This window comes from Chryseolinea sp. H1M3-3 (assembly GCF_029360725.1).
In the GTDB taxonomy this organism is placed as follows: domain Bacteria; phylum Bacteroidota; class Bacteroidia; order Cytophagales; family Cyclobacteriaceae; genus Chryseolinea.
This window is the reverse complement of sequence record NZ_JARKMY010000019.1, coordinates 57,672-115,342: the sequence shown is the minus strand read 5'-3', so window position 1 is coordinate 115,342 and position 57,671 is coordinate 57,672. Positions and strand designations below refer to the sequence as shown.

The window sequence follows — 57,671 nt, the reverse complement described above, 5'->3', positions numbered from 1 at the left end:
ACAATGCCCCGGTCAACGCCATGGGTACTGTAAGCAAGATGATAAAAGGATCAATTAGACTTTCAAACTGTGCGGCAAGCACCAGGTAAATCAACAGAATGGCAAAGATGAACGCAAAAATTAAACTATCGCTGCTTTCTGCATAGTCGCGGCTTTGTCCAGCCAAGGTAGTATTAAACCCAGGAGGTAAAACACCTTTGGCAATAGCATCCATTTCTTTGATTGCCTCACCCAAGCTTACACCGGCTGCAGGCGTTGCTGATATGGTAGCACTGTAGGATTGATTGTAGCGATAAATGGCGGGAGGACTCACCGACTCTTCCATTTTTACCAAATTATCAAGAGAGACCATCTCACCATTTTCGGATTTTAGAAAGAGTGAGCGCAAGTCGGCAGGTGCAGAACGTTCCTGGCGATCGAGTTGTCCGATAACTTCATATTGTCTGTCATTGTAGATAAAATAACCATATCGTCTCCCGCTTAACGCTAATTGCAACGTCCGGCCTATCTCTTGTGTGGAGATGCCTGATTGAGCAGCCTTCTGACGATCTATGGTGATACCGATCTCAGGTCTGTTAATTTTAAAGTCGGGATCCTGGAAACTTAATTTTGAACTCTGGTAGACCTTACCCATTAGTTGTGGCATTACGTCAATGAGCGATTTCAGGTCTGGGGCTTGCACAACATATTGTAATGGTTGCGAGCTGGAGAATCCACCAATTGTTGGAATTTGTATCGGTATGATGATTACGTTTCTAAACTTTTGCGAGGCTGCAACAAGTTTCTCATACACTTGTTGCTGCGTCAAGCCACTCTTCCTGTTTTTCGGGTCTTCCAAAAATATCCACTGGAAGCCACCATTCACCGGCTGAACGAGCGTCCCTACGGATGCAGCGATGCCTGCATAGGTGGTATTTTTGTTCAAGTCAGGGATGGAATCAGTAACATACTTATTGATCTCCTTCATGGTTTCTTCCATACTTTCAAAGGATGTCCCTTCAGGCGCAATAACCGCCAGCCCAATCATAGATCGGTCTTCGAGCGGTGCCAATTCGGAAGGCAATGTGGGTGCTAATATCCACGCGATTCCAAATGACAAGATCAACACGACAAAACCTAGCCAACGGAATCTAAAAAATATGTGAAGTGATTTTTCGTACCCCCGATTCAAAGCCTCGAACCATGGTTCAGTCTTGCGATACAACCAGCCCTGTGATGCATTTGCTTTTAACAAGTAAGCACTCATCATGGGCGACAGCGTCAATGCTACAAATGCTGAAATTAAAACAGAACCGGAGACGACGATGGCAAATTCTTTAAACAATTGTCCGGTGATTCCACCCAGAAATAGAATCGGGAGAAAAACGGCAGCCAGGGTAATCGTTGTAGATATAACTGCAAAATAAATTTCATCCGCTCCTTTTCTTGCTGCCTGCAGCGGGCTCATTCCTTTTTCAATCTTACTATAGATATTTTCCAGTACAACAATCGCATCATCCACCACCAGCCCGATGGCGAGCACTAGTCCCAGCAATGTTAATACATTGATGGAAAAATCGCCCAGGTACATGATAAAGAAGGCAGAAATAATAGACACTGGTATGGCTACCAATGGAATTAATGTACTTCGCCAGTCGCGCAGAAATATAAATATGATCAGCGCCACAAGACCAAAAGCAAGAAACAAGGTCTCCTCTACTTCAGACAGGGAATTGCGAACAGGAACCGTAAAGTCCTTTCCAAGTGAGATGATATAATCCTTTGGAGCTGTTTTTACAATCTCATCAAATCGTTTGTTAAACTCATCTACGATGGCTAATGAATTGGCACCACGCTGAGGCTGAACGCCGGTTCCAACACCATATCGGGCTGTATTCCCTTCGCCGACAATCATGGCCGTCCGTTCATTTTGAGAAGACATGACCGCGGTACCAATATCCTTAAAGCGAACAATAGCACCTTCTTTTTGAAGGATGATCATGTTGTTAAAGTCTTCCTCCGACACGAGCCTCCCTTGGGTTCTTAAGGTCACTTCCGTGTTTGCACCTTCAATTCTTCCACTGGGAAGGTCGACATTCTCACGCTGAAGAGCAGCCTGCACATCGGAAGGTGTAAGTCCATACGACGCAAGTTTAACAGGATCCATTCTTAATCGCATGGCACGCTTGCGACCCGCGTACGAGTCTACCAGGCGTACACCCGGAATGGATTGAAGCCGTTCTTTAATATTGATGTTAACAAAATCCGTGACATCTTCGAGGCTTCGTGTATCGCTTTGCACGGTAAGAAATACCAGGAAATCTGGCGGGCCCATTTTCTCTACGATGGTCGGCTCGATATCGGCAGGTAATTGAGAACGTGATTTGGACACCTTGTCGCGAACATCGTTAGCAGCTGCTTCAAGGTCAGCGTCGAGATTAAATTCGACGGTAATGATACTAACTTGCTCGCGGGAAACAGACGACAACGCGCGGATACCATTTGCTTCTGCCACGGCTTCTTCCAACGGCTTGGTTACCTGCGATGCAATGATGTCGGCACTTGCTCCAGGATAAACTGTCGTTACAACTACGGTTGGTGATTCGGTTACCGGATATTCGCGGGTACCAAGAAAAGTGTACCCTACGATACCGAAAAGAATTAGCAAGACTGACATTACCCCGGCTAATACGGGGCGTGATATACTTACTTGTGAAATAGCACTCATGAAAATAATTGTTGAAGGATGGGTATAATAAAATTGAGATTATTGTAAGGTAACGAACTGAATAGGCGCCCCAGGAACAAGTCTTAACAAGTTACTGGTAATAACCGTATCGCCTTTTTGTAAGCCACTGGTGATTACAACAGCGCTTTCACTTCGTTGACCTATCACTACAGGCACAGGTACAACTGCGTTGTTCCTCGAAACATAAACACTATATCCTTTCGAAGAAGGAATCAATGCATTCGATGCAACCGAGAGTGCACTGTCAGATGTGCTTAAGGCAAGTGTGAGGCGAGCGCTTTGCCCTGGTAAAAGATTTCCGTTTGGATTGGCCGTCTCTGATCGAACGAGAAGGGTCCGGGTATTTTCTTTAAGGCTCGCTGCTCGGGCAATTACTTTTGTCTGATATTCCTTATCGTTAGAGGCAATTTTAAAAGTGTGAACGCTTCCTGGGTAAATGGTATTCGTATATTTTTCAGGCACAGAAAAATCCACTTTTATCACACTGTTATCTTCAATGTCGGTAAGAATTGTATTTACCGAAACAATTGACCCAGGATGCACATTGATGATGCCGACTTGCCCGTTGAAAGGTGCTGTAATTCTGGTTTTGCTGATTGTTACCTGAAGTTCACGAATTTGCGCCTGAATAACTTTCAGGTTTGTAGAAGCCTGATCATAATCCTGCTGTGCGATCGCCTCATTTGCAATAAGATCTTTAAGTCTTTCTTCATTTAACAGGGCAAGTTTTTCTTCCTGCCTCAGTCTTTCAAGTTGAGCTTGAAGATCCGCATCATCAAGTTGAAATAGCAATGCGCCTTCTTTTACCTTGCTGCCCTCCTTAACGTTTACGCGTACAATTTTCCGCGTCAGCTCACTGACAATGTCAACCCGTTGGTTGGCAACCAGGGTCCCGACAACTTCCAACTCTTCGCTAATTTCACTGGGCTGAACAACAATACCATCTACGGGTGTGCGCATAACGGCTGGTTTACTATTGGTTGCGTTTGCACTTAGGTCATCCGCTCTGGAAACACAAGACTCGATAATAAAAGCAAGGAGCCAAAATCCCAATGCATATGGAATTGCTTTCATTAGTGGGTTTCTAAAAATTCGCTTCATAGGTTGTTTATTTATTGATTTATTTAAGTTTTTCGATAAATTCAAGCGCAACTCAACTCGAAATATTCGCTATGAGAGACTTTAACTTATAGATTTATCGAAATGTTTCAATAAATGAATAAAAAAAATAGAAATTATTTTTTTAGGGATTCGAGGAAGGTAATATAGTCATCCAACACCTGGTTGTTCAAGGAATATTTAACATTGCGTCCCTCCTTCTCAGAAAGAATTAACTCTGTATCTGTAAGAATCTTAAGGTGGTGTGCAATAGAAGGTTGGGCGAGATCAACGATATCATTCAGGTAAACACAATACATACAATCCTTTTGCTTTTTGATTTCTTTTAAAATCAACAGCCGGTTTGGATCAGCAAGTGCTTTAGAAATCTTTTCCGCTTTTTTTGCATTCATACCCGTAATCGTTTTCAATTTAACTTATTATTTATTGAAATAATTCAATAAATAAAAAAATGTTTCATGGGTATATTCTAATAATCATTAATTTAGATGGAAACGCAATTTCATGAAGATAAAAGTTCTTTTCGCCTTGAGTTTTTTGGTCTTCAGTGGAGTTGTAGTAGCCCAGACGGCCATCGATTCATCCGGAACGATATTGATTGGCGGCATCAAACAATATGTCAGTGTAAAAAGCAAGGACAATACAAAACCATTGCTGCTATTCCTTCACGGTGGTCCTGGAAATTCTGTGATCCATTACGCAGAAAAGTTTACGAATAAGTTGCAAGAACACTTTATTGTTGTTCAATGGGATCAGCGGGAAAGTGGCAAAACATTAACACTGAACAAATCTCCTGAGCCTCTCCAAGTTTCGCTGTTTCAAATCGATACCAAGGCTCTGATTGACTCTTTACTAAAAAGATTTAATCAGCCCAAACTCTATCTTGTCGGGCATTCATGGGGAACAGTTCCCGGGTTTTACATAGCAAAAAATCATCCCCACCTTTTACATGCTTACATTCCAATTTGTCCAATGGTAAATCAATTGGATAGCGAACGGATTATTCTTGAGTTGATGAAAGAGCAGGCAAAAAAAACAAAGAATAGTGATGCACTTGCAGAACTAGTTTCAATTGCCATACCGTTTGAAAATGGAGAACAACTTTACTACCATCGGAAGTGGGTTTTACATTACATGGGATCAAAAGCCAAAATAACACAACAGCAAGTACAGGCTTGGGCTTCCACATGGCTTGCTGTATTCAATGAAGCTTCAAAAGATAATTTGTTAAAAAGCACACCCGTGCTGCATTGTCCGATCTATTTTTTCGTCGGCCGAAAAGACTATCAAACCAATTCCACTTTAACTGAAAAATATTTCCAATCACTAACGGCGCCCAAAAAAGAATTATTCTGGTTTGAACGTTCTGCCCATTCGTTGCCTACAACGGAACCGGCGTTAATGCAGCGTATCATTATTGAAAAAATACTTCCAGCTACCCGTTAATTCTTTTGATATTATATTACACTTATTCAACCTTCAATATATCAGCAGGATTGGTGCGCGCAGCTTTTAGCGTTTGCGAACCAATCATCAGTAAGGCAAGGAGCATCACGGCAAATACGCCGAGCAATAATTCAGTAATGTTGAGCGGCGCATGATTAGCAATATTCGGAAGCATAACGTTTTCAAAAAACAGGTAGGTTATTGGCAGTGCAATGGCTGCTGCAGCCATCAACATTCCTAGAAATCCTTTACTCAGGTGATATGTCAATCGTCGTTCGCTGGCCCCCAGTACTTTTCGAATACTGATTTCCTTTAGTCGTGTTTCTGTGGTAAAAACAACCATACCGAGTAAGCCGATTGATGCAATACAGATAACCAGTATCGCCAGGAACCCACCTACTTTAACCGACGCTTTTAGTCCAACAAATGCTTCTTCAATTTCTTCGCTGTAGAATTTAGCCTGAAGCTGATGAACCGGATCAATCCTTTTCCATGCCGCTTCAATTTTAGAATAGGTTGATGGCCAATCGTTGGCGAGAATCTTTACATTGAGATAATTGGAAGCGTCCTTGGAATATCGCATGATGACCTCTTTTGGTCCTCTGTTGTTTGCTCTACCATATTCAAAATCCTTCATCACGCCTATTATCCTTAACGGTTTATTGTCCACATATACAATTTGATCAATTGCTTTGTGAGGGTCTTTACCCGCAATATTAAAGCGGTTCAACACATGCTGGTTTACAATTACTTCAGATTCTTCTTTGCCATTTAATTGCCCGTCAAAATTTCTTCCTGAAATGAGTTTGTGGTTATGCAAGGGAAAGTAATTTTCATCAACGATATTAAAGAAGACAGTAGTCGAATCGTGAGGATCTACCGGATTCTTCATATTGACAATCCAGGCATTTCCCGTGCTGGTTATAAGCGTTGACTGTGATATGTTTTTAACTTCCGGCAATTCCAGCAATACTTTTTTCAGCAACTCAGCCTTGTTTCCCTGAAGAGAGATATTGAGTATATTTTCCGTTGTGAATCCCAAATCATAGGCGATAAAATGGCGGTATTGTTTATAGATGACGATGGTTGCGCAAATGCTCATGATCGAAATACAATATTGAAAACCAATAAGTAATTTCCTAAAAGTTAATCCTTTAAAGGCGGGGACAGTTGTTACATTTTTTAGTATTTGGATAGCATTCATTTTAGCAAAAAACATTGCAGGAAAAACTCCAGCGAATATACCAACGATCAACGCGAACAGAATAAATGATGCGATAAGCTTGGGTGACAATTCCAATACCAACAACTCCTGAAGCGAAGGTTCCATACTGACGAAATGCGGCTTGATAAATAGAAAAAGTAAAAGTGCAAACACTAACGCCATTAGCGCAATGATGACCGATTCTGTGATGAACTGACTGGCTATATGTCCCCTAAGCGCGCCAATGGTCTTGCGAATCCCAACTTCGCGGGACCGTCTGAAGGAACGCGCAATTGACAAATTTGTATAATTCAAACAAGCTGACAGGATAACAATGAACGACAATCCTCCTAACATCCACACGGGCGTACTCCCCATCACCTGTCCAATTTGGTTGCTGTGATTTTCGCCCGTAATGATGTCACCCAACGGCTGAAGTTCCAATTTAATAGAGGCATTTTGAACGGAGCGGTTTTCTTGAATACACAACTGATCAAGACGTCTTTGCACCACGCCAACATCGGCATTCGCCGGAAGTAAAACGTACGCCCAAGAATTCCAAACATTAAGCCATGACATTTCCTGCTCAGCGTTCACGGTAATTATCTCCCATGTGCTTAGAGAACCCAACATGTCAAATTTCATATGAGAAAACACAGGAATGTCTTTTAACACACCCGTAACTGTGTATGCTCTTTCATTGTTCAACACAATGGTCTTTCCCAGCACATTACTATCATCAAATAGCTTGCGCGCTGATGTCTCCGTAAGAACCAACGAAAATGGATTTTTTAACGCGGTGGCTGGGTCACCTTGCAGCAGTTGAAAGGAGAACACCTTAAAAAATGCCTCGCTCGCCCAGAAACCAGAAAGCGGAATTGTTTTTTCTCCAAATGACAAGTCGCCTGAAAATGTACGTTGTAATACAGCTACTCCTTCTACTTCACTGAAAGACTCTTGGATCGATTTGGCTGCTTTTAACGATGTTGTAGCATTGAAATCATACGCTTCATTGTTGCCGGTTTGGTATTGACTAATCACGCGATATATACGGTTGTGATTCTCATGGAATTTATCATAGCTATTCAGATCGAAGAGCATGGCTATAATAATTAATCCGACAGACATGCTGATGGATAATCCAACGATATTAATGGTCGAAAATAATTTATTACGTGCTATACTGCGTGTTGACGTCTTGACATAACTGGTGAGCATGATGGAATGAATTAAGAGGTTGAGAAATTTCGGTTTGCGTATCGTGTAAGGCCGGAAGAACTTCAGAATGTCTAAAATGTAAATGAACTTTGCTTGGCCGACTCCCTTATCCTTTACGTTCCGTTCAAAGTACTCATATAAATCACCTTCCAAATCTTCTAACAACGCTGGCTGACAATACCAGCGTAAAAATCGAGTAGCCCATTTGGGCGGTTGCGGGGATGAAGTTTTCATCAAATACGTTTTAGAACAAGGTTGGGAATTTTACTCCATAGTTCGTCACGTAATTCTTTCGATTTAATTAAGGCAGCCTTTCCTCCGTTCGTGATCGAATAAAACCGCTTCCGCTTTCCTCCTCGCATACTGGTTGCTTCTCCCAATTTACTTTTCACCAATCCTTTTTCCTCCAGGCGGTTTAGCACAGCATGCACCACACCAAGTTTAGCGGCACGGCCAGTATTCTTTTCCAACTCATCGCATATCGCTACACTGTACGCATCATTCACCAATGCCGCGATAGTTAACAACACAAGTTCTTCAAACTCCCCGATGTTTGTTCCTTTCATGCTTATTTATTACGTAAATGTATGTAAAATGGTTTTGGAACGGAAAGAGAAGCTAACAGAAATCCACAATCCGAATGAAAAACGCACCAAGATGAATTAAAAAAGGTCCAACGAAACACGAAGACAGCCTTTAACTTAAAGAAAGCAGATCCAGTTCAACACATGGCAAGGGTTGGTTTTGCTATTATGATTCAGATAAAATTTATTCAGACCTCAGACTCTTTGCCGGATTTATGAGCGCTGCCTTCAGTGATTGAAGAGAGACTGTTAAAATGGCGATGGCAATAGCACCAATTCCAGAAAAAACAAAAACCCACCATTCGATATGGATTTTGTACACGAAATCTTTCAGCCATTGGTTCATTGTCAACCAACCAATAGGTGCAGCAATAAGAAACGCGATAACTACAAGCTTCAAAAAATCTTTTGAGAGAAGGTTTATAATGTTGCTAACACTTGCACCAAGTACCTTGCGGACACCAATCTCCTTTGTACGTTGTTCGGCTGAGTAAGTAGCTAGACCAAATAAACCCAACGCCGATATCAGTATTGCAAAGATGGAAAAATGCAGTATGATTCGGCCGGTATTTTTTTCTGTCCGATATTGGTTCTCCAATACATCATTCACAAATTGATAATGAATCGCCGTCTGACTATCATACTTTTTGTATAATTTTTCAATTGAAGAAATACCTTGAGGGATTTGATTTGCTTTTAATTTTACAAACAAGCCCGAAGGCGACTCGCGCGGCCAATTATGAAGCAAGAACGGCTCAATGGCAGTCGTCATAGGACGAAAATGAAAATCTTTGATCACGCCGATAATCGTTCCCGGGAATTGCCAGAGGGTAACAGATTTTCCTAAAGCCTGTTCTGGCGTCCAGCCCATTCGTTTTGCTGCCGTTTCATTGATAATATACGCGGAGACTGTATCGCTGGATATCGCTGGACTAAAATTTCTTCCTGCCACTAATTCCATTCCTGTTGTGGATATGAAATCTGCATCGACATTGATTTGAGTTAGCAGGAATTTGTCGTCGGCGTCCTGCCCTTCCCACTTGACCGCGCCAGTTGAATTCATGACATCCACCAGCGTGGTCGATGTAGCGGCCACTCCTGATATAGTTGTTAGTTGTTGCAGATCTGCCTTTAACAACTGCGCTTTAGCTTGCATTTCTTTTTTAAGACTGAGATACAACAATTGTGATTCATCAAAACCCAGGTTTTTATTTTGCAGGAATGCTAATTGATTGTAGATAACGATAGTTCCGATGATCAACACAATGGAAAAAATAAATTGAACAACGACAAGTGTTTTCCTGAACATTTGTCTTGAGTGAATCTTAAATAAATTCTTTAAAGCTTTTGCAGGTTTAAAATGAGACAAATAAAAAGCCGGGTAAAAACCTGCCAATACACTAACAATGATTGCAAAAAGGAAAATCGAGACGCTGAAATACGGGTCACCAAAGGGAATTTCTAAGGACTTTCCGGAAATCTCATTAAGTGTTGGCAGGAACAATGGTAAGATCGCCATAGCAAATCCAACCGCTAGTAACGTCATGATAACTGACTCACTTAAAAACTGCGTGATCAATTGGTTATGAATTGCCCCAACAACTTTACGAACACCCACTTCTTTGGCCCTGTTCGTCGCCCGCGCTGTCGACAAATTGATGAAGTTAAACACGGCAATCACAAGCACAGAAAACCCCACGACAGCAAAAATCTTGATATACAATATGTCACTCGTTTTACTCCAATCTGTGTGAAAATCGAAATCAGAATAAAGATAAATATCAGATAGCGGCTGTAGTGAAAGCGTGGCTGTAGTCTCCGATAAATATTTGGAAAGATGATGAAACACCTTCTTATTGAGAGTTTGCACATCGGCATCCGGATTAACAGACACATAGGTGTGATAGTTATTACTGTCCCAGTTATAGTTGCGTGAATTCAATTCATCAAAACGCAACGATAACAAAACATCAAATTGGATGTGCGAATTCGTCGGAGGATTTTTAGCAATTCCTGCTACTGTCAGTACCCTGTCTTTACCAAATTGAATTTGCTGGCCTAAAGGCTTGCTTGAAAACTGCCAATCACTCCCAAAAATGTTAGCCGCCGCACTTTCCGTGAGGACAATGTCATCGGGTGCCAACAAAGCCTTGTCAGGATTTCCCTGGATAAGTCGAAAATCAAATAACTTGAAAAATGAATTGTCAGTAGTCAGCAATTCTCTCGGCTCGTACACTTTGTCTTCAATTTGTAAAATTCCTTTATCCCGAAGCTTTCCAATTCTGCATGTGTATTCTATTTCCTGAAAGTCAGCTTCTAACGCTGCGGCTAAGGGCCCCGGTGTTACTGCAACGTTGTAAATATCCTGTGCCTGGATCTGTTGATCCACAACTCGGTAAATGTATTTATACCGGCTATGAAAACGGTCATAGCTGTATTCATCCCAGGTGTAAAGGCCAATTAAAATGCAGCATGCGAGCCCCAGACCAAGGCCACCAATATTTATTGATGAGTAACCTTTATTTTTCAGCAGATTTCTCCAACCAATTTTGAAATAACTTCGATACATAACGAAAGAGTTTGAATGTGATGACTTTAGTTTTCTAATGGCAAATGGTCGTAAGTATTGAAAGACTTGATACCAGTAGTTTATTTTAGCTTTTAAAGAAGACTGGGTCCTTAACGATCGATAAAATTTCTCTTCTAAATCACCCACTACTTCTTCGGCAATTTCCTCTCGCAGAAAACCAAGTAGAATTTTGTGCGCGAGGCGTGGCGGTTTAAATGGTTTATTTACCGGTGATAAGTTAAGGACGATTCTTTTACTATGACGCGCGCGATTGGTTTAAAAGATACCCTCTTGCATCATTCCTTTTAATTCATCCGTGTTAGTTATTCAGACCTCAAACTCTTCACTGGGTTCATCATGGCAGCCCGTATCGCCTGATAACTTACGGTCAGTATTGTAATCGCAAGCGCACCAATACTTGCCCACAAAAAAACCCACCAAGAAATCTCTATGCGGTAATCATAGCTCTGTAACCAATTGTTCATACAATAAAATGCAATCGGGATTGAGATGGCGCAAGCGATGACAATCAGTAACATGAAATCCTTAGACAACATTTGCCATAGGTTGGTTACAGATGCACCTAACACTTTTCTAATGCCGATTTCTTTTGTTCGTTGTTCGGCAACGAATGATGCTAATCCAAAAAGACCCAGACAGCTAATAAAAATTGCCAGCATGGTAAAGACAGCAGCAAGCTTGCCAATCCTTTCCTCTGCCCGAAATTTTGCGTCATAATCTTCATCAGCGAATGTGTAATCAAAAGGCGCAGACGGTACGAGCTTGTTAAATACAGCTTGGATTTTCGGCAAGGCATCATGAGCGCTTACGCTTGGATTAAGTCGAATGTACAAATTTGAAAGGTCGCCCGTTGAAAGAAAGATCACAGAAGGATCGGTCGGTTCAAACGGTGAACCTTTCACCATATCTTTCACAACACCGAGAATTTTAAATGTTCCTCTGTCTGATTCGCCGGGCCTCCAACTAAGCGATTCACCTATTGGATTTTTAATTCCAAATATTTTCAGAGCAGATTCATTAATTATAACTCCAGCTGTATCACTTGCAACTTCTCTCGAAAAGTCGCGGCCCAGTAGGAATTCCCATCCAATCGTCTTACCATATTCGTGTGTTACGAAAATGGTATTGAAGCTAGGCTCATATTTTCTATCATTCCACGAAAAGCCTCCGTTCCATCCCAATGTACTTGTGATCGAATAATTGGATTCGGCCATTTCCTCCACGGCACCTGTTTTCTTTAATTCATTGCGAAGTGCCTCGTATTTGCCGTAAAACTCCGGTGATCTTGGCTTTAATGAAAGTAAGCCTTCGCGTGAGTAACCAATAGGCCGGTTCTTTGCAAATTCAATTTGTTGATAAACAATAATAGTTCCGATAATCAAACAAATTGACACTGTAAATTGAAGAGTAACTAAAATGTTTCGAGGAATTGATCCGGACCGACCCACCTTAAATGTACCTTTCAAAACCTTAACAGGGTTAAAGGACGACAGATAAAGCGCGGGATAGCTTCCTGCTAAGATACCGGTGATAACAGTAAACGAAATGCACGCAATCCAAAAAGCGTTATTGCTCCACGGCATCACAATGTCCTTATCAGATATATTGTTAAACCAGGGTAATACCAACTGAGCAATAACAAGAGCTGCAACAAACGATAGGAAAGCCACCAAAAATGATTCACCGAAAAATTGTTGGATCAACTGACTGCGTTGGGAACCGATGGATTTTCGAATGCCTACTTCACGCGCCCTCTTTTCCGAGCGGGCTGTGCTGAGGTTCATAAAATTGATGCATGCCAGTATAAGAACGAATACCCCAATGGTTGTGTAAGACCACAACGTTTTCATCTGCTTACTGGTGACCGTTAGACCATTTTCAAATTGTGAATTTAAATGCCAATCACGCATCGGGTGAAGGAATAGTTCTGGTTTAGTGGACGCAGTCTCTTCATTGATATGCGGTAACATGACATCTTTAATGAGGGTAGAAATCTTCTCCATGTCCTTTTCATTATGCAATTGCACATACACCGTCATGTTATAATTATCCCAGACATTTAAATTTTCTTTTCCACCGACGAAGAAATCAAGAGGAGCGAAAAAAGTTGCGCCGTATAACTCTGAATTTTTAGGCAGGTCTTCGAATACACCTGTTATCATAAAATCATTGGCCGCGTCCATCCTTATTATTTTATTCAATGGATCTTCAATTCCAAAAAGTTTTTTTGCCAATGACTCAGAAATGATGATAGACTTCAAGTCATTTAGCGCCCCCTCGCTACTCCCTTGAAGCAACCTCAGGCTGAACATTTCTACACCTTCTGGTTGCATGAAATAACCTCCCTGGGTGAGTTTTTTTTCACCAAATGAAAAGACGCGATCCTCGATCCGTTGCCTGATCATAACAACGTTTCTAAAGTGTGGGCCGTACTCGGAACGTAACAGGCTTCCAAGCCCGACAACCATGGAGGTACTGGCCTGAATTCCATCACCCCAATCATTGGTTCGGTAAACCTTGGCTATGGTATCATAATTTTTATGATACTTATTAAATGATAATTCATCATTGATCCACAATCCGATTAATAAGGCGACAACCATCCCGATAGCCAGTCCCCCAATATTAATAAGCGAGTAACCCTTATTCCTCACAAGGTTTCTCCATCCGATTTTAAAATAGCTTTGATACATAGCGAAATGGTTTGAATACGTAGGCTTTGATGTTCGAATAGCAAATGGGCGCATGTAATGAAAAACCTGGTACCAGTAATTAATTTGTGCCTTAAAGACCGACTTCTTTTTTACATTGATATAAAACTTCTCTTCAAGATCACCCAGCACTTCTTCGGCCAGATCGTCGCGAAGAAACCGGAGAAGAAGTTTCCTAGGAAGTGCGGGTGGTATGGTTTTGTTCTTTCTCAATTTGTCTAAATCGGGATGTCGGAATTTACGGCTGCACAGGTTTGCGATTTCATGGTTAGCAACGGTATGATTTATACTTCCTAAATTGTCGCTTTACTTCGCGGGGCCAGTTCTCTGGTTCATTATGCTCCGCACAACAGATTACTTCATAGGTCAACACTTGGTTAATTTTTTTCATCCGATTACTTTTTTGAATAATTCTGCTAATCCATATACACGGGTCACCTGATTCAGTTAATTACTCCGATCTCAAACTGTTCACAGGGTTCATCCTCGCTGCTCTTATGGCCTGATAACTTACTGTCAACAGCGTAATAACGACAGCTCCGATGGCGGAAACAAAAAATATCCACCAGGAAATTTCTGTTCGATAGTCATATTCTTTTATCCAATCCGATAAAAAGTAATAAGCAACGGGAATTGAGATGATACACGAGATGGCGACCAACACTACAAAATCCTTTGATAACATCTGCCAAAGTTGAAAGATTGAAGCGCCAACCACTTTTCGAATACCGATTTCCTTAGTACGTTGTTCCGCGATAAAGGAGGCCAATCCAAACAATCCAAGACAACTGATAAGGATAGCCAGTGTAGCGAACACTGAAGCCAACTCACCGATGCGTTCTTCTGCGGCAAACTTTAAATTATATTCCTGATCGGCAAACTTGTAGTCGAATGGAACGGAGGGAATTATTTTTTTGAAAACGGCTTCTATTGTTGGTATCGCGCTGACAGCACTCACTCCCGGATTAATCTTAATGTTGAGCCAATTCGTTGGGCCTCCTAAAAAAAACACTGTAGGCATGGGCTGTTCATAGGGCGAGATCATTACCATATCCTTGATAACGCCGATAATTTTGAAAGTCATCCCTTTTCGCCACCCAGGCTCCCATCGCACCTCCTCACCAATCGGGTTTTCAAGATTCATAAATTTCGCTGCAGCTTCGGTAATGACAAATGCCGCTGAATCACTGGAAAGCGTTCTTGAAAAATCTCTTCCGGCTATAAATTGCCAACCGACTGTACTTCCATATTCTGGTGCTACTGATAATGTTGCAAACTCAGTTTGAAGATTCGGGTCTTTCCCTTTCCAATTGAAACCACCGTTGCTTGACCATATGGCTGTTGTCGGACTCCCTGACTCCGCCACTTCTTCTACTACGCCAGTTTTAATTAACTCGTCTCGGAGAACATCCGTTTTTCCATAGAAATCGGACGAGGTCATCTGCATCATGATCAAGCCATCTCGAGAATACCCTACCGGTCTGTTTTTCGCGAATTGAATTTGTTGATACACGATCATCGTACCGATAACCAACGTTATGGATACCGTAAATTGAATAACCACTAAAACCTTTCTGGGAATGTAAGCAAAGCGACCAGCTCTGAAAACACCTTTCAGAACTTTAACAGGTTGAAATGATGACAAATAAAGTGCGGGATAACTTCCAGCCAAAACTCCTGTGACAAGGATAAAACAAAAACTGATGATCCAAAAAAATGGGCTCATCCAAAGCATGGTCATTTGTTTACCTGCTAATTCATTGAACCACGGCAACGTTAGACTTACTGTGCAGATGGATATGATAAAGGCCAATGACACCACCATAAAAGATTCTGTAAAAAATTGATTTACCAGCTGGCGACGAACAGAACCCATAACTTTTCGGATGCCTACTTCCTTGGCACGTTTTTCCGAACGCGCCGTGCTCAAATTCATAAAGTTGATGCAAGCCAGCAGCAAGACGAAGGTGCCGATAATCCCAAACAACCAAACAAACTGAATAAGCCCACCTGTCGCCACTCCATTTGTAAATTCTGATTCAAGATGCCATTTACGCATCGGGTGAAGAAAAAGCTGCGGATTAGCATCGACGTAAGCCTTGTCATCTTTGACGTTGTTTAAAATGGCGTCTTTTATATTTGCAGATATCGTTTCAAAATTGATGGCCGGTTGAATCTCCACATATATATCAAGAAAATTATTCTTAAATCCTTGGCTTAACATCCATTGGTTATGCGTAACAAATAGTTCCCAGGGCGCTAAAAAATCCGCGTCCCGAAAATGGGTGTTGTGTGGCAAATCTTCATATACACCAGTGACTTTAACGTCCATTGCATTGTCGATCTTGATCATCTTCTCCATAGGATCGTCGTCACCAAAAAGGATGTTTGCCAGGGAAGCAGAAAGCAGAATGGAGTGTGGGTCTTTCAGACCTTTCCAGGATCCTTTTAACATTTTCAAGGTTAACATTTCTGGCGCACCTGATTCTATAAATTGGCCGGTATGGGAGAGTTTTTTGTCAACAGTGCTAAGAATATGTGTTCCTACGGGCCAAGCCATGACAATATGTTTGAAGTTACTTCCATACTTTGTTTTTAGTTCGTCTCCCAGCGCGTATGGCAAATAGGTTGTAGATATTGTGTTGCCGTTCAATGTTCCATTACGAATCACGCGACCAATCCGATTATAGTTCTCGTGGTATTTATCGTACGACAATTCATCATAAATCCAAAATCCAATAAGCATGGCGACTGTCATACCAACTGCAAGCCCACCGATGTTGATGACCGAATGGCTTTTAGTCCTCACGAGGTTTCTCCATCCGATTTTGAAATAGCTTTGATACATAGCGAAATGATTTGAATAAGTCGGTTTTGATTTTCGAATAGCAAAAGGGCGCAGGTAGTGAAAGACCTGGTACCAATAATTAATGCGAGCTCGAAACAAAGATTTTGTTTGTAACGTGCAGTAAAACTTTTCTTCGAGATCTCCATTGACTTCTTCGGCAAGATTGTCGCGAAGAAACCTGAGAAGAAGTTTCCTAGGGAGTGCGGGCGGTATGGTTTTATTCTTTTTCAATTTGTCTGAATCGGAATGGTCAGAATTTAAGGACGCTTTGCGATTTCATGATTAGCAACGATATGATTATGCTTCCTACATAGTCGCTTTACCTCAAGGCTTGGCACTCCAAACTTTATTTTAATCCTTTTCTAATTTTTTAAACCTGGACTGCCTGGAACGCGATCCCTGGTGTATTATGAGCCCTCATGTCACAACCGGTTACTTTATAGGTCAACTCTTCACTAATTTTTTTCATCCAATTATTTTTTATAACCCATCCTATTAATTTTTTTTTCGACCATCCTGATTCACAAATTACTCGGATTTTAAACTCTTGACCGGATTCATCATCGCGGCTTTGATCGTCTGGAAACTCACAGTCAATAATGTAATTATCACGGCGCAAAGGCAGACAATACCAAATATCCAACACGAAATTTCTGTGCGGTAAGCATAATTCTCCAGCCATTTTGAGAGGGAATAATAAGCAATGGGACTCGCGACAAGGCAGGAGAGTAAAACCAAAAGGATAAAATCTTTTGATAACATCTGCCAGAGATCTATAACAGTTGCTCCTACAACTTTACGGATACCAATTTCCTTGGTTCGTTGTTCTGCTACGAAAGAAGCGAGTCCAAATAATCCCAGGCAACTGATCAATACGGCGAGCGTTCCAAACGTTGAAGCTAATTTTCCAATGCGTTCTTCCTTTGCAAATTTCAGTGCATATTGCTGATCGGCAAACTGATATTCAAACGGTGCAGACGGAATAAGTTTTCGAAAAACCTTTTCCATTTGCTCTAACGCAGTTTTTGTATCCACGCCTGGAGCAATTTTTATGTTGATGTACGAATGTTGTCGATTGAGGAGAAAGATGGTCGGTAGTGTAGCTTCGTATGGAGATTTCATGACCATGTCCTTGACAACACCAATTATTTTGTAGTCCTTATCAACATTCCACCATCTGTTTTTCCAATGAATAATTTCCCCTACCGGGTGTTCAAGGCCCATGTCTTTTGCTGCTGTTTCATTGATAACTATCCCGCTGGAGTCTGAAACAAATTCTTGTGAAAAATCCCGGCCCTCAACAAATTGCCAACCCACGGTTTTGCCATATTCAGTACTGACGCCTAACGTACCAAACTGGTGTTTCAGGTTGGGATCCTTGCCTGCCCATTCAAATCCATCATTGTTCGACCAGACATTTGTAACCGGCCCGCCGGATTCTGAAATTTCTTCGACCACTCCAGTTTTCTTAAGCTCATTTCTCAGTTCATCTGTTTTACCGTAAAAGTCGTTGGATTTTTTTTGAACCATAATCAAACCCACTTGCGTGTAACCTACCGGTCGATTTTTGGCGAATACAATCTGATTATAAACGATGATGGTGCTGATGATCAACGTGACGGATACCGTAAATTGTGCAACCACCAAAACTTTTCGAAGAATAGATGCCGAACGCCCTGTGCGGTAAGTGCCTTTTAAAACTTTAATCGGATTAAAAGACGACAAGTATAAGGCTGGATAACTTCCGGCCACTAATCCTGTAATCAAGATAAAACCAAGACTACAACCCCAGAACCAATGGTAGGTCCAAGGCATGATCAATTCCTTATCAGCTAAGCTATTGAACCAGGGTAATGCAATAAATGAAAAAGTGACCGCCAAGATAAAAGCGAAGATCACAACCAGGTACGATTCGGAAAAAAACTGACTTACCAATTGTTTCCTAAAGGAACCCATTGCCTTACGAATACCAACTTCCCTTGCACGCTTTTCCGATCGAGCTGTGCTCAAGTTCATAAAGTTAATACATGCCAACAGCAGCACAAAACAGCCGATGGTGGCCACTAGAATTACAAATCTAACGGGGCCGCTATCTGGAATTCCGTAATTAGGAAAATGACTGAAATCCGCACGGAGATGCCAGTCGGACATGGGGAGCAATTGAATACGCGGACGCTGTGCTATGAGCTCACTCAAATTTTCCATTTTATCAATGACTTTCATTTCGGCTTCGACAATCATTTTTGAAACAGATTCAAATGAAGTGTTCGGGGCGATTTCACAATAGATATAAAGAAAATGATTGTCCCAGGGCTGGTCTTTGATCCATGCATTGTGCAAAAGCGCAAGCTCCCAGGGAGCAAAAAATTTAACATCATGAAATTTTGTGTTGTGTGGTAAATCCCTATAAACACCCGTAACTTTCACGTCCATTTCTGTATTGATCTTGAGAACTTTCCCAGTAGGATCTGCATCACCGTACAATGCTTTGGCCGCAGAAGCTGACAACAAAATAGAATGAGGATCTTGCAGACAATTCCAGTTTCCCCTCAACATTTCTAGGGAAAGCATTTCGGGAAGACCAGCGCCCAAGAACTGGCCAGTTCGCGATATTTTAGTTTCCCCTGAGGATAAAATATATTCGCGAGGTTGAAGTGCCTCAACGATGTGTTTGAAGTTTGCAGCGTAACTTGTTTTAAGTACATCGATCAGCGGATAAGGGAGCGATAACCCGCCGGAAAAAAGGGTTCCTTCACGAGTTCCACCTTTCATTACCTGAGCGATACGATCATAATTCTTATGATATTTATTAAACGATAACTCATGATAAACCCAGAGCCCAATCAAAATAGCTATAGTCATACCAACAGCAAGGCCACCGATGTTGATAACAGAATACCCTTTATTTTTCAGTAGGTTTCTCCATCCGATTTTGAAATAGCTTTGATACATAGCGAAATGATTTGAATAAGTCGGTTTGGATTTTCGAATAGCAAAAGGGCGCAGGTAGTGAAAGACCTGATACCAATAATTGAGTTGCGCCTTAAACTGAGACCTACGTGTAGCCGTCAGATAAAATTTTTCCTCCAAGTCTCCCAGCACCTCATCCGAGAGATCATCTCGTAAAAAAGTTCGTAGCAGGCGCTGCGCTAGTCTTGGCGGATGTATTTTATTCCTGGCCATTGGTTACATCTCATAGTTTAATTTACCAGCAAAGGCTGGATACTGCCCCCACAATGCCATTTTGAAATCTCTTGATTCTTTTAACACGCGTTTACCAAGCGCAGTAATTGTGAAAATCCTTTTTCTCCTTCCTCCCCTTTCGGGAGTTGAACTTCCCATCTCCGACTTTAGAAAGCCTTTGTTCTCCAAGCGGTCAAGCGTTGAATGCGTTGCGCCGATAGAAACAGCGCGGCCTGTTTGTGATTCAAATTCTTCTGCGATTCTAAACGCGTAGGCTTGTTCTCCCAGAATACCTACGAGTAATAATATCACTTCTTCAAATTCTCCTAATCGAGTTTCTTTCATTGTTCAAGTGTTGAGTGTGAGGTCCGAAAAATTTCGTCCTGAAATACGATCTTTATATGATACTAAATTGTAGAGGAAATATGCACAATTCATTTCATTTGTTCTACTTTTTAGTAAGAAATACCGTGAGTTATTTGGATGGTTACAAATTCTGAAACAAAATCTTAATAATTGCTAACGAAGATTATCCACGACTTTTGTTGAAACCCAGTAGATGTCGCCGTCCCGCGAGAAGAATAAATATTTATTGTCGCTAGTTACAAAAGGACAAAACTCATAACCGCTTGTGTTTATTGACGCTCCCATATTCTTAGCGGGTTGCCACGCTCCTTTGTCATCCTTAAAACTAATGTACAAATCACCTTTCCCCTTGCCACCTGGTCTTTCCGAACAGTAAATAATATATTTTTCGTTTGGTGAAATGAAAACGTCAGCCTCATAATATTCCGTATTGATGGCTTCATTTAATGGATTAGAGGATAGAAATTTCCCCCCCTTAAATTCAGAAGTTCGTATGTTGTAATTTTTATCATTTTCCATCGTCGTTCCTCCATTCGACGAGAAGTACATCGTGCCGTTTTTGGCAAACGAGATGTAATATTCGTTTTTGTCTGTGTTTATCGCTTTACCGGCATTAATAGGGTCAGACCAGCCCGTGTTGGTTCGCTCGATGTACCAGATATCAATATCCTTTTTATCTCCTTTGCCATCCAGCGCTCTGTCAGAAATAAAAAACAGTTTTTTTCCATCCGGCGACAAAAACGGATCGTTATAGCCGTACCTCTCGTGGCTTAATAACTTTTTTGACTTTGTCCATACATTGTTCTCATACTTAATATAATGTATCTCAGGTTTTTTGTTTATCTCTATCGCATAAAAGAATTCCACACCATCGCTAGAAAAGGTTGATCCAAATTCATAACGATTTTCATCCGATACAATTCCCTTCGCAAAGATTGCGGGTGTGACGCCTGGTTGTTCTTCACCTAGATACCGATGACGTTCTCTTTTACCCTCTTGGGCAAACGCAGAGAGCTGAGTAAAGATTAAAAAACTAAACAAATAAAATCTCGACATCTATATTAAGTCCATAATCATTGACCAATAATCTATAACGTACAGCCTAGCTTTCAAAACTAATCATGTCCTTTTTATTTCCATAGATCCACGTCAGCTATATGCCAACAGCTCCTTGCAAAAAATTTCTTTTACGCCCTTTCATCCAGAAGGCAGCATACCAATATCGGGCCATCACACGTAGACGCCAATTGACATTCCTCCAAAACCAAGACAGCAAAAGCCAAGAATGGAGATCTTGAGTCTGAAAAGTCCTCAAAAAATACCATAAGCACATTTTAGTTGTCTCTTAAAAATATCAACTTCCGTCTTAATATTTTACAGCATTGTCCGTTCTCGAACAGACATATACCAGTTTCGTACTATTCTGAATTATCTTTAGTTGGATTGAAATACGTCCTCATTCTGCAGTCACACATCATGATTTTTTTGTTCTTGAAATAAATAAATTGATGTTGAAATATTGAAGTTTTTGGTCATGGTATTACCGGTTGCCTGCTTTCTTTAAGCTCAAGCTAACATTCTTCCGGTTAAAGGCGCACGATCATCTGGTTTGTTCTCTGCTGCTGCCATGCTGTGCAGAAATACAATCGTGACATTATTGTTTTCGAATGAACAGGTCAGGCTATCATGATGGGTGGTTTCGATGGTTCTCCAATTCAGGAGTAAAGTATTACTATCCTTCCATGTTGCACTGGCGGCGACTACCGAGTCAAAGTCAATTCGAAGTTTAGAGAATAATGATGATTCATCCGGCTTTTTATTGTCGCCTGTATACCATCCGTTAATTCCACACGTGATAGGAAGATCCTTTTTGCCATCTTGTTTGATGTTAAAAATACATTTGTCACTCTTGAAATGAAAAGAAACGGATTTCACCTTATGATCATTCTCATCCAACACAAATTCCTTCCCTGAGATTGTTGCGGCCAGCGGGGAGGTAGCATTGAATTTCGGCGGATAATAGGCAAGCGTTTTTAATTCTTGCTGAAGTTTTTCGTGCTCGGGAGTGTTTGCGGGGAGTGCAGCATCTTTCATTTCAGGGAGCAAATTATCCCACACCAACTGCATGGTTACTTGCTTACCATAACTCTCACTCGTAATAACGACAACAGCATCTTTCTCTGGAAATATCATGCTGTATTGTCCAAACGCTCCGTCTGCCCTATAGCCGCCAGGAGGATTGAGCCAGAATTGATAACCATATCCATATCCCCAACTGCTATCATTATTGCCGGAGCTGATTTGCTTGCTTGATGCGGCTTCTATCCATTCCTCGTTAAGGATTTGCTTTCCGTTCCATTGTCCGTTTTGCAAGTACAATTGACCAAACTTTGCCAGGTCTTCCGTCTTAAGACGCAGGTGTGATGCGCCAATATTAATACCTTCTGCGTTGGCTGTCCAAGAGGAGCCGGTTATTCCCAAAGGTTCAAAAAGTCTAGGCTTAAGATAATCATGTGCAGATTGTCCTGTTACTTTTTTTACAATGGCACTCAGCATATAGCTGGCGCCTGAGTTGTAAAAAAATTTTGTACCTGGTTCAAAGTCGATGGGTAGACTAAAAAATGTTTTTGCCCACGTGCCTTCGTTAGTTACTTCTATGGTACGAATAGAATCTTTGGCCATCCCCACAGACATGCTTAGCAAGTGCTTCACTTTTAGCGCTGCTAAGTTGGGACTTATTTCGCTGGGAAGATCGTCTGGAAAGAATTTAGTCACCGGATCCTCCACCGAAAGGCGACCCTCGCCAACAGCAAGTCCGATCGCTGTTGAAGTAAAACTCTTGCTTAAGGAATATAATTGCTGTTTTAACTTTGGTGAGTATGGAGACCACCATCCCTCTGCAATAACATGTCCATGCCGGACGATCATCAAACTATGAAACTCTTGCTTGCTGTCGGCAACTGCCTCAAGGAATTTGCGCAAGGCCGCGGAGGAAACGCCTTGAGCCTCAGGCGTACTTCTCGGCAAAGCGTTAGTGACTTTATCGTAGTTGTGTTGACTAAAAGAAGGAAACGAATTTAGAAATCCAAGGCCGAGGGCACCAGCCCCTGCTTGTTTAATAAAGACTCTTCGATTGGACATTTGAAAGATTTGGTTTGAGGATTCAACGTTGGATTTCAAATATAATGTTACCATTAATTTTATGATTTCTCAATGGGAAATTCTTCGACGGGCTGTGCTCGAATAAGATCATTTATGTGCATGCATACATGTGTATGGGTCATGACAAAAATCAATATAGTTTTTTACATTTAACTATTCTAACAAGTAAATCCAAATATCATGACGGCAGGGAAATTTTTATCGCAAAAAAGTGTTGATCGGATTGCAATCTTAACAACTATACTTTGCTTTCTCGTCTTCTCAATTCCAGTATCGGCACAAAAACGAAACAAAAAAAAATCCACGGAGAAAGTTAAAGAAGCCGTTGTCCTTGTTGAGGATGAAGTTAGCCGTTATCGAATTGTTGTTCCTTCAAGTGCTACGGTGCACGAGCTTAAGGCTTCAACGGTGCTTCAAGATTATCTACTCCAAATTTCAGGCACAGCAATACCGATCGTTTCTTCAGACAAACACCGTAGCCGGTATGAAATATTACTAGGACAAAATGAACGGTTAGATGAATTAAAAATCGATCTGAATCTGAACACGTTGAAAGATGATGGCTTTTTAATTAAAACCGACAGCATGCGCTTGGTCATTGCAGGCGGAAATGAGAAAGGAACATTGTATGGTGTATATACTTTTTTAGAAAAATACCTGGGGTGCAGAATGTATAGCCCTAACGTAAAAATCATACCCAAACAAAAACGGATTGCCATTGGCACTATCCACGACTTACAAGTGCCTGCGATAACCTTTCGTGACACTCATTATCGGGTAACATGGGATGCAGAATACACCGACTGGCATAAACTTGATCATAACGAAAATGGGGAACGCCCCGACTGGGGCATGTGGGTTCATACTTTTAACGAACTGGTCTCTCCCGAAATATACTTCCAGGCTCATCCGGAATATTATTCAATGGTAAATGGTGAGAGAATCCCCACACAGTTATGTTTAACCAATCCTGATGTGTTACAAATCACCATCCAAAACCTGCGTCGAAAAATTGCACAAAACCCCAGTGCTACGTACTGGTCAGTGAGTCAGAACGACAATAAAAATTTCTGCACGTGCGATAACTGCAAAGCCATCGACGATCGTGAAGGATCACCTTCCGGTTCTATTATCAACTTTGTGAATCAAGTTGCAGACCAGTTTCCCAACAAAATGATTTCAACACTCGCCTACGAGTATGGTCGCAAAGCACCAAAAACATTAGTGCCTCGGGAAAATGTAAACATCATGCTTTGCAGTATCGAGGCGTATCGCCATAAGCCTATTGACCAGGATCCGGAAAGTGCCGATTTTGTTCGGGATGTAGAAGACTGGGGAAAAATTTCTAAAGACATTATTGTTTGGGATTATGTAATTCAATTTAATAACCTGATCAGTCCTTTTCCTAACCTTCATGTTTTACAACCCAACATCGCATTCTTCGCCAAGCATGGTGTCAACGCGATGTTCGAACAAGGTAACCGGGAAGTTGGCGGTGAGTTTGCTGCACTCCGTGCCTATATGATTTCGAAGTTTCTGTGGAATCCAAATGAAAATGCAGAAGCTGTGATGAACGATTTCTTAAATGGCTACTATTCCGTGGCGGGACCGGTGATCGGAAAATATATAAATGAAATGCGTGAGTCATTGATTAGTGCTGAAAAGCCATTGAGAATTTTTGGAACACCAAATGAAGCAGCGAACAGCTATCTAACGCCAACGTTGATTGAACGGTACGGAAAGATATTTGATGAAGCTGAAGCAATGGTCGCAGACAGTGCCATTCTTTTAGAACGTGTCAAAATCGCACGACAGCCCCTTGAGTTCGCGATTATGGAACAAGCAAAGAAAAATTTTTTCGGACCGCTTGGTGTGTTTGAAAAAGTGAATGGTCGATGGGAGATAAAAACAGCATTGCGGGCTAAAATTGATCCGTTCACAGATTTGTGTATTCGGGAAGGTGTTACACAAGTAAAAGAGTGGAGTACGTCGCCGGAGGAATATCGTTCGGCTATGTACCGGTTATTTTCGCAGGGTATGAACGAGCATCTGGCCTTTGGGAAAAAGGTTAAATTCGTCAGCCCGTCGGTTACCAATATCCCCGTGGATGCGAATGTTATGATGTTAACGGACGGCAAACGAGGAAGTCATGACTATGATTACAACTGGTTTTCCTTTCCCGGCGAAAATCTTGAAGTTATTATTGATCTTGAGTCAAGTCAAACGGTAAAGAGAATCGAATCCGCATATTATCAATATGCTTTCTGGCTACGCGTGCTTCCAAAAAAGGTAGAATATTTTGTTTCGCAAGACGGTCAGACTTTCGAGTTGGTAGCCGCCGTCAACAACACATTACCAATTGATCAATATGGCGGGCAACAACGTGATTTCATCGCACAGTTTGAACCACGTAATGCGCGTTACATAAAAGTTAAAGCACACACCATTGGAAATACGCCGGGCTGGCATCCCGGAGCAGGTAGACCTGCCCGGATGTTGGTGGACGAAATCGTGGTTGAATAGCATCCGTTTGCCACGATCAAATTAATGGCGGCACGAATTTAGCATAGCGGCAATCCGTGTGAATGTCCTGCCAGACTAATTACTCGTTTCGTAATTTGTCAGCTGGCTTAGCCAACGCGGTCTTCAGCGATTGCGTACTCACGGTGAGAAATGCAATAGATAGGATGAACAACCCAGGAACCACCAACATCCACCAGGAAACGGTGATGTGGTATGAAAATTTCTGCAGCCACTGATCAATTAAAAAATAGGCTATCGGTGCAGCCGCGATAAACGCAACAACGGTTAGCCTAAAGTATTCTCTTGCGAGCATGCCCAGTAAATTCGCAACTGTTGCTCCAAGTACTTTTCTAAGTGCAATTTCTTTTGTCCTGATTTTTATCGTATATAAACTTAATCCCGAAAGGCCCAGGCAGGAAATAAAAACGGCCAACATGGTAAAAATTCCAAAGATTTTCCCGAACCGTGTGTGCTCAACATACTGAGCGTTGAAGTATTCGTCTAAAAAGTAAAACTCAAAGGGATTGTTGGGATAATTTTTTTCAAACGCTTCTTTGACAAGGCCAATCGCGCGTTGTGCATTTTCCGGATTAGTTTTAATAAGATAGTAACCTTTTCCTTTGGTATATTGATAAATTGTTGGATAGACAGGTTGATCGAGTGAACGATTGTGATGATCCTTCACCACACCTTGTATCCGTCCTACAACATTTGTATTCTGATAAATAACTTTTCCAACAGCTTCTTCGGAAGAATTAAAACCAAACGCCTTTTGGGCCGCTTCGTTTATAATGATCTCTGTATTCTTGTCGTTTGTCAATTGGTCGCTTACAAATCCTTTACCCGCCAGTACCCTGATCGATAAAAAGTCAAAATAATTTTTATCTATATAATAAGAATAAACTTGCTGGCTGGCCTCCAGGGGTGCATTCTCAATAAGAAAACCGCCACCAACATTTCCTGCATTTTCTCCGGGGATGGATGATGTATACGTAATGGCAGAAAATGACTGCGGATAATTAGACAGTTGCGTACGCAGGCCATCACCGCTGTCGCGAAAATCATTGGGTACCGGTACCACTAAGGTCTGATCCAATTGCATTCCCAAGTCCCTATTCTTCATGAAGGAAATTTGCCTGTACATGGCAATTGTAGCAGCCATGAGAATAATAGAAAACGAGAACTGTAGGAACACCAACCCGATACGCATGGTATATACGCCGCCTGGCAGCAATGCTTTTCCTTTCAGCGCTTGAATAGGTTTAAACGAAGAGGCGATAACGGCTGGGTAGAAACCATAAATAATCGAACCAACGATAATCGATCCGAGTAACGTAACCCAAAACAATGAATCTGTTAACAGCGTGAATGCTGAACCCATAGCTGTGAGAGCGCTGAACAACGGGAAGGCCATCTGAGCAATTAATATGGCAAAGAGCAAGGCAATTACATTCACTAACAACGACTCTATCAGAAATTGTTTGATCAGATTGCCGCGTCCGGAACCATTCACCATTCGCACAGCGATTTCGGCAGACCGATTGATAGACATCGACGTCGTTAAATTAACGTAGTTCAACCACGCCATAAACAATATTAACGCAGCTACAACTGTCAAAGCCATCACACTTTTTGCATTTCCGTTTTGTTCGAACTCAAATCTTAGATGCGAGTTCAAATGAATTTCGGATAGCGGTTGAAAAATATACTCACGTTTCACATCACCTTGGGGATGGAGCTGTGCGGTTATGTTTGTCATCTTTCTTTGAAGCGATTGCACATCAGCATTTTCTTCCAGCAAAACGTAGGTGGGACGGTTGTTACAGGAGACGCAATAGTTAGGGTCATTTAAATCTGTAACAAATGAAAGCACCATGTCAAATTTAAAATGTGAATTAGCCGGAACATCAGCAGCGACAGCTTCAACAACATAGGGGATCTTTCCTTGAAGAACGGTTTTGCCAATGGGATCTTCTTTTCCAAACAGCACTTTAGCGCTCGATGTAGTTAATACAAGGGTGTTAGGCTTAGTGAGTAATTTCTTATTTGCACCTGTTATTATAGAAAAATCAAAAAGTTTAAAAAATGTCGAATCAGCACTTAATACGTTTGTAAACTTTACCGAATTATTGTTCACCGTAAAGACGCGCGTGCTTTTATAAAAACGGGCAAATTCTTTAACGTCTGGAAAAGTTTCTTTCAACAAAGGACCAAGAGCGGTAACACAACCGGCGCTCTCATCCGTATGCGTCGGATAATGTCGCACATTAACTAACCGATAGATATTTTTATACTTCGTATGAAAAGTATCAAAGCTCTTTTCAAAAACGATGTATTGGCCTATCAAAATACAGGCAGCCATACCGATAGCAAGTCCCGAGATGTTGATGATAGAAAAAAATCTATTTCGCAAAAGATTACGGTAGGCGGTAATAAGATAATTTCTGAGCATAAGGTCTTTCGTTCTGATGGTCCCGAAGTCAATTACAATGCCACTTAAAATCCGCACCAAAACTTGGAAAAAACATATCCCCGCGTAATCTTTAGTCATTAATGAACATATGATTGTACGGTGGCGATCACGTGTCAGACAAACATTATATTTTCATCTTATCTCATTTGTTATGCAGGAACACCTTACCGAAAGAGAAATACAACAATTCATTGAAGATGGTTATGTAAAGATCGAGGATGCTTTTCCGAAATCTGTAGCAGAAGAAGCCCTTCGGATTTTATGGAAGGACACAGGATGTGATCCCAACGATCCGTCTACTTGGAAACAACCCGTTATTCGTCTGGGCGGATATTCTCAAGAACCATTTCGTATTGCGGCCAACACGCCGATCCTTCATGCCGCAGCCAATCAGCTTGTTGGGAAGGACAGATGGATTCCTCAAGGCGGCTTAGGCACTTTTCCAGTTAGGTTTCCGAGTGCATCAGATCCAGGTGATACCGGATGGCACGCTGACGCAGGATTTTATGGTGAGGATGGATCCTACCGGATAAACGTCAACTCCAAAGGAAGAGCGCTATTAATGCTATTCTTATTTTCGGATATTGCCCTCGATGATGCGCCAACCAGAATTCTGGTGGGATCGCATTTGGATGTTCCCCGCTTGCTCGAACCTGCCGGAGAAAATGGTCTAACATTTATTGAGGTCGCACAAAAACTTACCACCACACTTGAAAGGAGTGTAGTTTACGCCACAGGCAAAGCTGGCACTGTATATATATGTCATCCGTTTCTGATCCACGGCGCGCAGCCAAACCGTGGTAAGACAGCCCGATTCCTCGCGCAACCTCCCCTCCTCCCAAAATCAGAAGACTCAATCCGGATACATCGACCGGACAAAGACTATTCACCTGTGGAATTGGCTATCAGGATGGGACTCAAAATTTAGTGACAGAAATAGAAAAAAAAGACAGAAGCGAAAAATTTCTTAAATAAGAAAATTGGATAAGCTTTATGCTAAACCAACATCTTTGTTTTAGGATTTGCAGTCTCGCCTCTGCGATAAACTTCATTCCATCATATCATAAACTAAACTTCCTAACACCTTAATACCCTTTGTAATCTCATTCTTTGAAGGATTTGAAAAGTTCATGCGAAGGGAGGTGGTTCCTTGTTTCGGGTCAATAAAAAAATGTTGACCCGGTACAAAGATCACATTTTGTTCAATCGCCGTTTTCAATAACGCGTTTGCCTGAATATGGTCAGGCAAAGTTACCCATATAAACATTCCGCCCTTTGGTTTTATCCAAGTTACTTGCGGAGGAAAATATTGCATCATCTCAGCGATCATGAAATTAGCCTGTTCTTTATAAAAAATACGGATTGCGTCAAGATGATCTTCTAACGCATTGTCAATTAAGAATTGGTAAATAATGCGTTGGGTAAGGTTGTTGGAATGCAAGTCCGACGCTTGTTTTGCAATTGACATCCTCTTAATTATATCTTTCGGTCCAGCGGCCCATCCCATGCGCATCCCTGGCGAAATTATTTTAGAAAATGATCCCAACGAAATTGTCCTTTCAGGTAGAAGGTTAAAAAAATCTGGTAGGTCATTTTTTTCGAAATAAATTTCTCCGTACGGATTATCCTCCAGCCATATCGTATCATTATTATATTCTGTAGCAGCCATGGCTTGACGATGTGACAAGTCGTAGGTATTTCCAGTTGGATTTTGAAAATTTGGAATGCAATAAAAAAGCGGTGGTTTTAAGGTCTTCATAGCTTTGTTAAACTCGTTCACATCGGGGCCACCTTCATAAATTTTAAGATGATGAAATTCAGGTTGGTAAGCAGACATCGCTTGGATAGCACCAAGATAGGATGGCCCTTCCAGCAAAGCATTGCTTCCGGGATTCAAAAACAATTTTCCCATTAAGTCGAGTCCCTGTTGAGAACCGCTTAACACGAGAATTTCCTCAGCTGCGAGTCTCCGTCCAGCTTTGGCTGATTGCCATTGTGCAATGTAATCCCTCAACGGCAGATAGCCTTCCGTTACCCAATACTGCAAGGCTGATGTTCCCTGCTTGCTGAATACCCTTTCCGCTGCCGCTGCTATCCTATCCACCGGGAAAAATTTTGGGTTTGGCAGGCCTCCAGCAAATGAAATCACTTCAGGGTTAGAGGATACCTTAAGAATTTCTCGGATGAATGACTCAGGCATGTTTTGCATCCTTTCGGAAAATGGTCGTGATTGGGTAATTGTCATATAGTTTAGTTTTTAAATAATTGCATGGGTTTATCCCGGTGGCCAATAAAAAAGCCCGGCTTTTGACCGGGCTTCTTTACTTATATTTATTTTATAAAAACACAAGTTATCCGGTCGTGGGAGATTTACCTGCCACTGCGACGACTGCGATAATTGCTAATAGGAATAACGTAGTATTCATTCTCATTGATTTTGGTTCGCAAAAAGCTGAAGCGAAGGGACGCAATCAACTTTCACGATTAGCTTAATAGTTACTACAAACAAAAAACCCCGGCTTGAAGGCCAGGGTTTTGAATTTCTTTTCAACAAACGTCAGGCCTTCCAGGATGAATTTTTCACCACTGCCGCAACTGCGATATGAAGTACTGTGTTGTTCATACTGTAAAACTGAAAATAATTTCTGGAATAACCAAGGAGCCAGTTGGTTTCCAGAAAAACTTTTTAAAAATACCCGTCCCTCCTATCTGTTTCGCGAACGATAATACCGTGTAAATTCCGACTGCTTCATGATGCCGATAGGACCTTCGTACATCCCGCCCCGTTGCTCGGTATCTTTCACATATACTAATAGAATGTTTATTGCACCCCCAGTGAACAAGTCGGCTGGTATCGTGTAGACTCTCATCTTGTCGTGATAATTCGTAGATCCAAGCCATTTTCCATTGAAGTAGGTGTGATCAAAGTCATCAATTTTTCCCAACATTAGTACGAGGTCCTCTCCGTCCAATTCTTTGGGAATAACAAATTGCTTCTTGTACCAAGCTGTACCATTGAAATTTCCGTATCCCTGATGTTCCCATTCGCCCGGCACCGTTATCTTTGACCACTTACTGTCGACGGGTGGAGTGTGTTTATCAGATCCTAAAAACTCTTTGTTATCTATTTCTCTGTACATCGGCGCTTCAATCGTAAAATCCCAAAGACCTCTCAGATTCACCGCGAGGTTTCTGTCATTTTCGTTGATGTAAATGCCGATATCACCAGACACAATTCCTCCGGCTACTTCTGAGTCGAATACGCGTACCGCCAGTAAATTCTTTCCATTAAAGTTGATGTATTCTTTAGGCAAATAATAATTTCTGAAAGCATTATAAGCGGTATGAAATTTCGGTGGAAACACTCCTGAAAATCCAATCTTATGACCGTTGAGATAAACTTCATCGACATCGTCTATGTAACCGAGGAATAAATTATAGTTAACGTTTTTACCTTCCAGTTCGGTTCCATCAAATGCTTTTCTGTACCACGCATAACCGTTGTAACCATTGAATCCCTCATCTTCCCACGTCGAAGGCACGTCTATATTTTCCCAATCATCATCAGCATACTTAGGGTCAGCCCATTTTTTATTGTCGCCAATGCTAAACTTCCAATAACCTCTTAAATTTAACACGCGTTCCCAATCATCCTGCGCGTTGCTGGGGTGTATAGCCACAACAGAAAGCGCTCCAGTGATCAGCGAGAAAATCCAGCTTCGTTTCTTATTCACAAATCTCTTAATTAGTCGAACAAATAATAGGATACCCATTGGGGAAAGTCAAAATTCTCATCGCGATAACTCTTCCAAAATTGTTTATACTCTTTCCTGGGCAATATAGTTATGGGGCCTTCATAGATACCGCCACGTTGTTGCTGATCGTAAACACGAACCGCTATTACATTCTCCTTCCCGGGTTTCAAAATGTGATCCGGCACAGCATAATTTCTATACCGAGTGTATTCGTCGTTACTTGCCCACTTCTTCTCGATATTACCAGTTCCTCCAATAAGCGTACCGTTAATAAACACCTCGTCCATGTCATCAATTTTTCCGAGCAGTAACATCAAGTCATCTGTTTTAAAATCAGCAGGAAGCTTAAATTTTTTTCTATACCAGGCGAATCCATCATAGTTTTTAAAGCCCTGCTCATCCCAACCTCCAGGTACCATAATATTCTCCCATGAGGTATCATTAAAGTTTTGCTCAGACCACTCTGGATTGTCAAACAAATGAAATTTCCACTTACCAAAAAGGTTGAAGCTATTTTGAGAATAATTCTGATAATGATAAATCCCTACAGGTGAGCCCATAATTCCACCGACACCTCCTTCATCATATACCCTTACTGCAATTACATTCTTGCCACTCTTGTTCACGTGCTCTAAAGGAATTAAATAACGTCGGTGATAATTATAGGCACTAAAATAATCAGGAGGGAAACTACCTGTTGCACCAATAAGGTGACCGTTGAGATACACCTCATCCACATCGTCAATTTTTCCAAGTTCAAGGTAAAGTATGTCATTCGACAATGCTTCAATTTCAACCGTCTTTCTATACCAGGCATAGCCATTGTAGTTACGAAAACCTTCATCCTCCCAGCTATCTGGGACGTAAATTTTTTCCCAATCCGAATCATCATATTCAGGCTTAGCAAACTTCATGTTATCGCCCAGAATAAATTTCCAATGACCTTGCAAATTTGCACGCCTGTCTTTTTGCTGACATGATGCCTGAACATTGAATAAGAGTACATAGAATAAAATAACTGAAAGAGTCCGGATGATGGTCGATGTTCTCATAGCCATAACAAATGCTGATGGTAGTGGATAAATTAATTATGAATAAAAATACGGGCGGTCTGAAATAGAGATGTCACGGATGGGTAAAGAAATGTAAAAAGTTGTCACTAAGCGTAAAGATGATTCATTTTCAAGTTCTGAACTTCTGGCAAAGGATACTGTCGCTTCGCTCACGTTCACATAGAAAACGAAAATCCAAAGAAACCATTTTATTCGTATTTAGGTTAACACAACGATGAACAAAAGCATGGTATACAGGACAAACGTTGGAATGGTAGGATCCCATCGTTGCGGCACGCAGTTTTCTGCGACCCTTAGATTTATAGTTATTTTGTTTATTACAATAATTGGGAGTAATTCGATAGCGCAGCCAAAAAAAGAGCAATCAAAAAATATGACAAATTTAAAAGCGGTTAATCAAGCAATTGCAACATTCGGTTCGGGGTGTTTCTGGTGCACAGAAGCAATATTTCAAAATGTGGATGGTGTGGAGAAGGTTGTCTCCGGATATATGGGGGGCAATGTTAAGAATCCTACGTATAAAGAAGTCTGCAGCGGCTTAACAGGCCACGCAGAGGTAATTCAAGTTACCTACAATCCCCAGGAGGTGACCTACGATGAATTATTGGAGATTTTTTGGAAGACACACGACCCAACAACCCCCAATAAACAGGGAGCTGATGTCGGCACACAATATAGATCAGCAGTTTTTTATCACACGGATGAACAAAAACAATTGGCTGAAAAATATAAAAAAGAGCTGACGGAGGCCAAAGCGTTTGATCAACCTATTGTAACGGAGATAACCCCGGCTTCAGTATTTTATAAGGCGGAAGATTACCACCAGAACTACTATAACCTTAATGGTGAAGCGCCATACTGTGCGTATGTTATTCAGCCCAAGGTTGAAAAGTTTAAAAAGGTTTTTAAAGAAAAACTAAAAAATTAAAAATTTTTTTTTCGCACAATGTAACCCCAAGCCTGGTACGCCGTTAGTATTCCTTGAGTAGAGTAAATCTTCTCATAGGTTTAGGTTTAGGTAACAAAAAAGCTCTGAGACGCAGAGCTTTTTTGCTATGTAGATATACCTGTGAAGTCGTAAAGTTTTTAACCTCTAAAGTGAGTTACACTTCATCGTCGGCTGGCTTCGTATTTTTACTATATTCTTTATCCAGTTTCGAAAGTTGTTGATTTAATAAATTAATGCGTACCAATAAATTTAACACCAACGCATCCTTTACTTTCTCACTTGGTCTCGATTTCATTTCCTCTTTTAAAACCATATACATCGCTTCCAGTTGTTTGAAATCCTGCGTATGACCGTTAAGACCATCACTTTTTTGGAAGCCGTCAATCAATGCAACTTTCTCTGAGATCTGCTGAAAATAAAATGCCTCGACATCCTTAAATTCATTGGCTGCCAACTCAGCGCTTTGACGTGGGGTACCTGTTTTCGGAATTAATAGATAAACCGACAGTAGCATAAATATCACTGCTGCGGCTCGCCATAGGCCGACAGAATTCCATACGCTATAAGATTTAAACTTCATTGACGTTTCGATATTCCTCCATACTTTTTCTGAAGGTTCTTTATCATCGAACTGCTGTCTGTTGTTTTTAATGAAATCATCTAATTCATCTTTCATAGCAATTATATTTTTTTTGGGCTCAACATCTGCGCTGGGCTACTGAACCTGGTTTAATAATTCTTTCAATTTACTTTTCGCTCTGTTCAACTGAGACTTTGAAGTAGATTCACTGATACCAAGAATCTCCCCGATTTCCTGATGATCGTATCCCTCCAACAAATATAACGAGAGCACCGTCCTGTATCCATCCGGCAATTTTTCAATGCATTGTTTCACCCGTTCAACCGTTAAATCCTCCCTGTATTCAGTGGACGTTTCCTCTTCAGCTACATCCCATTGCTCGTCGTCGTCCGGTATCAATTCATGTTTACGTTTATTTAAAGCGTTAAGGGCCTTGTTCACCACGATCCTTTTTAACCAGGCGCCAAAGGAAGCATCACCACGATAGCTTTCGAGATTATGAAACGCGCTGATAAACGCTTCTTGCAGGACGTCTTCCGCTTCTTCTTCACTTTTTGTGATGCGATATCCAACGTTGAACATGGCTTTTGCATACAGCTTATAGAGCTGGTAATGCGCATCTCTCTCCCCCATCCGGCATCGTTCAATCAGTTCATCATGAATGTGCAAAGTCCTCTGATCCAATCGTTTTGCTGCTATTGATGTATAAAGACAAGTTAAAAAGAAAAGGGTTGCACAGGGCAATCATCACTGTTTTAGATGCGGCGCTTCCGGTTAGATGCGGCGCTTCCGGGTTGAAGCCTGATTTTTTGACACTGGTGCCTACGCCTCATACTCACAGCAACACTACTGGTTCTCCATCAAGCACCTTAATCTAGACTCGCCGATGGCTACTCCAACCCCTTTTCCTTCGCTATTCTTTTTAACAATTGCATGGCTTCTTCCCTGTCGTTCTTGATCTCCCCTTCCAGGATAGCCTCTTTAATTTGCTCTTTAATTTCACCGATAATTCTTCCAGGAGGAATTTTATAGAGGCTCATAATTTCATCACCAGTGATGGGGGGCTGAAAATTTCTGATGTGATCTTTTGCTTCTACCTCTGCAATCTTCTGTTCAACTACGTCAAAGTTTTTGAGGAAGCGACTGACCTTGTCATAATTTTTGGAGGTGATATCCGCACGACAAAGTTTCATGAGGGCATCAATGTCGTCACCCGCATCGAATAGCAACCTTCGGATGGCAGCGTCTGTCACTTCTTTGGAAAGTGGAATGGGACGCAAGTGTAGTCGAACAAGTTTTTGTACAAACTCCATTCTATCATTCAACGGTAGCTTTAGGCGCTTAAAAATGGAAGGAGTCATGCGGGCACCACGATCTTCATGACCATGAAATGTCCAGCCGTGGATTTTATCATATCTCTTGGTTGCCGGTTTGGCGATGTCATGAAGTATTGCAGCCCAGCGCAACCACAAATCACTGGATACCTTTGCAACATTGTCGAGTACCTGAAGGGTATGAAAGAAATTATCTTTGTGCGCCTTGTTTCCGATGTATTCTACACCATGCAGGGCCACGAGCTCTGGAAAAAATTGTTTCAATAAACCGCTATGGAAAAGAAGCTTGAACCCATAAGAGGGAACCGTGCTTAATATAATTTTATTCAACTCATCGGTTATACGCTCCTGCGAAACAATCTGAAGACGTTCTGCCTGGTTAATGATGGCTTGAAAAGCGTCAGCTTCAATGTCATAATTCAATTGTGATGCGAAGCGTACGGCGCGCATCATTCTCAAAGGATCATCCGAAAAAGTTATCGCCGGATCGAGTGGCGTGCGAATAATCTTTTTTTTCATATCCTCATGACCATTGAACGGGTCAATTAAGTCACCATAATTTTTTTTATTCAAACTTATGGCCAATGCATTAATGGTGAAGTCCCTCCGCTTTTGATCATCCTCTAATGTTCCATTTTCAACAATAGGTTTTCTGGAATCATGTCGGTAGGATTCTTTCCGCGCGCCAACAAACTCCAGTTCAAGATCTCCATAAACAATTTGAGCTGTCCCAAAACTTTTAAAAATGGTTACATGGATATCCGGCCCCAGTGCCGTCGCTACTTTTTGAGCGAGCTCTATGCCGCTTCCTACACAAACAAAATCAATATCTTTGGAAGGTCGATTCAAAATCAAATCTCGCACATAGCCACCAACGACATACGTTTCAAGCTGTAAAGCATCGGCCACACGGCCAATTTTTTTTAACACATCATGTTGAAGAGAAGACGCTAAGTTCATAAACCAGATTGCATATCCGGCCAAAGTTAGGTAAAGGTTTGGAATTGGAAGATTGGAAAATCAGAATATTGGATTATCGAAAAATCCAAAGATAAGTTAAGGAGGAACAGAGTTCTGTGGCGAAGAAGTTTGTTCAATGTGCAAATGCGTCCGCTCCTGTGCAACAAATTATGACAGCTACACGCATCGACAATCCTTATATTAAATCGCCCTACTCAAAATAGCGGCTGTGTGTTTCACTTTAATTCCAGAACCCTTCCTTACTATTAAACGTCGGACATGGAATCAAGCGATATTTTTTCTTAACGCTTTTCTTTGACTTGGAATTGAATTCGTACACAATTGAAACTTCGTGTGCGCCCCCTGACGAAGTTTGCAATTCTGATATTGTGAAATCATAACTATAACCGATCGTGAGACTTTTGAAATATAAACCGAGATAAAGGATCAATGCGTCTTGCGCGATACTATTGATGACGGTTCGCTGGAAAGGTTTACCGCGATACCACAAACCGACAGAGATAGGATCAATATGATAGTTTACACCCAAATCAAGCTGTGTGAATGATTTTCCCTGCATCCGGTAAATGAATGACGGTGTAAGGTAAGAAGTGCGCGCGCGATTCAGCAGTCCACCATTTAGACTTAACCGTATACCCGCATGGATAGAAGTCTTGATATCAAGCCGACTCACTTCATTAAGCACAGAAAGATTGGGCCTGTTCATGTGTTGGAACGATGCACCAAACCAAAGGCTCTTCGAATACAACAAAAATCCTGAACCAAAATCAAAATGACTTTGCCTGCCCAATTTATTTAACTCAGGATCAAGAGAAATTCCGTCATACTCAAGCCCATCACCTAAACGCAGTTTGGAACGGTCAAGCCCGTTTGATCCATATCCAAAGGAAAGACCTGGAGAAAAAACTATATTTTCTGTTAACTTGATTTTGTAAGAGTACATTAGAGATCCCGTTGTGGTTCGCCAACCGGCCGAACCCATTTTGTCTGTGGTAAACAGAAATCCAAAACCACTTCTTAATTCATTTACAAAGATATCGTACGATGCCGCATAGGTAGCGAAAGCCTGAGGCAAACTGGGCCATTGAATACGATGGTTTGCTACAAAGCGTTGTTGCGGCGTAATACCTGTAAAGCCCGGATTAAGGTACAATGGTGCCTGATAATATTGAGAGAACTGCGGATCCTGAGCATACGCTGAGAAGCTTGTTATCAGTAATAGTATTTGTAAAATCTTTTTCATTCTCTAAAAATTCGAAGTTCGATGTCTGAGGTTCGAGGTTCGCCTAGCCTTGAACCTTGAATCCTCAAACAGGTAAACTATTTAATCAATGTCACATCCCCTATCTTAGTCGTTCGTTGTCCATCAGACAAGCGCAAGACTAGCTTGTAAACGTATACCCCTGCCGGTAACGCCCTTCCGTTTTTATCGTATCCATCCCAACCGATGTTTTTATCACGGCTTTCAAAAAGCAGTGTACCCCACCGGTCGAAAATCTGCATTTGAAATTCTTCAACGCCACGCATGATCGGCAGGAACACATCGTTAAATGTTCCGTTCCCAGCTACACCACCTGATGGACCTGATTCACCGGGCGTAAATGCATTGGGAAGTTTAATGTATCCACCATCGAGCGCAACCAGTTCCTGCTTAGTCGTGTCATAACAAATTACATTGCCATCCATAATTCCATCTCCATCCACGTCACGGTTTCCATTATCGAAGCCAGCGACGAGGGTCACGAAATATTTACCCTCCAGCTTATAAAGGTGTCGTGGTTCATATTCATTAGAAGTTGATCCATCATCAAAAATCCATTCATATATGCTGGCGCGAGCTGATTTGTTAAATGTTTGCAATTCCGTATCCGGAACATACAGCGGGTTCGGACGCAGCTCGAAAAGTGCAGAAGGTTTATCAAAAACTTCGATACCTTTTTGGTTTGCCTGTGCCGTTTGGCCAGTAGCCAGGAAGCTAGCCGTGAGATAAAGATCGTACGTGCCTGGTTTTAAAATTCTAAACTCAGGGTTACGCAATGTCGATGTTGTTACCAAGCCTGATTGATCATACAACTCCCACAAGAATGTATCCGCACCAGGTGAAAGATTTTCCACAGTAATATTTGTCGGGAAGCAAGATGCAAGCGGCGTCGCCTTAAACGCAGCACCTAGCATTGGCAATTGTATATTGATTTGCTTGGTGTCGATACTCTGACAAGTTTTATTATCAATGTCACGTGCATCAATATTGATTGCGCGCAAAGTGATATGTTTTATTCCAGGCGAGAAATAGTCTACGGCGTAAGTTGCGGTACCCGTGCCGGTAGCTGGTGTTGCTCTAACATCACCAAAATCCCAAGAGAATTCGAAATCTGCCGGATCGAGAGGCGCTGAATTATTAGTAAAGGTTATTGTAGATGAACCCCCGCTAAAAGGTGCTGGCGGATCTGGCGTACTGCCAATCTCAGCCGTGACACCTCGGTACACCTTAACCTCTTCCATGTATTTTGCTGAACAACCTTCGTTATTAGAGGCTTCATACACAACTTCATAATACATGGGATTCGTAGAAGTGTTATTTGTGAAAGTATACGTCACATTTGCTACCGGCCCGGTTCGGACATCGAGTTCCTGCGTTGTCCCTTTTTCACGGTAATACCACTTGCCGACATCTACCCCTGCGGATTGATCTCTGAACCTCGTGCTTTCACCACTACACAGTACCAATTCTCCCGGTAAGATGTTGAGAATCACATTGGGATATACCGTAACCGTTTTAGTAGCAAATTTAGGTTCGCATAGGGCATTCTCGGCCTGAAGCCTTACGGGATAAATGGTTGAACTTTCCGTGGAACCTGCAGCAAAAATGTGCGTGATGGTTTGAACACCGAGTGGTTTATCATCAGGCCCTGGTGACAGCGGATCGTTTACAACGGTCTGACTACCATCAGTCCAAATCCATGTATATTTTACGCCTTGCTCAACTTCCCATTGGAAGGTGAACGTGCCCCCTGGACATTGCGCCGTCGGTGCAAGCACCTGGAAGTCGGGGTTGATCTTAATGATGTTAACAGGCAATGCTTGCGGTACATTTGTTGAAATACATCCATTAAGATCGCGTACCCTCAATAAAGTATAGGTTGTGTTTTGCTGGAAGTTGCTGATCGGAATCATTGTATTTTCCGTTCCAATCAAGTTCGTAAAGGTGGTTGATCCAGCAGAATAGTCGTATTCAATAGGTGCCGTACCCAGTGACATGGCGAGCGACAGCGTAAATGATTCGCCCTGGCAAACATTTGAAGGCGCTGTAAATGATACCACCGGTAATGGATTGACGGTAATTTCCACTTTATTATCTTTTCCGAGCACACCACATGAGCCTGAAGAAACCAGTCTCCGGTAGTATGTAGTTTGTGTAATCGCAGGAGGATCAAACTGGTTGCCAGTAGCCCCAGGGATATCAATCCAATCCGCGTCGTTTGTTGAACCCGTCAGTGATTGTTGCCATTGGAACTGATAATTACCCACACCACCGAACGGAGCAACAAGCTCATTGATCAGCATGGGATCTTCACCCATACATATCGATTGATTAATTCCGACTAACCCGGCAATAAATGGAGGAGGATTTATAATCACCACAGAAACAGGCAACGATGGGCAATTATTCTTATCCGTTACTGTGATCGTGTAGCTACCAAAAGGTAAATTTTGAAATGCTTCTACTCCGGTACCACCAGTTATTACTCGGTAAGGATTTGTAGGATCACCCGATCTTACCAAGGTGTAGTTGTACGTCGTAGGGATATTTCCACCGGCGGCAGTAACATCAATCTGAGCATCCTGTGCATCTTTACAGCTCAAGGCATAGCCATTGGCATTCATTAATACGGTTGCCGTAAGTTCAACCTGTAACGGGTTGACTAGTGAAACCGGCGGAGAATCGATGGTACATCCATTCGAATCTTCAACTCTTACGTTATACGACCCGGCATTCAGGTTACTGAATATACCATCGTTATCCGGATCTGTCGTATTTGTTTGTAACAACAAATAGCTTGAATAAGTACCTGAACCGCCGGATACATTAGTACTAATGATTCCATCACTGCCAAGGAAACAAGAAATCGGTTGATCGATAGTCAAAGAAGCCGAAAGTGTTGGCGGCTCAATCAAATTAATATTTTGAGTAGCCAAACATCCCTTTGAATCCTGTACCTCTACAACGTGAGGGCCGGCTGCCAGCGAGTTAAAAGTATAAACACTGGTTCCTGCGTTAATGAAAGGACCACCGTCAATTCGATATGAATATACAGGTGTTCCGGTCAGTACATCTATTCTGATTTGCCCGCTGTTATCCGCATTACAATTCAGGTTGAAACCATTGAAGTTGCTTAAAGTGTTGGATACTGAAATCTGAGGATTAACCCTATATTTTATAGGGACAACTCTCTGACAAGATGTCGGCAAATATTCAACGACCGCGTATACAGGGATGTCATCGGTCATTACATAGGCGTTCAATGAACCATCATCGGGAATTTGAGTTGTTAAACCGATATCCTGATACCAGGTTATTGTGGTGTTGGGATCTCCTGCATCCGGTGTTACGGTGGCTTCTAATGATTCCAGATCCGCAGTGAATGTGTTGCCACCAGGTGCATCTGAACATACCTCAAGTGTTTGGGCATTTGCTATTGGAGATTTCCTTACAGTCACGACAAATGTTTGAACCGGATTAGCACATTCATCCAAACCTTCTTCTGAAGGAGGATTTTTTCCGCGAACCTCAAATGTCACAGTACCATCCAAAGAAGATGATGTGTTGGTAATAATCATGTTCGCGATATTCCCCAATCCAGCGGCTGAGCTACCGATTGTGATGTGAGGATCATAAGTCTTGACAATCCACAGGAAGTTGGCGTCAGCATTATTGGGCGAACTAAAAGCAACATTTAAAAGATCGCCATTACATAAAGGAGGAACAACCACAGGATTAACATCCGTGCGTGGATAAATCGTAAGATCCACGGTGGTCGCAGGGTTACCTGCGCAACCTAACGTTGTACTATAAGGTAATATTTCATATCTGACAATCTGATTTACACCTGAGGTATTTTCCCATATGTTATCATAAATGACATCGTCCAGGTATAGCGTTGTGCCATCTGCTGCAGGGATAGGTGAAAGCGCTGTCACGCCCGCTGGTACGGTAATGCTGTTCAAAATAAACCTGTCAGATGGGAATGTATTATTGGCGGATATCAGCGTGATACCTGTCTCAACGCCACTGCAAATTGCACGGTTAAGGCTTGGACTTAGCTGAGGCTCCGGTTTCACTGTTACGGTGATAATCTGTGCAGTTCCTGCGCATTCTTTGGCAGCTGCACCTACACTTATTGGAGTTACCGTATAGTTAACTGCAAGTGGTGTCGCAGTTAGGTTTTCAAATACGTGATTCTCAATAAAATTATTTGGTAGATTCGTTTGTGGAAATGTTTCAGGACCTGCAGGATTCTTGTAGCCTAAACCAGGCGTATAAATCGCGTTCGATATGGTGAATTTATCAATTGTAACAGGGCTGCTGGCATGTTCCAGGAATACAATATTGGTCGGTGAATCACTGCAGATCTGTTGATCGTTGTCGGCCATTATTGGTTTCAGGTTTATGGTTACGGGAAATTCCGCTTCAGGGCTCGCACAAACATTGTTTACTTCTGTTACAGTTACCTTTACATCTTCATCGGCAAATTCCACGAAGATGTCTGGGAGCGTTTGACCGGAAGTGATAAACGCACCTCCTATAGAATTATCCGATTGTCTTCTTATTTCCCATGTATAATCGGAACTAGGATTTGGCGTCACGATGCTGTATTGAATACCATCATCGTTTTCACAAACTACAGCTTCACCCGTAATAGTCGGAGCCACAGGTTGCGGAGAACGGTTGATATCCAATGTCAAATCTGACGAACTACAACCATTGAGTTCAATTCTTACTCGCAACGTTTCAACGGAGGGAGCTGCTGTATAAGGGAACTGAAGCAGGACGTAAAAGTCATCCTCTCCTCCACCAGCGAACACGTTAAATTCACCCGGTCCAGTTGGAATGGTCCAATAATATTTTGCGCCTGGCACGCTGGTAACCTGATAGGTTTGTACTGGTAGTGAAGTCAAAGGGGCTCCGTTGGCGCCCATACAAACCGTGGGGTCACCATTAATAGGAACATTTGCAGGCAACTGATTTACCTGTAACCTAAGCCTTACTACTATGGGACACGACGGTGCGGTACCGTAAGTAACCCTGGCAAACACATCCAATGATCCCGTAATGCTGGCGATGGGAGCAACGATCGGAGACACGTTCGCTTGGGCATTTGCTACTGAACTGTGCCAGGAAATGATATTCCCGGGCGTTGTGACTGCATCTCTAAAACGCGCTTGTGTTAAATCAATATTGGTAGCAGTATTTGTTCCGGGTGAATCCTCGCACAAGGCAACCATTGCATCCTGGGCAGTGGGTAATGCCCGAACATTAATTGATACGATAGCATCGCTTGTACATCCAGTAGCCGTTTCAAATATCCTGGCGACGTATACTTTACCATCCGGGACGTTTACTTGCGTCACCGACGGATCAGCTATTAATGTACCAATCGGTGGTGCTCCATCCTCATACCAGGTGATCGTACGGTTAGCAGCTGGTATTGATGTTACCGTGCTTTCGTAAGAAGTCAGTAACACTTGTGTGGTCAATGCGCCACCAGCAGGTGGAACTTCACAAATAACGGGGCTAATATCTGTTGATGCCGGAGCACTGATTCTATTTATCACCACTTCGTCAAAAGCTGTACAGGAATTTCCACCAGCACTGGTCAAGGTCCATCGCACAGTGGCGGAGTTACCGGGTGCAGGCAAGTTTCTTACCGTAGTCTGCGGATCGGTAGGGTCATCAAATGTTAGTCCGGCTGTTCCTGTCCACAAACCTGTAGCGCCAAATGGCGGAGGGTCCTGGGCAGTCAGCTGGTAAAAGCTTTCGCAAACATTTACCGTAGGGGTACCGGCATCTGCGATCGGTACTCTGTCTACAAAAATCGTAATTTCATCTTCCGCAACGGCACAGGTACTGGCGCCTGCCGGAATTCCCTGAAGTTTTACTTTTATTGATGTACCAGCTGTATAGTCAGCCGCGTTTGCATTATAAACAGCACTGACCGTATTTCCGACAACGGTTATCGATCCAATAGAACCATTGCCATCTACATTTACCCATGTGCCACTCGTTGCACCGCCGCCTATGGTCCCCGTTAATGGTATGGCAGTCGTTGTAGGATCTAAACAAATACCTGTAACATCTGCCGATGCGGCAGTGGGCGTTTGATAGAACGTTACAGTAGCATTACCTGCCTCAGAAGGACAAGTACCACTAGTCACACGCCACTCTAATATATATGACCCATAAGTAAATGGTGAATTTAGGGATACTGCCGAAGTCGGATTGTTAACATCTGCAATACTTATTTGTGGACAGCTTCCGGTTATACATCCACCAGGGCCACTGATGATGGTCCAGACGCCTGTGCCGACAGTCGGTGTCGGAGCTGTAAGATTAGTTGTTTCCCCGCATTGATTGACGGTCATCGGTGGAACTGCTGCCGGGTTAGCGCCAAAGTCGATAACTACATCGTCTTCAAATGTACAAGCTCCGATAATGACCGACCATCTCATAGTATATGCGCCGGCAAGGGAAGTGTTTGCTATCGAAAATGTAGTGTTCGCAGCATTGGCCGTAAACGTCGGAGCAGGTCTTCCAGCAGGCACACTGCTTAAATAAGACCACGTTCCTGTGCCGGCTCCCGATGTTGCATTCTGTGCAGCAGACACCAACACACCGCAAATCGCTTGATCAGTTCCAGCTGTTGGAGGTGTCGGATTATCAGTTACGGTAACAGTTTCAATTCCACTGGTCACCGTATTACAAGGCCCGTTGTCTACCACAGCCCTGAACCGGTAAATGCCATCGCTTAAAATACCTGGCGTTATCGAATTGCCAGAAGCCGGCCCGGTGTAGGTTACAAATCCTCCACCGTTTAATTCTACCTGCCATTCTACAATCGTACCGATATGACCAGAAAGTGTAATAGGTCCTACACTGGTTCCCTCGCAGACATCCGGGAAATTACTCGGAGTGCCGGCCACGGTCTCATTATAAATTCGAACATCAAAAGTCCTTGTCGCTGCGCAATTTGGCGCAGAAGTATATTGCCTTGTTACTGAAATGGTCCGATCCACAAAAAGTTGGCCCGGCGCAAATGCAACGGCCACGTTATACGTAGCTGAATTAGCATTGGACGAACCGACTGTAACACCCGAAGCTCCATTAAAAATGTATTGCGTGGCGCCGCCAACGGTTTCAGTAGCGGGATTTGGCAATACGATGTTGAAACTGCTATTGTTACAGATTTGTGCGGGTGGCGCCGTCGTTGGATTCGGAACCGTAATAGCACTTCTGATAATCCGGGTAAGTTGTATTTTCGGACTCTCACAATTCAACGCGTTAGCTACATTGGGGACGTAACTTGCCCAAACTGAATACACACCTGCGGTCGTGTTGTTAACATAACCAGGAACATTGGCAGAAGTAAAATTCAAGAACGTGTTTGTTCCAGAAGTAATCAGCGTTCCCGGCGCATCTGGACTTCCCGGAACATTTCTGTACCAGTTTACGATATTTCCCGGAGGCACACCCGTAAGGTCAAATCGCGAAGGTGTGGTACCATTACAAACTGTTTCATTGAGGCCACCCGGCGCAGGCGGCTGTGCCACCACGCGGATGCGGGCTCTTTCGGTAACCGGGGGACGTGCAGGGTATGCGTTACACGTGTTCCAGTAGTTCATCGTAATTTCAAAGACATCCCCAACCTGGGCGGTGGAGGGTATAGTAATAATTTCGGTTGTTGCCGTGGGGAAGCCGGAATTTGTAATCGGCTCTGTTGAAATGGATACGGCGCCATTGGAAGGAAAAGCTGTCGGGAATCCGCCAATCCTAACGGTACCTGTAATGGTATTTGTCGTGCCGTACACGAATTGTCTCCAGCGTCTTCTGTCGTTGGGTCCAAGAATTAGATCGGGAGGAACGCAGTTCAGATCAGAACGGTCTGTGAAGGTGACATTCGTTTCAACACCGGCACATACCAGGTACTCGTTTACATTTGTAATTGTTTCAAGTAATGATAGATCCCCAGTCTGCTGATCATCTGTATTCCAACGAACAAAGCGGGGTGGAACTCCCAAGGTGGCTGCGCAGACCGAACCATTGAACACAAGTCTTACGTCAGGACGGTATTCGCATTTTACCTGACCACCGTTCGGGGGAAATAGATGAATGGCCGATGCAAAATATCTGTTTGGGCCGATTTTAATACCTACAACAAGTTCGGGAGCGGATCCATCATCCCAGTTAATTTCAAACTCCACTGTCCCACTTTCGTCGACATTGGCGATGTCGATTTCCATGATACCAGGCTGAACCGGATTATTCGCACAGAGCGTACCATTATCTCGGTTGGCAATGGAACCGGTAAAAATACCTGTACCATCTGCTCCATTACATCCTTGAGCCAGCGTTTTTTGTTGGAAAATGCTTAGCCCAATGATGATTGATATAACCGAAAGAAACTTAAAACGTAACAATAGACACATTCGCTCTCACATTTGATCACCAAAAATTTCCAACTACCATAAAGCCAAATACAGACAGTCGGAATAGCACATAGCGCTTGTCATCCTGTTTTAAATTCCTACCCAATTTTTTTAGTAACCCTCGGATTGAGGGCGGAGAGCGGTTTTTCAGATGTAAGGTCGGGATAGGCGGTGAACTGCGAGTGAATAAAAAAAATATCGCGATCACTCGTTTCCTCTAAGCATTTTTGGGGAAAAGATGCAACACTTTTTAACTATAAATTTTAGAATCCAAAGTTTGAAGTGCTGACTTCGAAACTTTCACTTTAAACTTTACCTTTGCCCCCGATTTTATCTTAGGCTAGGCTTTATATGTCATTAACTGCGAAATATATTTTTGTAACCGGCGGTGTAACTTCTTCTCTTGGTAAGGGAATTATTGCGGCCTCACTGGCTCAATTGCTCCAAGCCCGGGGATTTAAAGTAACCATCCAGAAATTTGATCCTTATCTTAACATCGATCCAGGGACGCTCAATCCTTATGAACATGGCGAGTGCTATGTAACTGATGATGGCGCCGAAACGGATTTAGATCTTGGTCATTACGAGCGTTTTCTGAACATCCGGACTTCCCAGGCAAATAATGTTACCACTGGGCGGATCTACAACAATGTTATCACCAAAGAAAGAAAGGGCGAATATCTAGGAAAAACAGTGCAGGTAATACCTCATATAACAGATGAAATAAAACGAAATCTGTTCATGTTAGGGGAAACCGGAGAGTATGATTTTGTGATTACGGAGATTGGAGGTTGTGTCGGCGACATAGAGTCCTTGCCTTTTATTGAAGCTGTGCGCCAGGTAAAGTGGGATCTCCCACCTCACAATGTCATTGTCATTCATCTTACACTGATACCTTATCTAAAGGCAGCTAAAGAACTGAAAACCAAGCCCACACAGCATTCAGTTAAAGATTTATTAGAAGCTGGAGTCCAGCCGGATATTTTAGTTTGTCGGACAGAAATGCCGCTCCCGCACGATATCCGTAAGAAGCTTGCCTTATTTTGTAATGTGCATATCAACTCTGTGATCGAAGCCATGGATGCGGAAACCATTTATGATGTGCCGATTTTAATGCGTAAAGAAAAACTGGATGAGCGTGTATTGGCAAAGTTGAAAGTACCAGCCAAGGAAGAACCCATGCTCGATGATTGGAAAAACTTTCTTGGAAAACTGAAGAACCCAGTCAATGAAGTTACCATCGGACTTGTAGGTAAATATGTCTCATTACCAGATGCATACAAATCAATAGCAGAAGCATTTGTTCATGCGGGTGCCGAAAATGATTGTAAGGTGAATGTGCGGTGGATTTCCTCAGAAGATGTAAATCCGGAAGTGGTCGATTCTATGTTGAACAATCTGGATGGGGTGTTGGTGGCGCCGGGTTTCGGGGAACGTGGACTTGAAGGAAAAATCCAAACCATTCGGTACGTTCGCGAAAATAAGATTCCATTCTTTGGGATTTGCCTGGGCATGCAGTGTGCAGTCGTTGAGTTTGCCCGTAATGTCTTGGGACTAGAAGCAAGCTCTACGGAACTGAATCCAAAGACGGCGAATCCTGTCATTGACATGATGGAGGAACAGAAAAAGGTTGTCAATAAAGGGGGCACCATGCGACTTGGATCGTATGATTGCAAACTTAAAAAAGGAAGTAAGGCTTTCGCGGCCTATGGAGAAACGACAATTCATGAACGACATCGACACCGTTATGAATTTAATAATAAGTACCTGGAACAAATTGAACATGCAGGTCTTAAGGCGGTGGGCACAAACCCCGGGACAAATCTGGTTGAAGTGGTTGAACTTAAGGATCATCCCTGGTTTGTTGGTGTGCAATACCACCCTGAACTGAAAAGTACGGTCCTGAATCCTCATCCACTATTTGTGAAATTTGTAGAGGCGGCATTGGAGAGGAAGAAGGTCAGGGTTTGATTTTCTGATGGTTAGATGGCCTGCGAGTGTTAATCTTGTCAGTCCTTGTAATCATTGCAGCATTACTCCTACTTATTTGTTCAATTGAAAAATTGGCGTAAAAGAATAATTAATAAAAATGGATTTTCTCGGACGGCCGCAAGGAAATAATATTGTGCTCGGAATCTCCGCATTGTCCCTGGTTGGGGACATTTGTAAATGAACAAATTTCAACAAGATAGAAGGCGAGGCTGAAATTTAAAACTCAAGCCCTAAAGCCCTCAAACAAAAAAAATGGACAGGAACTCAGCTATCGGACTCACACTCATCGCAGCACTATTAATGGCGTATTTTTATTGGTTTTCACCGGTGCCTCCACCACCTACGCCACAGCGATCTTCAGTGCCTTCGGAAATGGGGGCTCAAGATTCAACCCGGAAAGATCAACAGACTACAATTCCTAACGACAGTGTACTCGCTGCAACGTATGGAGATCTTTCAGCAACTATGAAAGGGCAGGAATCCCCTTTGGTGGTTGAAAATGAAGATCTAAAATTGACATTCAGTAACAAAGGTGGAATTCTTCGCGAAGTGGAGTTGAAAAAGTATAAAACATATTATCAGCAACCACTGAGACTCATTACGCCAACCAATAATGAGTTTAACATGGTCGGTAAATATCAGGGAAAAGATATTGACTTATACCAGTTGTATTATCAGGTAGATCAACAAAAAGTCGGGGACACTACACAGATCCAGTTCTCTATTTCCCTCGCTAATGGCTCGACGATTTCACACGTGTATAAATTGCCCGCCAAGGGATATGAAATTGTTTATCAGTTAAGGAGTAAAGGCTTCAGTGATAATTTAGGTGGAGATTACCTGTCTTTCCAATGGGCAAATATTTTGAAGCCTATTGAAAAAGACCTGGCCGATACTAGAACCCATTCAACAATTACATATTACTCAGAAGCTGATGGCTTCGACGAATTAAGTGAGACTTCTACCGATACGGAAACAGAGATTTTTGGCACTCCTCTTCAGTGGATCACCATCAAAGAAAAATTCTTCTTGTCAGCTATCATCGCCAAGCAAAATTTTTCGGGTGGCGAGATTGAAACAGCAGTGAATGAAAGTGATACATCTGTTGTAAAACGAGCGAATGCTAAGCTCTTCATTCCGCTTAAAAATATTAAAGAGAATAACGCTGACTTCAAATTCTATTTTGGTCCAAACGATTATCAAACGATTGGAGATGTAGCTGAAAAATTCGCAAAGAACGTATACCTCGGCTGGCCTCCTGTTTACTGGATCAACAAGTTTGTGATTTTCCCTGTCTTTCATTTTCTGACAAAGTTTATTTCTAATTATGGCGTAATCATCATCATACTGGTCATTCTCCTGAAGCTTGTACTCTTCCCGTTATCATATAAGTCATTCTTAAGTATGGCTAAAATGAAAGTGCTGAAACCTGAGTTGGATGAAATTAAGGAACGCGTTGGTGAGGACATGACGAAGGTCCAGCAAGAGCAAATGAAATTGTACCAGCAGGTTGGTGTAAATCCAATCAGCGGTTGTATACCTGTATTACTGCAGATGCCCATTCTCTTTGCTATGTTTTATCTATTCCCTGCCAGCATTGAGTTGAGGCAACAACCGTTTTTGTGGGCTGAGGACCTATCAACATACGATTCATTGATCCGGCTTCCATTCACCCTGCCATTCACAACGAGCAGTCACATCAGTATTTTTACATTATTAATGACTGCAGCTACATTACTTTACACTTGGCAGAACAATCAGATTTCATCTGTGCAAGGTCCGATGAAAACTATGTCTTACTTAATGCCGATCATTTTCTTATTCGTGCTTAATTCATTTCCATCCGGGTTGACCTTTTATTATTTCATTTCTACTGTAGTAACCTTTGGCCAGCAAGCTATCATCAAACGATTCGTTGATGAAGACAAGATCAGGGCTATCATGGAAGAGAATAAAAAGAAGAACGCCGCTACTGGAGGCAAGAAGTCCAAGTTCATGAGCAAACTTGAAGAGGCAATGAAAGCGAGCGAAGAGACGAGGCGGAAATCGGAAGAAGAAAGAAAGAAGCGAAAAAAATAAACAGCATCTATTCCAGAAAAGATTGGATTTACCGGAAGAGAGCTAACGGTTTAAGATTCAACCGCTCACCTAGAATTGCTTAAAGTTGGTGCAAAAAACTTGTGCACCGATTGTGGATAACCTGTTCCACGCTGTTCCACGATGGCTTAGGAATTAGCATATATTTGCTGCCCGGTTTAAAAAGGCCGGGCTTTTTTTATTTTTTAATAACCTCACAGCGAAGGAATGGGAAAGATTATTGCGATAGCAAATCAAAAGGGCGGTGTTGGAAAGACAACGACAGCGATAAATTTGGCCGCCAGTTTAGCGGTACTTGAATGTAAAACTCTTATCGTGGATGCGGATCCACAAGCGAACTCTACTTCAGGTTTAGGTTTGAATCCAAAAGAAATTGAGCAAGGAATTTATGAATGCATGGTCGACGATGTATCACCTACCGATGCCATTGTAAACACGGAGCTGAAGTACTTGAACGTATTACCTTCTCATATAGATTTGGTCGGCGCAGAAGTGGAGATGGTAAGCATTGACCGCCGGGAAGAGAAAATGCGTGAGGCCTTAAACAAAATTAGAAACGATTACGATTTTATCATCATAGATTGTTCTCCTTCTTTAGGCTTGATAACTATCAATGCCCTCACGGCAGCCGACGCAGTTATCATTCCTGTGCAATGCGAATATTTTGCGTTAGAGGGTTTAGGAAAATTATTAAACACGATAAAAATTATTCAAACACGATTGAACCCAAAGCTCGAAATAGAAGGCATACTCCTGACGTTGTATGATTCACGCACTAGCTTAGGTAATCAGGTGGTTGAAGAGGTTAGAACGCATTTCGCAAAAATGACGTTCAAAACTATTATCCCGAGAAATGTAAAGCTAAGTGAAGCGCCAAGTTTTGGATTACCAGTAATTGTCCATGACGCTGAAAGCAAAGGGGCTATCAGCTACTTGAATTTGGCGCACGAAGTTTTGGCTAAAAACGGAATATCAAAATGAGTAAGAAGAAAGCATTAGGACGAGGACTGAGCGCTTTATTGAGCGACAGTTCAACCGACGACCGTTTAGAAGTGGATGCAATTCCAACCGGCGTAGCAACTGAACCAACTCCTGCCCCACCCCTTGCAGTGAGCGGAATGACAGAAATACCAATCGATGAGATTGAAGTAAATCCATTCCAGCCAAGATCACATTTCGACCAGGATGCATTGCTGGAGTTGGCTGAGTCGATTCGCGTCCATGGCATCATACAACCAATCACTGTAAGAAAATTAGCTCCGAATCAATATCAGTTGATTTCTGGAGAAAGAAGATTTCAAGCATCTAAACTTGCCGATCTAAAAACAATACCGGCATACATCAGGGCTGCCAACGATCAGCAGATGCTCGAAATGGCGTTGATAGAAAACATTCAACGTGAAAATCTCAACGCTATAGAAATTGCCTTAAGCTATCAACGGCTGATGTCTGAATGTAATCTTAAACAGGACGAGCTTGGTGAGAGGGTTGGTAAAAACAGATCAACTGTTACCAACTACTTACGATTGCTAAAGCTCCCTCCCGACATACAGATTGCCGTACGTGATAATAAACTATCGATGGGACATGCACGTGCCATCATTAATGTAGAGAATGCCGATCAGCAACTTTATATTTTCAAACGTACCTTGGCAGAAGAACTTTCCGTCCGAAAAGTTGAGGAACTTGTACGATCGTTGACATTGGGTAAATCAACTTCAAAGTCTGAGCCGGAAACTACTTCCGGGCAAGCATCCAAAGAACTAGCACAATTACAGTCGAAGCTTTCATCACATTTTGGCACTCGGGTTGTTGTAAAAAGCGATGGTAAAAAAGGAGATATTCGAATTCCATTTTTGTCAGTTGAGGATCTTAACAGAATTCTTGACATCTTGAGGATGTATTCCTGATTTTCTGAACATGAAAAAGCAGTTTGCCATTGTTATATTCCTCTTACTGGTTTCCGCAAGAATAATGGCGCAGGATTCTTTGACCGTCATCAACGACGACAGTTTAATTACCGGTGGGCCCGATACCGTACTTTTAAAATCTTATGCGTCGCGTTACGATCCAAGGAAGGCTCTGCTTTATGCGGCCGTAGTACCTGGCATGGGACAAGTTTATAACAAAAAATACTGGAAGTTGCCACTGGTCTACGGCGGATTTTTCGGGATTGGATACGCCATTAATTTTTATCAGAATCTTTATAAGGATTATAGGGTTCAGTTATTTTATAATCTTAACAACGGATTGGAAGACGATGCAGATTTTAATCCGGACGACCCCAACAAATACACTACAGCAACATTGCGTACGGCTGTCGACAAAGCGAGAAGGGAAAGAGACTTCTGGGTGATCATGATGGGTGCAATGTATCTTTTACAGATTGTAGACGCCCATGTCGATGCGCACTTGAAAGAATTCGATGTCAATCCCAACTTAAAAGTGTCCATTCAACCTTCCGTTAGCCGGGATGAATTGTTAGGACAGCAGAATTCTCTTTCTCTTGTATTTCGATTCTGATAGTCACAGCTGAGAATACCCGTGTTATTAACGTCGCGGACCGAACACAACGACAACTTCTTGAATTTAAATTCCATCTTATCTTAAACAATTTCGATCGGAATAATCAGTAAAAAATGCATTTTTGCCTCCCAACCAAAACAACATGGAAATAATTTTACTTGGCTACGGGAAAATGGGCAAAATCATTGAACGCATTGCCGTTGACCGTGGACACCATATTGCTGCCCGCATCGATGTTGATAATGCAGCAGAATTCGCCACGGCGAAAGGTGATGTCGCAATAGAATTTTCTCATCCTGACTCAGCGTTTGAAAACGTAAAAAAATGTATTGAGAGAAAACTTCCCGTAGTCTGTGGCACCACAGGCTGGCTTAAACGAAAACCTGAAATCGAAGCCCTCTGCAAAAAAATGGACGGCACATTCTTTTATGCGTCTAACTATAGCCTGGGCGTTAATATTTTTTTTAAGCTGAATGAATATGTTGCCAGGATGATGAATAATTTTTCGGAATACGAGATCAGCCTGGATGAAATTCATCATGCAGAAAAAAAAGACGCCCCCAGTGGCACAGCAATTACTTTGGCAGAAGGAATTCTCAACAACGTGAGCAGGAAAAAGAAATGGGTAAAAGAAAAAACAGGGAAGGCTGAAGATGTGTATATCGAATCCTTTCGAATTGACGAGGTTCCGGGAACGCACGTCGTAAAATATGAGTCAGCCATCGACGACATTGAAATCAAGCATATTGCACATTCAAGAGAAGGATTTGCAAAAGGTGCTGTGATGGTAGCCGAATGGATCAAAGAGAAAAAGGGAGTTTACTCCATGGACGACTTTCTAAATTTCTGAACCAACTTATGGCATACAACAGTTATCAGCAGATTTTCATGAAATTATAGGGAAAAATCACGACTAATCGATGGATCAATTATTTTCACTTTCTTTGCACGTTTATTTTATCTCCTTATGAATTGGAAGTTTTGGAAAAAGGACAAAAGTCATGACGCTGCGCCAAAATCAAAAGTGCGTGAATGGTGGGACGCAATCTTATTTGCCGTTATCGCTGCAACACTCATTCGCTGGCTTATTATGGAGGCGTATACCATTCCGACACCGTCTATGGAGAATTCACTTTTGGTGGGTGATTTTCTTTTTGTAAGCAAATTCCATTACGGTACCAGAACAACAACAACGCCCCTTCAAATTCCGCTAACACATCAAAAAATATGGTTTACTAATATTCCATCTTACCTGGAATGGATCAAGCTTCCGCAATATCGGTTGCCAGGATTCACCCATGTTAAACGTAATGATGTTGTGGTTTTTAACGTTCCGCCGGTAGGCTTGAATGAAGGCATCAATTATCCTATAGATTTAAAAACAAATTACATCAAACGATGTGTGGCTGTAGCTGGTGACACGCTGGTGATCAAAGACAAACAAGTGTATACCAATGGACAAGCGCTTGAAAACCATCCAGAGGTTCAATACAGTTATATCGTTACATCAGACGGACCTATCAACGAAAGGAATTTAAACAAGCTTGGAATTGGTGTTGAAGATTACCAGATCGGCGGGCATCAACAAGATGGAAAATTTGCGTATCTCATGTACCTCACACAGGAAAAAGCGAATGAATTAAAAGCGCTTCCTTATATCAAGTCTATTGACATCCAAAAACGAAACGATGAAGACGGATTGATCCCTTACTCGGCATACTATGATTGGTACGGACATACAGATGGAATGAAAAGATATGTTAATTGGTCTACAGACAATTTTGGTCCGCTGTGGATTCCAAAAGAAGGTGCCACGTTAGCGATCAATGACTCAACACTCGCCATCTATGGTGCAACGATTAAGCTTTACGAACATCACGATGACGTTAAAATTGATAATAACACTTTAACCATCGACGGCAAAGTTGTAACAGAATATACCTTTAAACAGAATTACTATTTTATGATGGGTGATAACCGTCATAATTCTCTAGACTCTCGTTTTTGGGGTTTTGTTCCTGAAGATCACATCGTCGGCAAAGCCTTCTTCATTTGGTTATCCCTAGACAGGAATGCTGACTTCATTCATAAAATCCGGTGGAGTAGATTTTTTAAGATAATCAGATAGAAAGCTTAAGGGTTAAGTTAAAAGAATGTTCTGCATAGATCATTCGTGTGTGACACTACCAGTCAATCTCTTTCAGGCCCTTACTTTTTAAATATTCATTTGCTTTACTAAAATGTTTACAGCCGAAGAAGCCTCGGTCTGCCGAGAAAGGCGACGGGTGCGCAGACATTAACACAAGATGTTTGCTTCGGTCGATGACCTCGCCCTTTTTTTGCGCATAAGCACCCCATAGCAGGAAAACAACATGCTCCTTTTCATCTGAAATTTTTTTGATGGCAGCATCGGTAAAAGTCTCCCACCCTTTGTTTTGATGTGATCCGGGAGAGGAAGCGCGGACGGTCAGCGTTGCATTAAGTAATAAAACACCTTGCTTAGCCCAATGTTCCAGGTCACCTGACTTTGGAATAGGTTTTTTTAAATCGTCCCGAATCTCCTTGAAAATGTTAACTAACGATGGCGGAATTTTAATGCCATCCCGCACTGAAAAGCACAATCCATTGGCCTGTCCGGGCCCATGATACGGATCTTGTCCAATAATGACCACCTTTACATCGGAAAAATCGCAACAATCAAATGCTTTAAAAATTTCCTTTCCAGGAGGATAGACGGTTTGTGTACGATATTCCTGCTTGACAAAGTCAATAAGGCTGCTGAAATAGGGCTTTTCAAACTCTTCCGAAAGTCTCTCCTTCCAACTGGGAACCAATTTTACATCCATAGCGTCAAAACTAAGCGCATTCATCTAAAGACAAAAAAGCTTTTTTTGCGTTTTTCTTAAAAAAGAGATTACTTAAACGAATTGATTAACAATATTTTGACAAGATTTCGGTAGCTTAATCTTGTGAATTGTAAAAAATTAATATTTTTGAAGCGTATGGTAACGGAAATAACTCAAGGGATCAAGGTAAGTGTAGAGACGGAGTATCAACCAGCGTATTCCAGTCCCAGTCAATACCATTACGTTTTTACCTATCGCATTATGATTGAGAATCATAGTGAATATACCATTCAACTGCTTCGCCGACACTGGCACATCTATGATGCAGGTTTCAGTCAGCGCGAAGTAGAAGGAGAAGGTGTCGTTGGACAACAACCTGTATTAGAGCCAGGTCAAACTCATCAATATGTTTCCGGATGTAATTTGAAATCTGGTCTCGGCAAAATGATCGGAACGTATCTGATGGAGCGTGTTGTGGATGGCGTTACCATGCAAGTAAATATCCCTGAGTTTACCATGATCGCACCGATCAGACTCAATTGAGTGTCTGTTAATTTATTTCAACTTAAATCTTATTTTAACTATTGGCTTGATGCTGTTGATGAGCATTCACTGCATTCACCTTTTTTGTTTGACTTCTACACAAACCTGTTGAAAAAAAAGCGGTCCAATCCAACGTTGGTATCCATTGAGATTTATAGAAAGTCGTTAGAACAAGATCATCGCACCATTCACGTTACAGATTTGGGCGCAGGCTCTGTGAAGCTGAAAACTTCCAAGCGAAAAGTTTCTGATATCGCACGCGTCAGTACCACTCCAAAAAAATTTTCGTCGCTTTATTCACGGATAATCGGTCATTACCAGTGCCGGCATATCATCGAGTTAGGCACGTCTTTGGGCGTTAATACCTTGTATCTCGCGAACGCGCATAAAAATACGCAGGTGGTCACATTCGAAGGATCTTCAGCAATAGCATCTATCGCCAATAAGGGCTTTCAGGAAGATAACGGAAGGCATATTCGAATGATTGAAGGTAATATTGACAAAACACTGCCCTCTTATCTTACTGCTTCGCCACCAATTGATTTCGCTTATATAGATGCGAATCATCGTTTAGAACCAACGCTCCGGTACTTTGAGGGTCTTGTGACTAAAATGCATTCTAAAAGTATACTGGTGATGGACGACATTCATTACTCCAAGGAAATGGAAGTAGCCTGGCAAACGGTACAAAGGAATAAAGCAGTTACGATAACCATTGATCTCTATAGGTGTGGTCTTGTCTTCTTCGATACGTCATTAACCAAACAAAATGTTGTTTTGCAATTTTAGGTTTTGAATTGCGGTGTAAGAAGGCTTATTTTTGCCATTTCACCTATTACCATCATGAACGAACCTATCGCAGAATCCTACCAAGCACCCAAAAAAAGTAACCGAAACGCTATTATCATCGCCATACTATCCGTAGTCATCGTTGTACAAGGCATCAAGATCTATCTGGATACCAAAGAGAAGCAGGAGATCAATACGGATTTAACATCCACGAAAGAAGAACTGGCGACTACTGAACAGCGGCTACGTGAAATCACTACTGAACTTGACGAAAGAATCGCCGAGATCAAAAAATTAGGTGGCGATGTATCCGATCTGCAACGTGCAAAGGCTGAAATTGAAACCGAGT

General features: G+C 42.0%; 36 protein-coding genes (2 of these 36 cut by a window edge). 14 read left to right on the top strand and 22 right to left on the bottom strand.

What is annotated here, in order from left to right; translation table 11 throughout:
- The 3 genes from P2W71_RS27690 to P2W71_RS27680 all read right to left on the bottom strand — a co-directional run.
- Positions 1 to 2,707, bottom strand: partial view of an efflux RND transporter permease subunit gene (locus tag P2W71_RS27690; RefSeq protein ID WP_276374792.1) — the 5' portion only. 425 nt of this gene lie to the left of the window's left edge; only the first 2,707 of its 3,132 coding nucleotides appear in the window; it begins with the start codon at positions 2,705 to 2,707; the stop codon falls past the left edge of the window.
- A 39-nt stretch (positions 2,708 to 2,746) separates the two neighbouring features.
- The gene (locus tag P2W71_RS27685; RefSeq protein WP_276374790.1) at positions 2,747 to 3,829 is read right to left on the bottom strand and encodes an efflux RND transporter periplasmic adaptor subunit; all 1,083 of its coding nucleotides are present in this window, start codon (positions 3,827 to 3,829) and stop codon (positions 2,747 to 2,749) included.
- A 134-nt stretch (positions 3,830 to 3,963) separates the two neighbouring features.
- Positions 3,964 to 4,239, bottom strand: coding sequence for a metalloregulator ArsR/SmtB family transcription factor (locus P2W71_RS27680; RefSeq protein WP_276374788.1), 276 nt, complete (start codon positions 4,237 to 4,239; stop codon positions 3,964 to 3,966).
- Between the two features lie 112 nt (positions 4,240 to 4,351).
- Between P2W71_RS27680 and P2W71_RS27675 the strand changes: the two genes are divergently transcribed.
- Positions 4,352 to 5,293 carry an alpha/beta hydrolase gene (locus tag P2W71_RS27675; RefSeq protein WP_276374786.1) on the top strand — a complete coding sequence of 314 codons (942 nt, stop codon included), beginning with the start codon at positions 4,352 to 4,354 and terminating at the stop codon, positions 5,291 to 5,293.
- A 22-nt stretch (positions 5,294 to 5,315) separates the two neighbouring features.
- Here P2W71_RS27675 and P2W71_RS27670 read toward each other — a convergent pair whose 3' ends face one another.
- The 9 genes from P2W71_RS27670 to P2W71_RS27630 all read right to left on the bottom strand — a co-directional run bounded on the left by P2W71_RS27670 (position 5,316) and on the right by P2W71_RS27630 (position 23,138).
- Positions 5,316 to 7,949, bottom strand: coding sequence for an ABC transporter permease (locus P2W71_RS27670; RefSeq protein WP_276374785.1), 2,634 nt, complete (start codon positions 7,947 to 7,949; stop codon positions 5,316 to 5,318).
- Positions 7,949 to 8,281 (bottom strand): PadR family transcriptional regulator, encoded by a 333-nt coding sequence (locus P2W71_RS27665; RefSeq protein WP_276374783.1) that lies wholly within the window; start codon positions 8,279 to 8,281, stop codon positions 7,949 to 7,951. Before P2W71_RS27665 ends, P2W71_RS27670 begins: the two co-directional genes overlap by 1 nt.
- Before the next feature lie 202 nt (positions 8,282 to 8,483).
- Entirely contained in the window at positions 8,484 to 11,117 is a 2,634-nt protein-coding gene (locus tag P2W71_RS27660) for an ABC transporter permease (RefSeq protein ID WP_276374997.1), read from the bottom strand.
- Between the two features lie 74 nt (positions 11,118 to 11,191).
- Positions 11,192 to 13,813, bottom strand: coding sequence for an FtsX-like permease family protein (locus P2W71_RS27655; RefSeq protein ID WP_276374781.1), 2,622 nt, complete (start codon positions 13,811 to 13,813; stop codon positions 11,192 to 11,194).
- Between the two features lie 238 nt (positions 13,814 to 14,051).
- A complete protein-coding gene (locus P2W71_RS27650; RefSeq protein ID WP_276374779.1) occupies positions 14,052 to 16,679 on the bottom strand; it encodes an FtsX-like permease family protein in 2,628 nt (875 codons plus the stop codon).
- Between the two features lie 297 nt (positions 16,680 to 16,976).
- Positions 16,977 to 19,631 (bottom strand): ABC transporter permease, encoded by a 2,655-nt coding sequence (locus P2W71_RS27645; protein WP_276374777.1) that lies wholly within the window; start codon positions 19,629 to 19,631, stop codon positions 16,977 to 16,979.
- 3 nt (positions 19,632 to 19,634) lie between these two features.
- The gene (locus tag P2W71_RS27640) at positions 19,635 to 19,976 is read right to left on the bottom strand and encodes a helix-turn-helix transcriptional regulator (RefSeq protein ID WP_276374774.1); all 342 of its coding nucleotides are present in this window, start codon (positions 19,974 to 19,976) and stop codon (positions 19,635 to 19,637) included.
- 174 nt (positions 19,977 to 20,150) lie between these two features.
- Complete coding sequence (locus tag P2W71_RS27635) at positions 20,151 to 21,053, bottom strand: hypothetical protein (RefSeq protein WP_276374773.1); 903 nt, start codon at positions 21,051 to 21,053, stop codon at positions 20,151 to 20,153.
- Between the two features lie 510 nt (positions 21,054 to 21,563).
- Entirely contained in the window at positions 21,564 to 23,138 is a 1,575-nt protein-coding gene (locus P2W71_RS27630) for a serine hydrolase (protein ID WP_276374772.1), read from the bottom strand.
- A gap of 201 nt (positions 23,139 to 23,339) precedes the next feature.
- On the opposite strand from P2W71_RS27630, the gene P2W71_RS27625 reads away from it, so the two are divergent.
- Positions 23,340 to 25,682, top strand: a complete 2,343-nt coding sequence (locus tag P2W71_RS27625; protein WP_276374770.1) for a DUF4838 domain-containing protein — start codon at positions 23,340 to 23,342, stop codon at positions 25,680 to 25,682.
- A 79-nt stretch (positions 25,683 to 25,761) separates the two neighbouring features.
- Here the strand turns inward: P2W71_RS27625 and P2W71_RS27620 are convergent, their stop codons facing one another.
- Entirely contained in the window at positions 25,762 to 28,233 is a 2,472-nt protein-coding gene (locus P2W71_RS27620; RefSeq protein WP_276374768.1) for an ABC transporter permease, read from the bottom strand.
- 73 nt (positions 28,234 to 28,306) lie between these two features.
- Between P2W71_RS27620 and P2W71_RS27615 the strand changes: the two genes are divergently transcribed.
- Complete coding sequence (locus P2W71_RS27615) at positions 28,307 to 29,083, top strand: phytanoyl-CoA dioxygenase family protein (protein ID WP_276374767.1); 777 nt, start codon at positions 28,307 to 28,309, stop codon at positions 29,081 to 29,083.
- Between the two features lie 120 nt (positions 29,084 to 29,203).
- Here P2W71_RS27615 and P2W71_RS27610 read toward each other — a convergent pair whose 3' ends face one another.
- From P2W71_RS27610 to P2W71_RS27600, 3 genes are all read right to left on the bottom strand, one after another.
- Positions 29,204 to 30,400: a PLP-dependent aminotransferase family protein gene (locus P2W71_RS27610; RefSeq protein WP_276374766.1), complete on the bottom strand. Its 1,197-nt coding sequence runs from the start codon at positions 30,398 to 30,400 to the stop codon at positions 29,204 to 29,206.
- Between the two features lie 460 nt (positions 30,401 to 30,860).
- Positions 30,861 to 31,889, bottom strand: a complete 1,029-nt coding sequence (locus P2W71_RS27605) for a beta galactosidase jelly roll domain-containing protein (protein ID WP_276374765.1) — start codon at positions 31,887 to 31,889, stop codon at positions 30,861 to 30,863.
- Between the two features lie 11 nt (positions 31,890 to 31,900).
- Complete coding sequence (locus P2W71_RS27600) at positions 31,901 to 32,962, bottom strand: beta galactosidase jelly roll domain-containing protein (RefSeq protein ID WP_276374764.1); 1,062 nt, start codon at positions 32,960 to 32,962, stop codon at positions 31,901 to 31,903.
- A gap of 394 nt (positions 32,963 to 33,356) precedes the next feature.
- On the opposite strand from P2W71_RS27600, the gene msrA reads away from it, so the two are divergent.
- Positions 33,357 to 33,911 (top strand): peptide-methionine (S)-S-oxide reductase MsrA, encoded by a 555-nt coding sequence (msrA, locus tag P2W71_RS27595; RefSeq protein ID WP_276374763.1) that lies wholly within the window; start codon positions 33,357 to 33,359, stop codon positions 33,909 to 33,911.
- Positions 33,912 to 34,086: 175 nt separating this feature from the next.
- On the opposite strand, the gene P2W71_RS27590 is transcribed toward msrA, so the two are convergent.
- From P2W71_RS27590 to P2W71_RS27570, 5 genes are all read right to left on the bottom strand, one after another.
- On the bottom strand, positions 34,087 to 34,608 hold the full coding sequence (locus P2W71_RS27590; RefSeq protein ID WP_276374760.1) for a hypothetical protein: 522 nt from the start codon (positions 34,606 to 34,608) through the stop codon (positions 34,087 to 34,089).
- A 39-nt stretch (positions 34,609 to 34,647) separates the two neighbouring features.
- Entirely contained in the window at positions 34,648 to 35,196 is a 549-nt protein-coding gene (locus tag P2W71_RS27585; RefSeq protein ID WP_276374758.1) for an RNA polymerase sigma factor, read from the bottom strand.
- 206 nt (positions 35,197 to 35,402) lie between these two features.
- Positions 35,403 to 36,806: an HD domain-containing protein gene (locus tag P2W71_RS27580; protein WP_276374757.1), complete on the bottom strand. Its 1,404-nt coding sequence runs from the start codon at positions 36,804 to 36,806 to the stop codon at positions 35,403 to 35,405.
- Between the two features lie 241 nt (positions 36,807 to 37,047).
- The gene (locus P2W71_RS27575) at positions 37,048 to 38,070 is read right to left on the bottom strand and encodes a type IX secretion system membrane protein PorP/SprF (RefSeq protein ID WP_276374756.1); all 1,023 of its coding nucleotides are present in this window, start codon (positions 38,068 to 38,070) and stop codon (positions 37,048 to 37,050) included.
- Positions 38,071 to 38,147: 77 nt separating this feature from the next.
- On the bottom strand, positions 38,148 to 46,529 hold the full coding sequence (locus P2W71_RS27570) for a PKD domain-containing protein (RefSeq protein WP_276374755.1): 8,382 nt from the start codon (positions 46,527 to 46,529) through the stop codon (positions 38,148 to 38,150).
- Between the two features lie 351 nt (positions 46,530 to 46,880).
- Here P2W71_RS27570 and P2W71_RS27565 point away from each other — a divergent pair, with 351 nt between their 5' ends.
- From P2W71_RS27565 to lepB, 7 genes are all read left to right on the top strand, one after another.
- Complete coding sequence (locus tag P2W71_RS27565) at positions 46,881 to 48,500, top strand: CTP synthase (protein ID WP_276374754.1); 1,620 nt, start codon at positions 46,881 to 46,883, stop codon at positions 48,498 to 48,500.
- Positions 48,501 to 48,773: 273 nt separating this feature from the next.
- Entirely contained in the window at positions 48,774 to 50,600 is a 1,827-nt protein-coding gene (yidC, locus tag P2W71_RS27560; RefSeq protein ID WP_276374753.1) for a membrane protein insertase YidC, read from the top strand.
- Between the two features lie 225 nt (positions 50,601 to 50,825).
- Positions 50,826 to 51,599, top strand: coding sequence for an AAA family ATPase (locus P2W71_RS27555; RefSeq protein WP_276374751.1), 774 nt, complete (start codon positions 50,826 to 50,828; stop codon positions 51,597 to 51,599).
- Positions 51,596 to 52,528, top strand: a complete 933-nt coding sequence (locus P2W71_RS27550) for a ParB/RepB/Spo0J family partition protein (protein ID WP_276374748.1) — start codon at positions 51,596 to 51,598, stop codon at positions 52,526 to 52,528. The genes P2W71_RS27555 and P2W71_RS27550 overlap by 4 nt, the downstream gene beginning before the upstream one ends.
- A gap of 10 nt (positions 52,529 to 52,538) precedes the next feature.
- The gene (locus P2W71_RS27545; RefSeq protein WP_276374746.1) at positions 52,539 to 53,141 is read left to right on the top strand and encodes a DUF5683 domain-containing protein; all 603 of its coding nucleotides are present in this window, start codon (positions 52,539 to 52,541) and stop codon (positions 53,139 to 53,141) included.
- A gap of 145 nt (positions 53,142 to 53,286) precedes the next feature.
- Positions 53,287 to 53,994 carry a 4-hydroxy-tetrahydrodipicolinate reductase gene (gene dapB / locus P2W71_RS27540; RefSeq protein WP_276374745.1) on the top strand — a complete coding sequence of 236 codons (708 nt, stop codon included), beginning with the start codon at positions 53,287 to 53,289 and terminating at the stop codon, positions 53,992 to 53,994.
- Between the two features lie 117 nt (positions 53,995 to 54,111).
- Positions 54,112 to 55,272, top strand: coding sequence for a signal peptidase I (lepB, locus tag P2W71_RS27535; protein WP_276374743.1), 1,161 nt, complete (start codon positions 54,112 to 54,114; stop codon positions 55,270 to 55,272).
- A 55-nt stretch (positions 55,273 to 55,327) separates the two neighbouring features.
- Here the strand turns inward: lepB and ung are convergent, their stop codons facing one another.
- Positions 55,328 to 55,990: a uracil-DNA glycosylase gene (gene ung, locus P2W71_RS27530; RefSeq protein WP_276374741.1), complete on the bottom strand. Its 663-nt coding sequence runs from the start codon at positions 55,988 to 55,990 to the stop codon at positions 55,328 to 55,330.
- A gap of 156 nt (positions 55,991 to 56,146) precedes the next feature.
- Between ung and apaG the strand changes: the two genes are divergently transcribed.
- The 3 genes in view from apaG to P2W71_RS27515 are tightly spaced (at most 54 nt apart) and all read left to right on the top strand, a layout consistent with a single transcriptional unit that may run on beyond the window.
- Entirely contained in the window at positions 56,147 to 56,533 is a 387-nt protein-coding gene (apaG, locus tag P2W71_RS27525; protein ID WP_276374739.1) for a Co2+/Mg2+ efflux protein ApaG, read from the top strand.
- Positions 56,534 to 57,322, top strand: coding sequence for a class I SAM-dependent methyltransferase (locus P2W71_RS27520; protein WP_276374736.1), 789 nt, complete (start codon positions 56,534 to 56,536; stop codon positions 57,320 to 57,322).
- A 54-nt stretch (positions 57,323 to 57,376) separates the two neighbouring features.
- Positions 57,377 to 57,671, top strand: the 5' end (the start) of a protein-coding gene (locus P2W71_RS27515) for a chromosome segregation protein SMC (protein ID WP_276374734.1). It continues 629 nt past the right edge of the window; 295 of the gene's 924 nt are visible here — the first part of the coding sequence; it begins with the start codon at positions 57,377 to 57,379; its stop codon lies beyond the right edge, outside the window.

Bases quoted from the DNA above. Each gene is read 5' to 3' on its own strand.
- P2W71_RS27685 (WP_276374790.1), bottom strand. From the start codon at position 3,829: ATGAAGCGAATTTTTAGAAACCCACTAATGAAAGCAATTCCATATGCA.
- P2W71_RS27680 (WP_276374788.1), bottom strand. From the start codon at position 4,239: ATGAATGCAAAAAAAGCGGAAAAGATTTCTAAAGCACTTGCTGATCCA.
- P2W71_RS27675 (WP_276374786.1), top strand. From the start codon at position 4,352: ATGAAGATAAAAGTTCTTTTCGCCTTGAGTTTTTTGGTCTTCAGTGGA.
- P2W71_RS27670 (WP_276374785.1), bottom strand. From the start codon at position 7,949: ATGAAAACTTCATCCCCGCAACCGCCCAAATGGGCTACTCGATTTTTA.
- P2W71_RS27665 (WP_276374783.1), bottom strand. From the start codon at position 8,281: ATGAAAGGAACAAACATCGGGGAGTTTGAAGAACTTGTGTTGTTAACT.
- P2W71_RS27645 (WP_276374777.1), bottom strand. From the start codon at position 19,631: ATGGCCAGGAATAAAATACATCCGCCAAGACTAGCGCAGCGCCTGCTA.
- P2W71_RS27640 (WP_276374774.1), bottom strand. From the start codon at position 19,976: ATGAAAGAAACTCGATTAGGAGAATTTGAAGAAGTGATATTATTACTC.
- P2W71_RS27635 (WP_276374773.1), bottom strand. From the start codon at position 21,053: ATGTCGAGATTTTATTTGTTTAGTTTTTTAATCTTTACTCAGCTCTCT.
- P2W71_RS27630 (WP_276374772.1), bottom strand. From the start codon at position 23,138: ATGTCCAATCGAAGAGTCTTTATTAAACAAGCAGGGGCTGGTGCCCTC.
- P2W71_RS27625 (WP_276374770.1), top strand. From the start codon at position 23,340: ATGACGGCAGGGAAATTTTTATCGCAAAAAAGTGTTGATCGGATTGCA.
- P2W71_RS27620 (WP_276374768.1), bottom strand. From the start codon at position 28,233: ATGACTAAAGATTACGCGGGGATATGTTTTTTCCAAGTTTTGGTGCGG.
- P2W71_RS27615 (WP_276374767.1), top strand. From the start codon at position 28,307: ATGCAGGAACACCTTACCGAAAGAGAAATACAACAATTCATTGAAGAT.
- P2W71_RS27610 (WP_276374766.1), bottom strand. From the start codon at position 30,400: ATGACAATTACCCAATCACGACCATTTTCCGAAAGGATGCAAAACATG.
- P2W71_RS27600 (WP_276374764.1), bottom strand. From the start codon at position 32,962: ATGAGAACATCGACCATCATCCGGACTCTTTCAGTTATTTTATTCTAT.
- msrA (WP_276374763.1), top strand. From the start codon at position 33,357: ATGACAAATTTAAAAGCGGTTAATCAAGCAATTGCAACATTCGGTTCG.
- P2W71_RS27590 (WP_276374760.1), bottom strand. From the start codon at position 34,608: ATGAAAGATGAATTAGATGATTTCATTAAAAACAACAGACAGCAGTTC.
- P2W71_RS27580 (WP_276374757.1), bottom strand. From the start codon at position 36,806: ATGAACTTAGCGTCTTCTCTTCAACATGATGTGTTAAAAAAAATTGGC.
- P2W71_RS27575 (WP_276374756.1), bottom strand. From the start codon at position 38,070: ATGAAAAAGATTTTACAAATACTATTACTGATAACAAGCTTCTCAGCG.
- P2W71_RS27570 (WP_276374755.1), bottom strand. From the start codon at position 46,529: ATGTGTCTATTGTTACGTTTTAAGTTTCTTTCGGTTATATCAATCATC.
- P2W71_RS27565 (WP_276374754.1), top strand. From the start codon at position 46,881: ATGTCATTAACTGCGAAATATATTTTTGTAACCGGCGGTGTAACTTCT.
- yidC (WP_276374753.1), top strand. From the start codon at position 48,774: ATGGACAGGAACTCAGCTATCGGACTCACACTCATCGCAGCACTATTA.
- P2W71_RS27555 (WP_276374751.1), top strand. From the start codon at position 50,826: ATGGGAAAGATTATTGCGATAGCAAATCAAAAGGGCGGTGTTGGAAAG.
- P2W71_RS27550 (WP_276374748.1), top strand. From the start codon at position 51,596: ATGAGTAAGAAGAAAGCATTAGGACGAGGACTGAGCGCTTTATTGAGC.
- P2W71_RS27545 (WP_276374746.1), top strand. From the start codon at position 52,539: ATGAAAAAGCAGTTTGCCATTGTTATATTCCTCTTACTGGTTTCCGCA.
- dapB (WP_276374745.1), top strand. From the start codon at position 53,287: ATGGAAATAATTTTACTTGGCTACGGGAAAATGGGCAAAATCATTGAA.
- lepB (WP_276374743.1), top strand. From the start codon at position 54,112: ATGAATTGGAAGTTTTGGAAAAAGGACAAAAGTCATGACGCTGCGCCA.
- ung (WP_276374741.1), bottom strand. From the start codon at position 55,990: ATGGATGTAAAATTGGTTCCCAGTTGGAAGGAGAGACTTTCGGAAGAG.
- apaG (WP_276374739.1), top strand. From the start codon at position 56,147: ATGGTAACGGAAATAACTCAAGGGATCAAGGTAAGTGTAGAGACGGAG.